Here is a 57,121-nt window from a genome sequence, read left to right as displayed (position 1 = left end):
GCCGCGCTTGAAGGGTGCTGCGACAGTAGACAACGGCATTCTATTGACGCCCGTAAATGGAACCAGCAATGCCTGAACATGACGGTGACCACGCCTCCAACCCTCCTCATGGCGTAGGAATTCCCAACGACTCCGCCGGAATCGTGCAGACGATCGAGCAGGCCCGCTCGGAGGGACACACCCACGAAATCGGCGGTGGAGAAGAGGGCTCCGGCCATGAGCGTCCCGCCGGCATGGGCGCCCTGCTCGCGGTTCTGGGGGTGGTCTATGGCGATATCGGCACAAGCCCGCTCTACGCTTTGCAATCCTCGGTCAGCATCGTCAGTTCGCCGAAGGCACCGGCCCAGCCCTGGGAAATCATGGGGCTTGCCAGCCTGACCTTCTGGGCACTGATGCTCATCGTCACCATCAAATACGTCATCCTCATCATGAGGGCCGACCATGATGGCGAGGGCGGCATCATCGCGCTGATGTCCCTGGCCCAGCGCGTGTGCAAGTCACAGCATTTCCGATGGCTGTTCGGCCTCGTCGGCATTGCGGGTACCTGTCTGTTCTTTGGCGACAGCATCATCACCCCGGCCATTTCGGTGCTTTCGGCCGTGGAAGGTATCGAAACTTCCGTCCCCTCGGCCAGCCACATCATCATCCCCCTGGCGATGGTCGTGCTGGTGGGACTGTTCTCGGTGCAGGTTCTGGGAACCGGCAAGATCGGCAAGGCGTTCGGGCCCATCATGGTGGCCTGGTTCGCGGTGCTCGCCATTCTCGGCATCAAGGGGATCTTCCTCTACCCGCACATCCTGCTTGCCCTCTCCCCGACGTTCGCGCTCGAATTCATCATCATGCACGGCTATCTGTCGTTCATCGCGCTGGGTTCGGTCGTGCTTTCCGTGACAGGTGCGGAAGCGCTTTACGCCGATATGGGCCATTTCGGCCGGGCGCCGATCCGCAAGGCCTGGCTGTTCTTCGTCCTGCCGTCGCTCACGCTGAACTATTTCGGACAGGCCGCCCTGCTGATCCGCGATCCGCACGCCCTGTCCAACCCGTTCTATCTTCTGGTGCCGCACTGGGCTCAGATCCCGATGCTGGTCCTTGCGACGTTTGCGACCGTGATCGCCTCGCAGGCCGGCATCTCGGGCAGTTTCTCCCTGTGCCGCCAGCTCATCCAGCTCGGCTATCTGCCGCGCACCCGCATCATGCACACCAATGCCTCCGAGGAAGCGCAGATCTATCTGCCGTCCCTCAACTGGATCCTGGCCTTCGGCGCTCTGGTTCTGGTGCTGGCGTTCCGCACGTCCTCGGCCCTCGCCGCAGCTTACGGTATCGCCGTGACGGGCACGTTCCTGTGCACCTGCGTGCTGGCGATGGTGGTGTTCCGCCGCGTCTTCAAATGGAAATCCGCGACGGTTGCGATCGTCTTCGGTTTCTTCTTCATCGTGGACAGCATTTTCTTCTCGGCGAACGTGCTCAAGATCCCCGATGGCGGCTGGGTCCCGCTGGCGATCGGCATCATCAGCACCATCATCATGACCACCTGGAAGCGCGGACGCAGCCTCATTGCAGCCCGGCAGCAGGCGGATTCCATGCCGATGGGTTCCTTCCTCGCCCGACTGCCGCAGTCCCGCACGATCCGCGTTCCCGGTCTGGCCGTTTTCCTGACCGCCAACCCGGACATCGTGCCGAATTCGCTGCTGCATAACCTCAAGCACAACAAGGTCCTGCACGATCACATCCTGTTCGTAACAGTCGAGAACCTTGACCAGCCGGAAGCCGAGCGTGGGCATCGCACCATCGTTCAGGAACTGGCACCGAACATCCACCGTGTCATCGTCCGCTATGGCTTCATGGAGATGCCGAACCTCCCCCGCGCCCTGCTGGAACTGAACGCGCTTGGCGTGGCATTCGACGCCATCCAGGCCTCCTACTTCACCTCGCATGAGCTGGTCGTCCGCTCACGCGTACCGAAGATGCAGCTCTGGCGGATGTGGATCTTCCTTCTGCTCCTGCGCAATGCCGCCTCCACAACCGAGTTCCTGCGCATCCCGCCTGACCGCGTTGTGGAGTTCGGTGTCCGGATCGCCATTTGACAACCACATCACAACCCGGGCCTCTTTCCCTCTACATCCACTGGCCGTTCTGTCTGGCGAAGTGCCCTTACTGCGATTTCAACTCCCATGTCCGGGAGGTGATCCCGCAGCAGCGCTTCGCCAAGGCCCTGCGCCGCGAACTGGCCCATGACGCCGCCCGCCTGACCCGCGATGGCGTCAAACGCCCCCTGCGCTCGATCTTCTTTGGTGGGGGGACGCCCTCACTCATGGCGTCCGAAACCGTCGCTGCCCTGATCGAGGACGCGCATCGCCTGTTCGATGCGGAAGATGATCTGGAAATCACGCTCGAAGCGAACCCAACCAGCGTCGAGGCCGGGAAATTCGCCGCCTTCCGTCAGGCCGGCGTCAACCGCGTCTCGCTCGGCGTGCAGAGCCTGCGGGACGATGCGCTGCACAAGCTCGGCCGCGAACACTCCGCCACCCAGGCCATCCGTGCGCTCGAAACCGCACGTACCCTGTTCCCCCGGATTTCCTTCGATCTGATCTACGCCCGGCCCGGCCAGAGCGATGCCGACTGGACGGACGAACTCAACACGGCGCTCGAGCTCGTGGCTGATCACCTGTCGCTGTATCAGCTCACCATCGAGCCCGGCACGAAGTTCGAAGCCATGCACCGGCGCGGCGAACTGACCCTCCCCGACGAAGACACCGCCGCGCGTCTGTATGACCTGACCGGCGAAATCGCCGCCCGTCACGGCCTGCTGCCCTACGAAGTCTCGAACTATGCCCGCCCCGGTGCCGAGAGCCGCCATAACCTGACCTACTGGCGCTATGCGGATTATATCGGCATCGGTCCCGGCGCTCATGGGCGCCTCACGCTGGACGGAGAGCTTTACGCCACCCGTCGCCATCGTGCGCCGGAGCCCTGGGCCGAGCGCGTCGAAAAGACAGGCTCCGGCAGCACGGAGGAAACGCTCCTCACGCCGGAAGAAAAAGGCCGCGAAGCCCTTCTGATGGGCCTGCGCCTGTCCGAAGGGATCGACGAAGCCCGCTTTGCTGCCCGCACGGGACGAGCGCTCATGGACTGTGTAGACCCGGCCCTGCTCGAAGCCTGCATCGAGGAAAACTACCTTGAACGGGACAACGGCATCCTGCGCGCGACGTGTGAAGGGCGGCTCCGGCTTGAAGCAATACTGGCGCGACTGGTCACTTGAAGGCATGATCCGGTCTTAATCCATCTGGAAGAGACCATGCGCCGACCCATTCTCTCTGCCCTTCTGGCCGCCTGCACCGTGCTGGCCCCGTTTGCCACTGCGAACGCTGCCCCCGCTCCGAACTATGTCGTGCTCGACAACGACTTCCTCGGCCCGGGCGGCTCCAACATCCAGTCCATCGTCCCGCTGCTCAACCGCCCTGGCGTGACGCTGCTGGGTCTGACCTCCGTCATCGGCGATGACTGGGAAAACGCAGGCACGGCGCATGCTCTCCGCTTTCTGGAAATCGCCCGCCAGACGCAGATTCCCGTAGCTGACGGCGCCACCACGCCTCTGGTCAACACGGTCGCGGAGACGAAACTGCGTGAACAGCAGTTCGGTGTCATTCCGTGGAAGGGCGCGTGGGGCGGCCTCGGCTCCATCGAGCACGTACCGGCCACACAGCCTCCCGTCGGCAAGCTGCCGGAAGGTGCACCGCATACCGCCGCCGATCCGCTCCCGGCCGCCATGTTTCTGATCCGCGAAGTCCACGCCCATCCGCATCAGGTCACGGTCATCGCCGCAGGGCCACTGACGAACCTTGCGCTCGCCATCCGCATCGACCCGACCTTTGCCGCGACTGCGAAGCAGCTTGTCTTCATGGGCGGCCTGCTTGATGCCAGCATGATGTCCGTCACCGGCAATGCTGATTTCGCGTCCGACTTCAACATGATCATGGACCCCGAAGCCGCCCGCATCACCCTGACCGCACCCTGGGCTTCCATTACCTGCGTCGGGAATGTCTCGAACGACATCATGATGACACCGGAACTCGCCAATCGCATCGACGCGAAGCACAACGCCGTCACGGATTATCTGAAAAAGTATCAGGCTCCCCTGCCGCTATGGGATGAACTGACCTCCGCCATCGCCGTTGATCCCACACTGGTCACGAAGTCCGTCACGGCTGTCATGGATATCAACATCGAACACGGCATGGATTATGGCCACGCCCATATCTGGCCGGATTCCACGGCTCCCAAGGGCGTTAACCTGCGGAAGGTGAAGATCGTGCAGTCCATCGACAAGACGCGCTTCATCAACGATTTCGTCTCGCAGTCCCAGAACGCCCTGGGCACGCACTGAATACAGGAGGGCAACCGACACACATGCTGAACATCATCAAGCTGGCCGTCGGCTGCCCGAGCCTTGAAGTCCTGCGTGAGCGTATGGCCCATCCCCGTATCAACGGACACGGCGCCGTCCCCACCCGGACGATGCCACGCCGTGCGGACGAAGTTCTGGACGGTGGCTCCCTGTACCGCGTGATGGATGGCATGATCCTGTGCCGCCAGCCCATCATCGGACTGGAGTCCTGCCAGCGCTCGGATGGGAGCACGGGCACGCTGATCGTCGTGTCTGATGAGATCATCCCGGTCCAGCCGCGCCCCATGCGCCCCTTTCAGGGCTGGCGCTATCTGGACCCCAAAGACGCCCCGCCGGATCTCGGCAACGGCCTGACGCAGGACGGAATCGCCGATCTTCCGCCCCAGCTCCGGCGTGAACTGGCCGAGCTGGCCCTGATCTGAGCTTTCCCAACACGGCCCTGCCACATTTTTGCTGCATTCCGGGAACGGAATGGGACATGAAACGTCATGCCCCTATTCCGGGGAACCACAGGATGTCCCCTCTCCGCCCCACCTGGCGCCCACAGGCGCTGCGTGCGGGCCAGAACAGAAGGAGTGCCGCCTTGCCGCCCTTTCCCCGTCCTTCCCGAGCAGGTACGGCTGCCGTCACGCTGTCAGCGGCTCTTTCCATCGGGCTCGGCCTGACAGCCCCGCTTTCCGGCGCCCATGCGCAGACGACTGCCCCGGCTCCCGCCACCGAGGCCAGCATTCTGCCCGGCAAGATCGTCTATGCCCAGCTCACGACTCCCGATCTCGCCAAGGCCAAGGCATTCTACGGCGGCCTTCTGGGGTGGACCTTTCAGGACCGTCCCGTCTCGCGCGGGCATTATGCCGAAGCGCTTGTGAACGGGCATGTGGTGGCTGGTCTGGTCGAGCGCCCCCTGCCAGACAGCGACAACCCGCCCCATCCGCTCTGGCTTCCCTTCATTTCAGCGCCGGACGTCCCGGCACTGGCGAAGTCGTCGCGCCAGTGGGGCGCCAAGGTGCTGTTCCGCCCGACCATGATCCAGGGCCGGGGCGAACAGGCCATCATCGCCGATCCGCAGGGAGCCCTGTTTGCGAGCCTTCATGCCCCGCATGGCGATCCGAACGATACGGATCCTACGGTGCAGGGCGACTGGATCTGGAATGCGCTCCTGACCTCCACGCCGTCGGCCAGTGCGGGGTTCTACCAGAAACTCTTCGGCTATCAGGTCGAGGCCGCGCCGGCGCCTGACACCAACCAGCGTTACATCCTTGAGTCGCAGTCCGTGGCTCGTGCGACGGTCAATCCACTCCCGCCGCGTCTGCCGCCGAACGCGCGGGCCCGCTGGCTCAGCTTCGTGCAGGTGGACAGTGTGGGCAGCGCGGCTGAAAAAGCCGTGCAGCTTGGCGGGCGCGTTCTGGTCGAGCCACATCTCGATCACCAGAACAGCATGATCGCCGTTCTCGCCGATCCGGCAGGTGCCGCCTTCGGCGTCATGGAACTGCATGACACCGGCCTGACAGGAGACGCGAAATGATCCGTCGGACAACAAAGACCTTCGCCCGCATCGGCGGTGCGCTCTGCCTGCTTGGCATGCTGTCTGGCTGCGTCGGCTATGACGGATATGGCTATGACGGTTACGGCGGCTATGGTGGCGGTGGCTATTATGGCGGCTACGATACCGGCTGGGGCGGTGGCTGGGGTAGCGGCTGGGGCTCGGGCTATGGCGTCGGCCCCTATCGCGGGCGTGGCCCTGGCGGTGGACGCGGATCCGGCGGACGTGGTCCCGGCGGTGGCGGCCCGGGTGGCGGAGGCCATGGCGGCGGCAATATGGGCGGCGGCGGTCATGGTGGTGGCCCTGGCGGCTCAGGTGGCGGGGGTGGCCATGGTGGCGGTCCCGGCGGCGGAGGCGGCCACGGGGGTGGCGGTGGTCATGGCGGCGGGGGTGGGGGTGGCCGTCACTGACGTCCGCGCCTCTTTCGGAACATGACGCAAGAACGGGGGAAAACGGAGTTCCGTCTTCCCCCGTCCTGTTTTCAGGAAGCAGCGCGATCCCCGCGCCCGGCCCGTTCCAGAGCGGCGATCTCGGCCATGATTTCCCCGTTCTGGATCTTCAGGGCGACATCCGCCAGCGGGGCACCCGCTTCAAGAGCTGCCGCCGTAGCACTCCACCGCTCACCGGCCTGCGCATCGCCTTCACACAGCCCGGCAGAGATATCGAAACGCAGCAGGGTCGCCTCGCCGCTCAGCCTGCGCAGCGCCCGCAGGAGAGCATGGGCCTGCGTCGCGCGTTCTCCGACGGCGGATACACCCCCCAGAACGGGCAGCGAGCCCCGGGCAAACTCCGCGCGCGTCGTATCAATCCCGGCCTGACGCTGGATGCGGTCCGTCATGACGGGATCTTCCCGTTTCAGAACGGCCGCCAGATAACGCAGATTTCCAACCACAGCCGTCTGCAACAGACCGTCCATGTCCTGCCCCCGCCGCTGCGGGCAGACCATGAAGGCGCAGAGCAGACCGATCACGCTGCCAAGCGTGTTGTCGAGCATCCGCATCCACGCCACGCCCTGCGACGGCATGATCATTTCCGTCACGACGATGAACTGCGCGCTGATGAAAACCACGAGCATGGTATAATTCACCGCCCGCATGGCGATGGCGCCGATCACGAAGACCGCCACCGCCGCCAGCATCTGGGCCGAACCCGGCAGAAACGGCGTCAGCAGCAGCGCCAGCACGCCACCGCCCACGGTCCCGAGCACACGCTCCAGCGCCCGCACCAGCGTCGTCTGTCCGGACGGCTGGATCACCAGCAGCACCGCCACCAGCGCCCAGAACCCATAATCAAGTCCCAGCCACCAGGTGGTCATGTAAGTCGCCAGCAGGCCGACCACGAGGCGCAGCGTATGCTGCCAGATCGCAGGCGTCAGCCGGGCGACATGCCGGGGCAGTTCGGCATCGAATGGCAGGCGCTCCTTCTGCGCGAGCCCTTCGGCCAGCGTCCCCAGTGTCCGTGCACTGGTCGCGACCAGTTCCCCGATCGGTCCCGCCGTCGCGGGAATGCTCCCCGCAAGCGCGAGCCCCTCAGAGGCCAGATGGCCAAGATCCGGTGCGGGGTCGAGTGCGGCGTCACTGGCATGCTGGCAAAGCGCGGAAAACGCCGCCAGCGTCCCCCGCGCCTCGAAATCCAGACCGCGCGTCTCGACGAGATGCTCGACGGCCAGCATGGCGGTGAACAGGCGCTCCGCCCCGGCCAGGGATGCGATCAGACGCCCGCGCATGCCGTAACTTGCATGTCCGGCGTCAATCTGAAGCGCCATTCCGCGCGCGCGCTCGATCGCCGCCCGCACGTTCTGCCGGTGCACGGTTTCCTGAAGCCGCCCCGCCGCGATCTCGCCCGCCATGACCGACAGCAGCCGGTAACAGCCTCCCACGGCCCGCCGCGCAGGCGCATAGGGATGCAGCGGCCAGATAGCGAGGCATAGAAGGATGGCCCACAATCCACCACCCCCGAATGCCACGGCGATGACGAGAGCATCCTGAAGCCCATGGGCCGGGAACCCCGTCCCCGCGAGCATGACGCAGCCGAGAAGCGCGCAGAGCAGCGCCATGGACGGCGTCAGCGCGCGAGCCATACCAACCAGCAGGCCCGTCAGAACCAGCCAGGGCAGCACGCCCCAGAGCGGAGACACCGCGATGAGGGACGTCATGCCCCCCAGGATCGCGCCGGCTACCGTAAAGAGTCCGAGAATGCGGAGCTGTTCGCGGGCCGTTCCGCCCGGCTCGATCAGGCAGCTCCAGAATGCCGCAAACGCGGCCCAGGCCAGCACGGTCTGATGTTCATAAATTGCGGGGAGAAGCGCCACGACAGTGGCGACCGCGGCCCGGCTCCCCTCAGCCGGAGCGATCTGCTCTGGACTGACGGGAACCGAGTGGCGCGCCAGAAACTGCGTCAGAAAGTCGAACGGCCTGCCCCGATTGAGGGCAGGCCGGGACGACGGACCAGAGGAGAGAGGGTCGCGGACCATGTCTCAGCGACCAGTCAGAATACGCTCCACGAGCTGGCCAACCGTCGGGACAAAGCCGTTCGCGTAGAACGGATCCGTTCCGAAGCGCCACGCATTCGTGCCGCCGAACATGAGGTTGTGGTCCGTAATCACATCCTCATCCGCTCCGGGCGGAATGTGGGAAATGGTCTGGAGCGTCTTCTGGATGCAGAAGGAACGCGGGTCAGCCTTCTGGCCCGTCGTGTACGGTTCTTTCTGCATCCAGTTGGAGAAGCGGCACTGCGACAGGCAGCCCATGCACGCCGTCTGGTCCGCAAGAATCTCGCGCGCGCTTTCCGGCGTCACGAAAACCAGCGTGTCATCCGGAGTGCGCAGCGCCTCGGTGAAGCCGGCAGCTTCCCATTCGGCAATGCGAGGACGATCGGCCGCCGGCACGAAGACCTCGCGCTTGCGGGCACCGACGCCGTAAGACGCCTCATATCCATCGCCGGCTTCCTGACTGTACGGCACCTGACGCTCGGAGCGCTCGCGCAGGTCCCTGAGGAAGCTGTTCTTGACGGCTGAAGAATAGAACCCGGTCGGGGAAAAGCGGTTGAGATACACATCCCCCTTCTTCAGCGTCAGGAGACGGCGCTTCCAGGCATTGGGGATCGGGCTTTCCTGCGTCAGGAGCGGACGGGTTCCGAACTGGAACGCGATCGGCCCCAGTTCCGGATTGCCAATCCAGTCCTGCCATTCCTCAAGATGCCAGACGCCACCGGCCATGATGATCGGCGTTTCGCCCAGACCGTAATTGCGCATGACGCGGCGCAGTTCGAGAACGCGCGGATAGGGATCTTCCGGAGAGAGCGGATTTTCCGTGTTGGACAGGCCGTTATGACCGCCCGCACGCCACGGGTCCTCGTAAACCACGCCCCCCAGAAGTTCGGGCGCCTTGCTGTAGGCACGGCGCCACAGGGCATTGAACGCGCGTCCCGAAGAGACGATCGGGTAATATGGGAGCCCAAAACGCACTGCGATGTCGGACAGGCGATACGGCATGCCCGCACCACAGGTCACGCCATGTACCAGTCCGGGAGCCCCTTCGAGGATCCCGATGATGACTTCCTCGGCCCCGCCCATTTCCCACAGGATATTGACGTTGATCCGGCCCTTGCCGCCCGAGATGTCGTGGGCAATCTTCGCCTGGGCGATACCGCCATCGATCGCGTAGCGGATCAGCTCCTGCTGGCGCTCGCGGCGCGTACGGCCGTGATAGATCTGCGGAACGGGATTGCCATCCTGATCGTAACTATCCGCATTGACGGCCGAGATGGTTCCGATCCCGCCGGCGGCAGCCCAGTGTCCGGCCGAGACGCCCGTGGAGACGGAAACACCTTTGCCCCCTTCGATCAGAGGCAGCACATCCTGACCACCAAAACGGAGGGTATCAATAGATTTCATGGGGACTGGCTGTCTCCGAAACTCAGAAAAAAAAGGCGGGGCCTTGCGAGCCCCGCCCCAACACTCATTCGGCGTCGCGACGGGGCGGACGGCCAGGCTTGGCCCCCACACTTTCCGTAATATCGGCGCCCGTGGCCTGATCGACAACCCTCATGGAGAGCTTGACCTTGCCGCGGTCATCGAAACCGATGACCTTGACCTTCACGGCATCACCCTGCTTGACGACGTCGGACGTCTTCGCAACGCGGCCTTCAGCCAGTTCGGAAATGTGAACCAGACCGTCACGCGGGCCGAGGAAGTTCACGAACGCACCGAAATCAGCAGCCTTGACGACCTTGCCGTCATAGATGCGGCCAATTTCCGGCTCAGCGACAATGCCTTCGATCCGGGAGATGGCCTTCTGGGCCTGCTCGTCGTTCGAAGCAGCGATCGTCACGGTGCCATCGTCACCGATATCGACCTTCGCACCCGAATATTCGACGATCTCGCGGATCACCTTGCCGCCGGAACCGATCACATCACGGATCTTTTCCTTCGGCACGGAGATCGTGGTGATCTTCGGAGCATTGCCCGAAACATCAGAACGGCCTTCCGTCAGGGCCTTGGCCATTTCGCCGAGGATGTGGATACGGCCTTCACGGGCCTGCTCCAGGGCGATCTTCATGATTTCCGGCGTGATGGACGTGATCTTGATGTCCATCTGCAGCGCGGTCACGCCGTCAGCCGTACCGGCCACCTTGAAGTCCATGTCGCCAAGGTGATCTTCATCACCCAGGATGTCGGACAGCACGGCATAGCCACGGTCTTCCTTGATCAGGCCCATCGCGATACCGGCAACCGGACGCGGCAGCGGAACGCCGGCATCCATCAGCGCGAGCGAGGAACCGCAGACGGTCGCCATGGAAGACGAGCCGTTGCTTTCCGTGATCTCGGAAACCACACGCATCGTGTACGGGAAGGCTTCCTTGGTCGGCAGCAGCGGGTGGATTGCGCGCCATGCCAGCTTGCCGTGACCGATTTCACGACGGCCCGGGGAGCCCATGCGGCCACACTCACCCACCGAATACGGCGGGAAGTTGTAGTGCAGCATGAAGTTGGAACGGTATTCGCCTTCCAGCGCGTCGATGATCTGCTCGTCCTGCCCCGTACCGAGCGTCGCAACCACGAGGGCCTGCGTCTCGCCACGCGTGAACAGGGAAGACCCATGGGCGCGCGGCAGGATGCCGACTTCGGCCAGAATCGGACGGACCGTCTTCAGGTCACGGCCATCGATACGGATGCCCGTCTTGAGGATGGAGCCGCGAACGACCTGTGCCTCAAGCTCCTTGAGCATCGGCTTGGCCAGTTCGACGTCCAGACCTTCCTCAGCCAGGATCTCGTTGATCCGGTCCTTGGCTTCGGCGACTTTCTTGTAACGGGCCTGCTTCTGACGCTCCTTGTAGGCGTCCGCCATCAGCTTGTTGCCGACCTTCTCGACGCGCTTGCGAAGGGCGATTTCTTCCTTCGTCAGCGACGGCAGATCCCACGGAGCCTTCGCAGCATGCTCGGCGAGCGCGATGATGGCATCGATGACCGGCTGGAAGGACGTGTGACCCAGCGTGACGGCTTCGAGCATCGTCTCTTCCGAAAGCTCGCTGGCTTCGGATTCAACCATCAGCACGCCTTCGGCCGTACCGGCGACCATCAGGTCGAGCGTGCTGTCCTTGATCTCGTCATGAGTCGGGTTCACGACCAGCTTGCCGTCGATACGGCCGATGCGCGCGCAGGCGACCGGGCCGAAGAACGGAATACCGGAGAGCGTCAGCGCAGCCGAGCAGCCGATCAGCGACACGAGGGCCGGATCGTTCTCGTTGTCGTAGCTCAGGACCGTTGCGGTGATCTGGACTTCGTTGCGGAAGTTCTCCGGAAACAGCGGACGGATCGGACGGTCGATCAGACGTGCGTTCAGGACTTCGGCTTCGGACGGACGGCCTTCACGCTTAAAGAACCCACCCGGGATCTTGCCGGCAGCGTAAGCCTTTTCCTGGTAGTTGACCGTCAGCGGGAAGAAGTCCTGTCCCGGCTTGACGCTCTTGGCGCCAACGGCGGTGCAGAGCACGACCGTGTCGCCATACGTGATCATGACGGCGCCGTCTGCCTGGCGTGCGACCTTGCCGGTCTCCAGGATCAGGGGGCGTCCGGCCCATTCGATTTCCTTGCGGAAATAATCAAACATGCATGTTTTCCCAAATTAAGGATGAAACCATCCCCGGGCGTCCGGCAGGTGGCGGAGCAGCGTTTCGGACGGCATGGCGGTGATGACGGGAAGCCCCCGACATGACACCATGTGGCCTGAAACGCCGGTCGCGCACCCGCACCGCCGGACAGGCGATGGCGGGGTGTCCGGGAGCAGGCTCCCGGACAGATCTAGCTCAGCGACGCAGGCCGAGACGCTCGATCAGGCTCTGGTAACGGGCCTGGTCCTTGCGCTTCAGATAGTCCAGCAGGCTACGACGCTGACCGACCATCATCAGAAGACCACGACGGGAGTGGAAGTCCTTCTTGTGGGTCTTCAGGTGCTCGGTCAGGTTGACGATACGCTCGGACAGGATTGCAACCTGCACTTCCGGCGAACCCGTATCCGTCTCGCTCTGCTTGTACTCAGAAATCAGTGCCGTGCGGCGTTCTGCGGTAATCGACATCGTGTTCTCCAAAAAACTCGTGGTTTTCCAGCATACGCGCTGCCCTGAGCCGCCCATGACGGACATGACACAGACCCAGCACGTGCTCTCCGATCATCGCGCGCCACAGGTGGTCTTCCCCCTGCGACGATGCCGGCAGAGGATGCACGAGGCCCGCGGGGTCTATCGACTGCCCCCAGACAAGCATCCTTCCCTCCGCATCGGTGACGGCCAGCGCCGGGATGTCGACCAGCGCGGTCGCCGCATCCAGCAGAGGAGCCGGAAGAGCATCGGCCTTGTCCACAGTTTGAGTCGATTTGTCCAGTGATATCTGATCGATCGTCAGGGTATGGCCCAGATCGAACGGGCCACACTTCGTCCGCCGGAGCACCGAAATATGCCCCACCGTTCCGCAGGCCAGCGCGATGTCACGCGCGAGCGAGCGCATATAGACGCCCTTGCCTGACTGCACGTCGAAGACGGCCGTATCCGCGTCCGGACGTTCCACCAGCGTTATCGAATCGATCCGCGCCGGACGTGGCGGAAGTTCAGGCGGACGGCCGGCCCGCGCCATGTCATAGGCCCGCTCGCCCCCGACCCGAAGCGCCGAAAAGACGGGCGGCACCTGCATGACGTTTCCAGTGAGCGCAGGCAGGACGGCACGGATCTGGTCATCGGTCGGGCGGTTCGGGGATGTCGCCAGAACCTCGCCTTCAAGATCATCCGTCGTCCGGCTTTCCCCAAAAGTCAGGGTGAAGCGGTAACGCTTTGTCGCGTCCATGATGTAGGGAATGGTCCGGGTGGCTTTGCCGAACGCAATCGGCAGCACGCCGGAAGCCAGCGGATCGAGCGTCCCGCCATGTCCGGCCTTTTTCGCATCAAAAGCCCATCGCAGCTTGTTGACCATATCCGTGGAGGTCGGCCCCAGTGGCTTGTCGAGAATCAGCCACCCGTCGATATCGCGTCCACGCTTCCTGCCCATACATCCCGTCCTTGCTTGTGAAGGCCGCTGATAGACCAGCAGGGGGCCGGAATGCAAAAAAAGCCCCTCACAGGAAGTGAGGGACTTTTTTAAAAACTACTCCGGATCTTTTTCCAGATCCCGCCGAACCTCCGGAGATCGCATGAGCTCGTCGAGCTCCATGGCGTTATCCAGCGCCGTATCGGGCTGAAAGTGGATCTCCGGCACCGTCCGGAGATTGAGAGCCTTGGAGAGGCCCGTTCTTAAGAAGGGTGCCACCCGCTTCAGGGCGGGCAGGAGAACCTCTACATCGCTCCGTCCCAGACGCGTCACGAAAGCCGTGGCATGTCTGAAATCCGGAGAGATGCGGACTTCCGTCACCGTAATCCGCACATCCAGCAGTTCCGGATCGCGAAATTCGGTCCGGGCGAACAGCTCCGCCAGAACCCGACGGACCTCTTCGGCCACCCTGAGCTGGCGGGTGCTGGGCCCGTGAGCGGAGACGCCCGCGGGACCTTTCACGTCATGTCTGGAACGGGAGCTCAAGCCGGGATCACTTCCATTTCATAGCACTCGACCATGTCGCCTTCGCGCAGGTCGTTGTAACCCGCAAACGACAGACCACACTCATAACCACGGGCCACTTCCTTGACGTCATCCTTGAAGCGCTTGAGCTGGCTCAGCTCGCCTTCATGAATGACCACGTTGTCACGCAACAGGCGCACGCCACAACCGCGCTTGACGAGACCTTCGGTGACATAGCAGCCCGCGACCTTACCGGTCTTGGTGATGTTGAACACCTGACGGACCTCTGCGTAGCCGAGGAACTTCTCGCGATGCTTCGGCGCAACCTTGCCCTTGACCAGCTGCTCCACGTCATCCGCCACCTGGTAGATGATCGAGTAGTAGCGGATGTCCACACCCTCGCGCTGGGCCAGTTCACGGGCCTGCGTGGTGGCACGGACATTGAAGGCCACGATGATGGCGTCGGAAGCCTTGGCAAGCTGGATGTCGCTTTCCGTGATCTGGCCGACACTGGCGTTCAGGACGCGGATAGCCACTTCCTCATGGGCCAGCTTCTGCACGGTCGTGGAAATAGCTTCCGCCGAACCCTGCACGTCAGCCTTGATGAGAAGGGCAACTTCCTTCTGCACACCGGCCTGGATCCGGGCCAGCATCTGATCGAGCGTTCCACGAGCCGCAACCTGCGACGCCGCTTCCTTCTCCTTGATCTTCCGCTGACGGAACTCGCTGATCTCACGGGCCCGCGCATCGTTTTCGACAACCACGAACGGTTCACCCGCACCCGGCACACCCGTCAGGCCGAGCACTTCGACCGGCATGGACGGACCGGCTTCCTTGACCTGACGGCCACGGTCATCGAGCACCGCACGGACACGGCCCCATTCGGCACCGGCCACCACGATGTCACCGCGACGCAGCGTGCCCTTCTGGACGAGAACGGCGGCAACAGGGCCACGTCCACGATCCAGACGGCTTTCGATCACCACACCTTCGGCCACGCGATCCGGATTGGCCTTCAGATCCAGCATTTCGGACTGGAGCAGGATGCACTCTTCGAGCTTGTCCAGACCGATGCGCTTCAGAGCCGAAACCTCGACGTCCTGGGTGTCGCCACCCATTTCCTCGACCACGATCTCGTGGTTCAGCAGTTCCTGACGCACACGGTTCGGGTTGGCGCCCGGCTTGTCGATCTTGTTGATCGCCACGATGATCGGAGCATTGGCCGCCTTGGCGTGCTTGATGGCTTCGATCGTCTGCGGCATCACGCCGTCATCGGCAGCCACCACCAGCACCACGATATCCGTCACGGATGCACCGCGGGCACGCATGGAAGTGAAGGCCTCATGACCCGGCGTATCGATGAAGGTGATCTTCTTCCCCGACGGCGCCGTGATCTGATACGCGCCGATATGCTGTGTGATGCCACCGGCTTCACTTGCAGCCACATCCGTGGTGCGCAGCGCATCGAGCAGGGAGGTCTTGCCGTGATCGACATGACCCATGACCGTGACGACCGGAGCACGGGGCTTCAGATCGTCAGCGTTGTCTTCAACACCCTCGATACCGATTTCAACATCGCTTTCGGAAACGCGCTTGATGCGGTGGCCGAATTCCTCGACCACGAGTTCGGCGGTATCGCCATCGATGCTCTGCGCGGCCGTCGCCATGACGCCCATCTTCATGAGCGCCTTGATGACTTCACCCTGACGGGCCGCCATACGGTTGGCCAGCTCGGCGACCGTAATGGTCTCCGGAACAATGACGTCACGGACGACGCGGACCTGATCGGAGCGCAGACGCTCCAGCTCGGCCTGACGACGCTCGCGGTCACGCTGACGACGGACCGAAGCCAGCGAACGCGTCTTGTCGTCATCACCTTCGATCGCGGCGCGGACGTCGATACGACCCGAACGGCGATCGCTGCCGCCACCCTTGCGGGACGGAGCGGACGGACGGCGCGGCGGGGCCGGCGGTGCGCCGGGACCGCTGCGGCGCGGCGCGGGACGACGCTCGTCATCGCCACCGGCGGCAGCGCCGGAACGCAGATGCAGCGTCTCGTTGTTACGGGCCGGTGCAGAAGCGGACGCTGCCGGACGCGACGGCTGGACCGGGCGCGGCGGCATGATCGCACGCTCGGCGAGCGGACGCAGACGCTGGACCGGAGCGGCAAGCTGCACGCCGCCGGTCGAATGGCTGCGCGGATCAAGCGGAGCAGAGCGCTCGGCTTCCTCGGCCTCGCGTGCTGCTGCTTCGGCAGCGGCCTGCTCGGCAGCACGTGCCGCAGCTTCAGCCGCAGCCTGTTCGCGGGCAGCCTGCTGTTCGCTTTCCTTCAGAGCCGCGATTTCCGCAGCCTTCTGTTCGCTGATCAGGCGCTCTTCCTCGGCGGCGCGACGCGCAGCCTCGGCGGCAGACATGATCTGGATCTTTTCTTCCTCACGCCGTGCAGCCTCTTCGGCAGCAGCCTTGCGCTGCCCCTCAAGGGCGCGCTGGCGGGCGGCCAGTTCGGCTGCCGTCAGGGCACGACCACCCGCACGGCCACCACGGGCCGCCGCACCGGCACCCGGGCCAGCCGCATTGCGCTTGGGCTTGCGGACCTCAACCTGCACGACCTTGGAACGGCCATGGCTGAAGCTCTGACGCACGGAGCCGGCATCCACAGTACGCCCGACCTCCTGGCGTCCAGCAGGGCGAAGCGACAGGCGGCTGCTTCTGGTCTGTTCGCCGCCCTGTGATGGGGTGTTGTTTCCGTCCTGGTTGCGCTCGTTGCCGTCGCTCATAGTTCCGCCTGTTCCTTACTGACCCCTGCGGGGTCTGGGAGCGGACGTCCTGCCACTCCCGAAAATCTCTCATGTTCGGCGATCAGGCGCTGTGCCAGCGCTCCTGGCGCCATCACCGCATAGACCGCCCGGTCCCGGCTGAACGCCGATTCCAGGACCCGATCGGGAACTGTCACCACCGGCAGAGAACGCCGGCCCGACACCAGTCTGGAGAACTCGTCCGGGCTTGCACTTTCCGAACGGATCACCACCCCTACCCTGCCTGAAGTGAGCCACTCCCGGCATTTCTGAAACCCGCAGACCGTCTGACCCGCTCTTCGGGCCAGGCTGACTGCGTCCAGCATCCGCTGCACCAGCGCGGCCTCGACCAGATCGGCCAGGCCGTCCGGTACGATCACCTGGGCTTTGGCCGCTCTGGCAAAAGCCTGTCGTGTGCGGGCGCTATCTAACACATCCCGGCTGGCACTCAACCACATTCCCCGACCCGGAAGTTTTCCGGCGAGGTCGGGAACAACCCGGTTATCCGGGCTGACCACGAAACGGATCATGCCTTCAGGCGGCTTCTGCTCTCGCGTAACGATGCATCGCCGCTCCGAGCCGCGACGCCCTAGAGCACCACGAACGGGACCATTATCAGTATCAGAAATATCAGACGTCGGTCGACTCCCCGTCACCGTTTTCGGGCTTTGCCGAGTCGGCTTCTTCACCATCGAACCAGTGCGCACGCGCTGCCATGATGATCTCGTTGGCGGCATCTTCGTCGATAGCCTCCTCACCGAGGATCTCCACCAGCTCGTCACCAGCCAGATCCGCCAGATCGTCGAGCGTCTTCACGCCCTTCTCACCCAGCGTCACCAGCATCTGGTTCGTGAAGGTTCCCAGCTCGGCCACGTCATCCGTGACACCCAGCGCCTTGCGCTGGTCGTCCAAGGCCTGTTCCTTGCTGGCCAGATAGTCGTTGGCGCGATGCATGAGCTCTTCAGCCACGCTCTCGTCAAAGCCTTCGATATCGTTCAGTTCGCCCGGATCGGTGTAGGCCAGTTCCTCGATCGTGTGGAAGCCTTCCGTCACCAGCAGGCCCGCGATCACGTCATCGACGTCCAGCGCCTCGACGAACTGCGAGGAGCGCTTGCGGAACTCTTCCTGACGACGCTCCGATTCCTCGGCCTCCGTCAGAATATCGATGTCCCAACGCGTCAGCTGGCTGGCCAGACGCACGTTCTGGCCACGGCGGCCGATGGCGAGCGAAAGCTGCTCGTCCGGCACCACGACTTCAACGCGACCTGCTTCCTCATCCATCACCACCTTGCTGACTTCAGCCGGGGCCAGCGCATTGACGACGAACGTCGCAGCCTGCGGGCTCCAGGGGATGATATCGATCTTCTCGCCCTGCAGTTCGGCCACGACGGCCTGAACGCGGGAGCCGCGCATACCGACACAGGCACCGACCGGATCGATTGCCGCATCGCGGGAAATCACGGCCATTTTGGCGCGCGATCCCGGATCACGGGACACGGCCTTGATCTCGATGATACCGTCGTAGATTTCCGGCACTTCCTGCGCAAACAACTTGGCCAGGAAGGCTGGATGCGTGCGGGACAGGAAGATCTGCGGGCCGCGCGGCTCGTCACGCACATCATAGATGTAAGCGCGGACGCGGTCAGAATTGCGGAAGGATTCGCGGGGGATCAGCTCGTCGCGACGCAGCAAGGCTTCCGTATGGCCGATCTCGACCATGAGGTTGCCGTACTCGGTGCGCTTGACGGTGCCGTTGACAATCTCGCCCACGCGGTCCTTGAATTCGTTGTACTGGCGCTTGCGCTCGTATTCGCGCACGCGCTGCACGATGACCTGCTTGGCCGTCTGCGCTGCAATACGACCGAAATCGATCGGCGGCAGCGGATCGACCAGATGCTCGCCGGCCTGGATTTCCGGCTGGAACTTGCGGGCGATGTGCAGCGGGATCTGGGTGTCCTCGTTCTCCACATGCTCGACCGCTTCGGTCCAGCGGCTCAGGCGGACTTCGCCCGTCTTGCGGTCGATCGTCGCACGGATGTCCTTTTCATGCCCATACTTCGCGCGGCCAGCCTTCTGGATGGCCTGCTCCATGGCTTCGAGCACTTCCTCGCGGTCGATGTTCTTCTCGCGGGATACTGCATCGGCAACCAGCAGCAGTTCGGGACGTGTAACAGACGTGTCCATCAGATCGGACCTCCAGCCAGCATGAGACGGGTCATCACTTTTTCCCCGGCTTCTTCGGATTCAGTTTGGGCGCCTGGCGCGCTTCCCCGCCATCTTCCCCTTCGGAGCTGACCCCGGCAAGGGCAGCGCTCGCTTCGATCAGCGCATCGGTCAGGACCAGACGGGCCTTGCGGATGTCCACCAGCGGCAGGACAGCCTCGGTCCCGTCATCCAGACGGATGATGGCATTGCCGTCCCGTGCGCCCATAACGGTGCCGGAGAAACGGCGACGGCCGTTGAGCGGCACGTCCAGCTCGGCCTTCGCCAGATGGCCGGCGAATCGCTCCCAATCCTTGGCGCGCGTCAGCGGACGGTCGATCCCTGCGGACGAGACTTCCAGCATCCACGCACCGGGGATCGGATCGTCAACATCCAGGATGGCGCCGGCGGCGTGGCTGATCTGCTCGCAGTCTTCCACCGAGATCAGGGAGCCGTTCGCACGGTCCGCCATGATCTGGATCGTCGGGGTGTCGCGTCCCAGCACGGACAGACGCACGAGCTCGTAGCCCAGATCGGCCAGCGTCGGTGCGATCCGCTCCGCAATGCGGGCTTCCAGCCCCGTGAGATGGGGCAGTTCGATGTCGGAAGAGGCGTTCTGCTGAGACAAGACAAAAAAGGCGGCCCGTCAGGGCCACCCCCCAAATGAGCGGAAGATGAATGGAATGTGCCTTATGTAAGTCACCTCCCCGCAGGACGCAAGAGGAACGCAAATCCCGTTGTTCCTGAAGCTCTTATCCATTGGGCGAGTCGAAAGATTTGTTTACATTCCCATATCTCGAAAGCCCTTGTCTTCGAACGCCGTCGGGAGTGAGATGGTTCTGAAATGACTTCCCAGTATGAGCCCCGTCCAGAACCGCGCGCCCAGCCGCTGCCCTCCGAACCGGCATCCCGCAGCCGGGCGCTGTGGGGCGGAGGCGGGCTGATCGCGGCCCTGACGGTCGGGGCCGGCGCTTTTTTCTACACGCATAATGGGGCCGGCGCTTTTTTCTACACGCATAATACAGCCGCGCCCCCCGTCCCTGCGGTCGCACCGCCGTCCCAGAGCACGCCCGCCGTGCCGGCCGCCCAGACCGCCGCGGTCCAGCTTTCCATGCTTCCCCCAGCGAAGGCTCCGGCCGCCCTCGCAAAAAGCGGCTTCAGCCCTGCCGACCGCGCCCGCATTCTCGCGGCGGTGAAGGATGGCAAAATGCGGCTCGTGGAAATGCCGGTGCTGGATGCATCGGGCGCAGTCGGCCAGACCATTGACGTCACGGTCTCGGGTCTGACACAGCGCGTTGTCCTGACGGGCAAGTTCCAGCATCTGGTCATTCCCATTGTCGAAGCCGGGCAAATCCTCATTGCGCCCGTCAGTATGCCGCACGCGCCAGCTTTGATCGTCGGAGCACTGACAGCCCTCGGTCCCGAAGCCCTGCCTGCCCTGATGACGCTCGACCAGCGCGTCCTGCTCAACGTGATCGTCCAGTAAGGAACCGCCCCGGTGTTCAAGTCCCTCGTTCCCATGCTCAACCGGGCCATGCCGCTGATGATGGCGGCCTTCCTTATTCTGGCAGTGATTCAGGTCGCGGTCATGCTACACCTGTCGCTGAACGGGCTGTGGGCTGCCATCGAATGGGGACGGCGTTTCTATCTTCCGCTGGCAGGCATCAGTGCCCTTCTGGCAGTCACGGGACTGGCGTATGAAACGTCAGCCGAAAAACTGGCGCGTCGCGGACTGCGCCGCAGGAAAGGTCTCATCATGGATGTTCTCAGCCGTCTGACAAACCGCGGAGCCCTTGAAGAGCTCATGGCCCGCGAACAGCGCGAAACCGTCATCGACGCCGACGAACTGGCCGCCTCGCTGCGTGCCCGCGTCATCGGACAGGACCAGGTCTGCGAAGACATCGCCCAGCAGATGCGCCGCCGCCTGGCCCTTCAGGTCCGCGGCAAACCCGTCGGCATCTTCCTGCTCGCCGGCCCTCCGGGCACCGGCAAGACCTATCTGGCCAAGCAGATGGCCAGGCAGATGGAACGCCCCCTGCTGCATTTCGACATGACGCAGATGTCCAGCGCCCATGCCGCGACCCAGCTTTTCGGCTCGCCCAAGGGCTATGTGGGGTCGGACACCTTCGGCAAGCTGACCGGCGGCCTCAAGGATCATCCGGATGCCGTGGTGCTGCTCGACGAAATCGAAAAGGCCCATCCGGACGTCTTCAAGAAGTTCCTCACCGCCTGGAACGACGGCCATGTCACGGAAGCCTCCACGGGCGAGCAGGTCTCCACGACCCGCGCGATCTTCATGCTGACGTCCAACGTTGCAACCGAGGCCCTGACCGAAATCGCCGACCGTCTTGCCAACGAACCTGAGAAGATGCGCGCCGAGTCGGTCGAAGCCCTGCGCAAGTCCGGCTTCGCTCCCGAGGTGCTGAACCGTCTGGACCGTATTTTCATTTTCCGGGCCCTGCGCGGGCTGGATCTGGCCCGCGTCGCGGCTCTCGAGATCGAGGCCATGATCGAAGGCTATGGCCTGCATGTGGAAACCGGCGGCATCGATGCCGGGGTGCTGTTCCAGGTCATGGTCAAGCAGAAGAACCTCGGCACCGGCGCGAGCGCGCGCGATCTTGTCCGCTCCATCGAGGACATGGTCAGCGAAAGCCTCATCGTCGCCCGTCAGCAGGGTGCCAAGCGCGTCCGTCTCGTCACGCAGGAGGACGGCACGGTCGTCACCGAGATCGCCAGCGATACCGAAACCCAGCTTGGCCGGGTGAGCCACTGATCCATGACGGCATTCGGACGGCTCTGGCGACGCGCGCCGCTCTGGCGCACGAGTGTGATCGTAACGGTAGGCGCGCTCGGCATGGCCGCCTTCTACCCCACCCCGGCGCTCAAAAAGGCCATGCCGTGGCTTCCGGGGCACCTGCCCGGGGCGACGCCCTATAACGCAGGAGCTGGCGCGTCACAGTCGGACGGTCAGCAGGGGAGCGCCCAGCCCGGCGGCGCTCCGGGTCTTGGAGACCAGATCGGAGTACCCGATCCCGGAATCACCGAACATGGCAGCCTCACCATCGCGGGGCGCACGCTGCCGCTTCCGGCCGGAGACTGGCATCCGATCCTGACGGCCCGCAGCGGCGCGCATGGTGAACTGTCCCAGCAGATCCTGGCCCGCACCGATCGTGGCGTCGTCTCCGGCGTTATCGTCGTGCGCGCCACGCAGCAGCCCGTTCCGGCCGATCTGGCGGAACAGCTCGAAACGCCATGCCATGATGACCGGGACTATGCGGCCCATATTTCCGACAAACCCGGTGTATCGCAGGAATGCAGCTACACCAGCAATGCCGTGCTCGAAAACCAGAGCGTCAGCACCGATCCGTTCATTACGGCCGCCTTCTCGCGGATGCGTACGCTCGGCTTCCCGATCCCGAGCCTGATGATCAATGTCGGCTGGTATCATGCGGCAGCAGCAGGCAAGAACACCGCTCATATCGAAACGGTGGAGACGCTTGTTGCCCCGATCGAACATGGATCACGCCAGTTACTCGCGCCGCCGCAGTACTGGAACAAGGCGTCGGTTCACAAGAACCCGGACGCTGCCCAGTTCATTGACTCCCTGGATCGCTGGATGATCGGCTGGTCCCGCGCCCTGCGGCAGGGTTTTGACGGAACGCTGGATACGGCGACGCTGGTGCCCCCGCTCATCAACGATCCGTCCGCGCCCCAGCCGGCGTGAACCCGGACCGGGCACCCTATTCAGTGGTGCCCGGCTCCCGAAAAACCCCGACCCAGCCGCCGCTCCGCCATCCGTGCCAGCCGCACGAACGGCAGCCCGAGCAGCAGATAGGCCAAGCCGACCATGATCCCCGTTCCGAAATAATCGTAATAGGTTGAGGACAGCCGCACATAGGTCTGGCTCAGCTCTGTCAGCGTGATGACGGAGACGAGCGAACTATCCTTGAGCAGCGAAATGAAATCGTTGGTCATGACCGGCACAACTGTCCGGAACGCCTGCGGCACGATCACCAGCCGCAGCGCCTGCCAGTGCGTCATGTTCAGCGCAATCGCCGCTTCCATCTGCCCGCGCGGCACGGAGAGCAGACCGGCGCGGTAGTTCTCCGCTTCATAGGCTGCGTAATTCAGGCCCAGCGACAGTACACCCGCCATGAATGGCGACAGGCGGATGCCGAAAGCCGGCAGTCCGTAAAATATGAACAGCACCTGAATCAGCAGCGGCGTTCCGCGCACCACTTCGACATACACGCCCGCCACGAAACGCAGTGGAGCCGCACCGTAATGCCGGGCCAGCGCCAGCAGAAGCCCGAGTGCCACGGCCAGAACCATGGCCAGCGCCGACACCGCCAGCGTCATGAGCGCCGCCTGCCCGATCAGCGGCAGGAAACTCACATAGCGCCGGACCAGAACATGCCAGCCGCTGCCGGTCGTGTTCGCCATGGCCTGCCGGTAATGATCCCATTCCGTCGGCGCGATATCCGGCTGGCTGTTGTCGCCCGTGTAGTTCGCCATCAGCGGCGTCCACAGGTTCCAGCGCGCCAGAATGCGGTGCAGCGTCCCATCCTGAATGATCTCGCCCAGCGCCGCATCCACCTGATCACGCAGCGCGCGGTTCTCCGGCGAGAAGGCGATCCCATATTCCATGCTCCCGATCGGCTCGCCCACGAGCTTCATGTCCGGCGAGATGCTGCCATAATAAAGGGCAATCGGCGCATCGAGCAGGATCGCATCCAGCCGTCCGTTCCGCAGATCCGAGAACGCATTCGTCTCTTCTTCATAAGAACGCACGTTCGAACCGCCCTGCCGACGCAGCATCCGCTCGGCCGTGGTGTCCTTGATCGTCCCGATGGTATGGCCCTTGAGGGCGTCCATCGTATCCAGACCGTTCTGATCGTGCCGAACAATGATGCGCTCGCTCGTCACATAATAGGGGCGCGAGAACAGGACAGCCGCCTTGTGCTCCGGCGTCATTTCGATGCCGTCCAGAACCATTCCGTACAGCCCGCGGGACAGGCCGGGGATCAGGCCATCCCAGTCATTCTGGATGAACTGCGCCTTCCGGTGCATCCGCGCGGCGATCTCGTTGACCAGTTCGTACTCGAAGCCGGTCATCCGGGACTCATGGGCCGGGTCGTGGAAGACGTAAGGCACATTCGCCTCACCGTCCGACGCCCAGAGCAGTTCCTGTGAGGCGGCAGGTGCATCCGCTAGCGCGACGGAAACGGGGCTGATGGCAAGCGCCAGCAGGAGTGCGAAAAGTTTTTTCATCACAGCAGCGTCCGCAGGAACCGGCGCGTCCGTCCCTCCTGGGGGTTGGCGAACATCAGGTCCGGATCACCGCTCTCGACGATTTCCCCGCCCTCGACAAACAGAACACGGTCCGAGGCCGCACGCGCGAACCGCATGTCATGCGTCACGACTAACTGCGTCATGCCCTCGTCATCCAGCGCCCGCATGACGGACAGGACTTCCTCGGACAGTTCGGGGTCCAGCGCAGATGTCGGCTCGTCATACAGCATCACGGACGGCTTCATCGCCAGAGCGCGCGCGATAGCCGCGCGCTGCTTCTGACCGCCCGAAAGACTGTCCGGATAGCGGTCCTTCACACCTGCAAGCCCGACCTTCGCCAGGAGTTCGCAGGCGATGGACTGTGCCTCGTCGCGCGACATCTTCTTGACCTGGATCGGCGCCATCATGACGTTATCCAGCACAGTGCGATGGGGAAACAGGTTGAAGGCCTGAAACACCATGCCGACATGCGAGCGCAGCTTATGGGCCTCGGCCTCGTTGGCGCGGCTCCAGTGTTTGCCCGTGCACGCGACCGTCACATCCTCGATCCGGACAGAGCCCGCATCCGGATGCTCCAGAAAGTTGAGGCAGCGCAGGAACGTGGACTTGCCACATCCCGAAGGCCCGATCATCGAGATCAGTTCGCCGCGCTCCACATCGAGCGACAGGCCCTTCAGAACCTCGTTCTCACCAAAGGACTTGGCGATACCACTCGCCTGCAGCACCAGATCAGCCAGTTCCGGAAACCCTCGACAAAAGAAACGCACGATCACATGACCGCGCAGCCCTCATAACGGACCTGCGCCAGTGTATCGAGACCTTAATACAGTGCGCGGCACAATTCATACGATCATCATATTCGCCCAACCTCGCCCCCGGCCCTTGCGAAGCACGTCCGCAGGGTCTCTAAAACAGAAAGACACACACACCGGGACAGAACCGAACCCCGCATGAGACCCTTCGATGACCAGCCCGTCTGACTTCCCCACGCCCCCCGTCCCCGGACGTCTGCTCGATGTCGAGGACGTCACGGTGTTCCGTGGTGACCGGCTGGTGCTCGATGGCGTGTCGCTGACGCTGGATGCCGGGGACGCCATGATTCTGACGGGACCAAATGGTGCGGGGAAATCCACGCTCCTCCGCACGATTTCCGGTCTGCGTCGCCCCGATTCAGGGGAAGTCATCCGTTATGGCGATCTCGCCTGGCTCGGCCATCAGGATGCGCTCAAACCCGGACTGACGCTGGCGCAGAACCTGGCTCTGGCTGAAAAGCTTGGCACGAACAGTCTGCCCGATGCACTTGAGGCGCTGGACCTCACCCATCTGACCGATCTTCCGGCCCGCCTGCTGTCCTCGGGGCAGAAGCGCCGCGCCGCTTTCGCCCGCGTCATGCTCTCAGGCGCGCCGCTCTGGCTGCTTGATGAACCGACGGTCGGGCTGGATGTCGCCAGCATCGAACGTCTCGGCGCCGTCATGGCCGCCCATCGCGCCAAGGGAGGCGCCATGATCGTCACGACGCATGTGCCCCTTCCCCTCGACAATACCCGCTCCCACGAGCTGCCCTCGCTCGCGCATGTGGAATCCTTCTGGCTGTCATGACCGCTTTTCTTGCCCTGATCGACCGTGACCTCCGTCTGGCCTTCCGCTTCGGCGCCGACACGCTGGCCTCTCTGCTGTTCTTCATCCTCTGTGGCAGCCTGTTTCCCCTTGCGCTCGGCCCCTCACCGGATCTGCTGCGGCACATGGGGCCGGGGATCATCTGGGTCTGCGCCCTGCTCGCCTGCCTGTTGCCGCTGGACCGGCTGTTCGGAGCTGAACTTGAGGATGGTTCCCTTGACCTGCTGATGCTGACCGGCCCGGCCCCGGCCGCCGTGGCCTTCGCCAAGATGGCGGCTCACTGGCTGACGACCGGCCTGCCACTGCTGATCGCCAGTATTCCGCTCGGCATCATGCTCGGCGTCAAAGGCTCGGAACTTCCGCTCCTGCTGCTCGGCCTTGCGATGGGTACGATGTCTCTCTCGCTCCTCGGCGGCATGGCGGCTTCGATCGTGCTTGGCGCGCGGCGGGGCGGCGTGCTGCTGCCGCTTCTGGTCCTGCCACTCGCAACGCCAGTCCTGATCTTCGGCGCAGCCTCCTCCTATGCCGGACAGCTTGCCACGTCGCCTACCGCCAGTCTGGATCTGCTGGGAGCCTGCCTGTTCGCGTGCCTGCCCCTGTGCCCCCTCGCCGCCGGACAGGGTCTGAAGGCAGCCGTGGGCTGAAGGACATATTATACCTTACCAGGATGTCATCCGCAGGCCTTTGACGACATGACTCCTTTATGAAACGACTGGACCATATTCGTTTCATATCGAGATCATCGTCATGCCCCAACGCCCGTCGCTCAGAAGCTCCCTTTTGTCCTGTGCAGCCCTGATGGGGCTGGGTCTCGGCATCGCTCAGGCCGAGCCGGGCTATCTGCGTGAACCCTCGATTTCCGGCCAGACCGTCCTGTTCAATGCCGAGCAGTCCGTCTGGAGCGTCCCCCTCGCTGGCGGTCAGGCCCAGCGCCTGACAACCGTGCCGCAGGGGGCCAACGCCATTGATCCGCACCCCCTCATTTCTCCGGACGGCACCCAGATCGCGTTTGCCGCCAATTTCGATGGCCCGACCGAAATCTATGTCATGCCCCGCAGCGGCGGCACGCCCCGGCGCCTGACATTCGAGAACGTCGCCCGCCTGAAGATCATCGGCTGGGACGCCCATGCCGGTATCCTCTACGCCGCCCCCGCTGCCACGGGGCCGTATTACACCCAGACCGTCACCGCCATTGATCCGAAGACCAGCGCCAAGCACGTCTTTCCGCTCTCTGGCGTCAATGATGCCGCCCTCAGCCCGGATGGGCGCTGGCTCTATGCCGTCCGCTTCGGCCTCGCCACGACCGGCGATCACATGCGCGCCTATCGTGGTGGTGCATTGTCCCAGCTCTGGCGCTTCGATCTTCAGAACGGCAAGGAAGCCGAGCGCATCGGCACGCATGACGCCAACCTCATCCGCCCGATGCCCTGGCGCGACCGGCTGATCGTCATTTCCGACGAGAACGGCCGCTACAATCTGTGGAGCCTCGCCACGGACGGCTCGGACGCCAAGCAGCTCACCCATTTCACGGATTACAGCGTCCTCGAAGCCTCCATTTCCGGCGACCATATCGTGATGCGCAAAGGCGCGGACCTGTTCGATTTCAATCTGGCGAGCGGCGAGACCACCCCTATCAAGGTGGACCTGACCTCCGACAACCTGCCCCGCAGCCCGTACTGGCTGGAGAAGCCCACGCGCTTCCTGACCGCATCGGCCATCTCTCCCAAAGGTGAGACCGCGGCCTTCACCATGCGCGGCCATGTCGTCGTCGCAGGTGCTTCGCCGCGGCGTGTCGTCGTCCTCGCAACCCCTGACAATGTGCGCCTGCGCCTCGCCCAGATCACGCCGGACGGCAAATCCGTCATCGCCTTCAGCGACGTCAACGGCGATTCCGCTCTGTGGCGCTTTGCAGCGGATGGCAGCGGCAAGGGTGAAGCTATCACCCAGCCCTCCCCGACCGAACCCGTGATTCTTTCGCTCTCGCCGGACGGAAAATACGCTGCCCATACCGATCTTCTGGGGCGGCTGTGGCTGACAGACCTCTCCACAAAGGCCGACAAGCTCGTCGATAACGCCACGCAGGACGGCACCAACGTCTTCGACTCCCTGTCATGGTCGTCGGATGGTCATGTTCTGGCCTTCGTGCGTACCCGTGGTGCAAACCTGCGTCGTCAGATCGCGCTCTACGTTCCCGCCACCGGCCAGACGAACTGGGTCACGGACGGACGCTACGAATCCTATACGCCCAGCTTCTCTCCAGACGGGAAATGGCTGTGGTTCCTTTCGGACCGCACCTTCTCGCTGTCCAATGGCTCACCCTGGGGTGACCGCAATATCGGCCCGGCCTTCCCGAAGCGGACCGGCATTTACGCCCTGGCCCTTCAGACCGGAGAACGCTTCCCGTTCCAGCCCGCAACAGAGCTGGACCCGGCGGACAAGAAGCCCGATACCGACAAGAAAGATGACAAGAAGAAAGACGGAGACAAGAAAAAGGCTCTCCCTGCCATCGAATGGGCTGGTCTTGCCACGCGTCTGTATCAGGCTCCGGTCCCGGCCGGGGACTATAGTGGTCTCGGCGTCTCTGACGACTATCTGTTCACCATCGACAGCTCCGGCTCAGGCGATGGTCCGGGTGATCTGAAGTCGATCCATATCGACAATAACGAACACAAGATCGAAACCTACGCCGCCAAAATCTCGGATTTCGACATCACGCCCGACGGCAAGACCCTGCTGACCCTCAGCCGCAAGGGCAAGAACGCTCCCGACCTGCTCCTGACGCCTGCGGGCGAAAAGCAGCCCAAGGAACTGACCGGCAAGAAGATCGAACTCGACCATCTGCGTCTGCGGATCGACCCCGGACAGGAGTGGTCGGACGAGTTCGTGGATGCCTGGCGTCTGCACCGCGACCATTACTATGACCGCGACCTGCAAGGCGTGGACTGGAAAGCCGTGCGCGCCCATTTCGCCCCCTTCGTGGACCGCCTCGGGGACCGCGCGGATCTCGACGATCTGCTCGGCCAGATGGTGGCGGAAATCGGGGCCATGCACTCGCAGCTCCACGCGCCCACGACCGTCGATCAACCCGCGTCCAGCCTCATCGCGGGCCTTGGCGCGCATCTGACGCATGAGGACAACGGCTTCCGCATCGATCACATTTATCAGGGCGACCGCGACCTCCCGGACCAGCAGTCCCCGCTGGCGGCTCCCGGTGTGGATGCCCGTGACGGAGACCTGATCGTCGCCGTCAACGGACAGCCCACGGCGGGGCAGCCCGATCTGGGCTCGCTGCTTGCCGATCAGGCCGGAAAACAGGTTCTCCTGACGCTCTCGCGCGCCGGAAAGGAACACAAGGTCATCGTGACGCCCGTTCCTTATATGAAGGAGCGTGACCTGCGTGCGCGGGACTGGGAAGTCGGCCGGGCGGATGTCGTCGATCGCGCCAGCCACGGCCGCATCGGCTATCTGCATCTGCAGTCCATGGTCGGCGACGACATGGAAGCCTTCGCCCGCGAATTCTATGCCAATATCGACAAGGACGGCCTGATCGTGGACGTCCGTGGCAATACGGGCGGCAATATCGACAGCTGGGTCCTGACGCAGCTCATGCGTCGCCCGTGGATGTTCTGGGGCCGCTACGGCAATGCACCTTCGGTGGATATGCAGCAGTCCTTTCAGGGCCGTCTGATCGTCCTGTCCGATGAGATGACCTATTCGGACGGCGAGACCTTCTCGCAGGGCATCAAGTCCCTGCATATCGCCCCGCTGCTTGGTGAGCGTACGGCAGGTGCTGGCGTCTGGCTGTCTGACGGGGATCGCCTGATCGACAACGGCAACGCCCGCACGGCCGAGAACCCGTATTTCGACCTGAACGGACATTGGCTGGTCGAGAACAAAGGTGTCTCTCCGGATATCGAGGTTGAGAACATGCCGGTCGCCACCTTCAACGGGCAGGACCAGCAGCTCGACGCCGCCATCGCCTGGCTCCGCAAGGACATGGCCGACCATCCGCGCCCGGTCCTCAAGCCCGAGGCCTTTCCGGTGCAGCAGCCCGCTGCCCCTCGTTAATCCTGAAAGATTCTGATGGATCGGCAGAGTGCTGATCCATCAGGGTACAACGACATGCCGGCTGTCAGAGCAGTCATCAGATCTGTTGATGGATCAATGAAATCAGGTCAGACCCGATGATGGAATTTTCGTTAGCGGTTCTGGCTACGGTTTCAGTTCTTTTATTTGCGTATATTATATTCAATCATAGAAATATCTTCATTTATAAAAGTATATTTGTCAATATAATTCTATTATTTCTTATAATTCTTCTGTTTCTAATCATATTTTATGTTTTTTATATAATTTATCTGCTTATTTCATAATCCAATAGAGCACGACAAATAACAGCACACTATATAAACCAGGATTCAGAGCATCCGGTCCATGATGCTGTCCTTGCGACCATAGCGATGAAGCAGCGCGGCGATCACATGCCCGGCGATCAGCATCCCCAGAACCCATGACGAGAACTGGTGCAACACATTCACCAGCGGCACGAAAACCGGTGCCTTGTGCGCCAGGGGCGGCAGATTGACGACCCACATCATCGGGATCGGCAGGCCGTGAACCGAACTCCGCACCCATCCCGTCAGCGGCACGACCAGCATCATCGCATACAGCCCGAAATGCCCGACCTGCACCGCCAGACGTTCCTCTTCAGGGATCTCCGATGACATGGCGGGGGGATGATGCGGCGCCCGCCAGACAAGCCGCAGGACCGTGAGGACGATAATGAACGGTCCAATCTCCTTGTGGATCAGCAGCAGGAGCGCCTTCTGGGGCGTAGCCGCATGCGGCATGATCCGCCCCACATAAAACCCGAGCAGCCACAGCGGAATGATGATCGCCGCCATGCTCCAGTGAAATATCCTGGCCACAAGGGAATAACGCTGGATCGGCGGAAGGGTCTTGTCCATGAAACGGCAGCACTCCGGAAGAACGGTTCCGCTTTCTATAACCCGTTCCCTGGCCGGAACACACGTTGCGCCGGGTTACGGATTTTCAAGCGGAAGCAGGACGGCTAGGACAGCCTGCACGCTCTCACAGGAACACCCGACCGCCATGCTGACACTGCTGTACACGCGCATTACCGAACTCGCCGCGTCTCCGCGCGCCGTATGGTGGCTGGTCATTATCGCGATGGCGGAGGCCTCGGTCTTTCCGCTGCCGGTGGACCTGATGCTCGTGCCCATGCTGCTGGCCAATCGCGAACGGGCCTGGTTTCTGGCTCTGGTCTGCACACTCTCCAGCGTTGCGGGTGGGCTGATCGGCTGGGTCCTCGGCGCGTTCCTCATGGAACATATTGGCATACCGATCGCGCATTTCTATCATGCCGATCAGCGCATCCTGAACCTTGAGGCCATGTTCCGCCATTACGGCGTGTGGATCATTCTCGCCAAGGGCCTGACCCCGCTCCCCTACAAGTTCGTCACGCTGGCGGCCGGTGCCGCCCATTTCTCCCTGCTGCCCTTCATCGCCGCCAGTATCGTCACCCGCGGCGCCCGCTTCTTCCTCGAAGCCGCGCTGCTCCGCACGTTCGGCGAACCCATCCGCGACTTCATTGAAAAGCGTCTGGCCCTCGTCCTCTTCGCAGTCCTGCTCCTGATCACAGCTGGTATCATTCTGATCGAGATTTTTTAAAAAATAATTTATTAAATAAGCTCTCCGGGCCCTCGACACCCTTTGGAAAGGGGGTCGCAAATAGCGAAAATATTGCAATTCACAATAGTACTACAGCCTTAAGTTAATTTTTTACAATCAAAATATTTCCTGCATAATCCCAGACAAATAGCGGAACCCCGCAAATGCCCCCCGAAAAAACGGTGCGCAGCCCCTAAAATCCGTATTGAGAATACATCTCATAAACCACGGAAGACATATTTTGTTTGTTAAATACAATCAATTTTTGTCTAAATAAAGTAGCGATAAAGTAACCTATATTTGAGTTAATTTTTTGTTGAGCAGAATCGAAAAATTGTGAGAGTTATATAAGTCTTGTTTTTATATCGCTAACAAAATGCAGGATAAAATCAGGACGGATGTTAGTGCAATCCTAACACAAAAGGGGAAGTATCATGACTTCATATCCCGGTACCAACACCACTTATACCGTTACTCAGTCTGACCTTCTGGGCTTATTGCAGAATGTCACCATTAAAGACAGTTCTGGCACTACCATCACCACACTGTCCAATGTTCCAACAGGTAATATCGTCACTGGGTCCGATTCTGTTGTCGTTCTGGCCAGCCTTCTGAGTGGAACCTATGTCAGTGTTCCCGGATCAACCGGCGATATTGATATTCTTCTCAATGCACTCAGTGCCGTGAATTTCTATATTGGCGGCGACACGACTGTCACTCTAGGCGTCAGCGCTGTATCAGGACTGACACTGAATGTCGTTGGTGGAGAACTGACCTTCTCAAGCGGCCTTATTGCCAGCGCGCTTCAGGGCTCCACCATCAACATCAGTGAGGGTGGTTCCTACGTTTCCGGGTCAAATCTCGCCAGCGTCCTGACCGGCTCCACAATCAATTTCGGTACTGGCGGCGGAACCCTGATCCTCAATGGCGGCGGTACGCTCATTAACCTGAGCTGCACATCGATCACCAACTATGACCCGGCCAAGGACACGATCGAACTCCAGAATACGGTTACCGAAATTACCGGATATACAATAGCCGGGACCGGTTCCTCACGCACGATCACGCTCTATGGCGGGAATGGCAATACCGAAATCGCCACCTATACTGTCACGCTGGCCAGCGGCACCACACTCGCAACCGGCACCTACAATGCCCTGAGCACAGACAATAACCCGCTCAGCATCACCTATTCCGACGGTAACACCTATATTGGCGTCTGCTTCCTTGCTGACTCCATGATCCGCACGCCGTCTGGCGAAACCCCGATCCAGGACATCCGCACGGGCGACGAGATCCTCGTATGGCACGAGGGCACACCCGTTGTCCGCGAAGTCATCTGGACCGGCTGGCGACAGGCCACCACCAACCCGTTCCTGCCGGATGACCAGGCGGGTTATCCCATCCGCATCCTCGCCAACGCCATTTCGGAAAATGTCCCTTACAAGGACATGCTGATCACAGCGGAACACTGCCTGTTCATGGACGGCCGCTTTGTCCCCGCCCGAATGCTCGTAAACGGCAGTTCCATTTTCTACGACCGGTCCCTGACCTCCTACGAATACTTCCACCTCGAGACCAGGGAGCATTCCGTCATCATGGCTGACGGCATGCTGACCGAAAGCTATCTCGATACAGGCAACCGTCACACCTTCCGGCAGGACGGAAAAATCCTTGCCATCGGTGGCCAGCATAAAAGCTGGGACGATGCCGCTGCCCCTCTGGAAGTTAGCCGGGCTTTTGTCGAACCCCTCTATCGGCAGATCGAAACCCGCGCTCTCACCCACTGCCAGCTGGACAGATCAATGGCAAACAGGGTCCACGCCCCGCAGACCACAGAAGATCCCGACCTGCATCTCCTCGCGTCAGACGGTCAGATCATCTATCCGATGCGACAGACAAAAGACCGAACCCTGTTCATGATCCCGCCGGGAATCAGCTCGGTCAAGCTCATGTCCCGCGTGTCGCGCCCGTGTGACACGGTCGGCCCCTTTGTTGATGACCGCCGCGCCCTTGGCGTTCTCGTGGGCGATATCGTGTTTTTCGATTCAGGAAACACCACCGACCTCGAAGCTCATCTGGAGCATCAGCCCCTCGACGGATGGGCAGGGCCGGAAAATGCACGCTGCCGCTGGACGACCGGTAACGGTCTCATCCCGCTCGGTGAGCGTGCCCCCCTTCATTTCGGCGTCCTTTCCATCACCATCCTGGCGACCAACACCTATTTTACGGATACCGTCCTTCCTGAGGAACAGACCGCTCGGCGGGCCTGAAGGTATAAGAAAACCATTCCGGGATCTTCTCACGGCTCCATCTGCGACCGTGAGAAGATCTACGGTCCTTCATACGGACCCACAGCAACGGAACAAAAAAAGCCCCGGTCCAGGCCGGGGCTTTTTTTGTTCGGTATCTTTTAGTTCAGCGCCATTCGCTCATGCGCCATGGCCTGTTCTTCCCCGAAGGACGGCCATTCAGACCGCGTCAGTGCCTTCAGCGAGGGAGAGGGCAGCCCCATGCGGTGCGCATAAAGCCATGTGTAGGTCAGGGCGCGATGGACATAGTCCCGCGTTTCCCCGTTGGGGAGCGTTTCCATAAAGAACAGCGGATCGTGCATGTCCGCCTTCTGTGCCCCTTCCCAGCGGGCAATGGCCCCCGGGCCGGCATTGTAGGATGCCAGAACCCGGACCAGATCGCCGCCTTCGGGAGGCGTAACGGTTGCGACCCGGCTGGACTGGTTCGCCAGATACAACACGTAGAGCTGCCCGATTTCCAGATTGGAGGACGGGTTATGCAGACGACTGACCATATCCGGCGCAACCGGGATCACCGCAACACCATGCGAATCATACGTCATGTGCGACGCAGTGACGAAGCTGGCCGTTACGGGACGGATCTGCATGAGGCCATGCGCTCCGGCACCTGACGTCGCCAAGGGGTCAAAGTTGGATTCAACCCGCGTCAGCGCATAGACCAGCGCCGGGTTCATCCGGAAGCCATGGCTGGGCTTCAGGGACGGCAGGGGAAGCGGCGTCGGCTTCGTTACCTGCGCTTCCTGATGCATGATGAGAGAGGCGAGCTGTTCGGACAGATCTTCATAACCCGCCGCCTGCGCCACGAGCTGAAGCGAGCGGGACCGCGCGCTGTCATCCGCAACATCGACCCACATCCGCCGGATCAGGTTCTCGGCCCGCATCCGCTCGCCGACCTGCAGCAGAGCGAAGAGCTGACGCCCCTGCGGAAGGGCCTCGACTGCCTCGACGTCGATTTCCGCAAGAACGGGCACCGGATCGTGCAGCGTGATCTCCACGCCGCCATCCGGCAGGCGCGCATGACCGTGCCGTCCAAGCTCAAGCGTCTGGGACGCCAGAATACCGTAGAAGGTCTCGTGGTGAATGGCGGCGCGATGGAGCCATTTCACATAGCCGACCATGTCATGACGCCGCCCTTCGGCACGTGCGGCCCAGAAGGCAGCGGCCGCGCGGAGTTCCACCGTCGTGACAGGCGCGTTGGCTGCGGACTGGAACAGGTCGTAGGCCGCCTCGATATGGCCTTCACGCCAGGCCGCCAGACCCGCAACATAAGCGGGCAGGCCCACCTGACTGTTGCCACGGCCAAATCCCGCGCTGCCCTGCCGCAGGGCCAGCAGGGTTTCGCCCTGGGACAGCAGTCCAAGAGCCACCTCGCCATAAAGCTGGGCGGCATAGGGCGCCGTCATGCCCGGCGTGATATCCACAAGATGCAGGGCGCTTTCCGCTCCCCGAACGCCGGAGAGCACCCGTTCCTGAACCGTCCGGTCCAGAAGCGGATTGCGCACAAAAGCATGAAGGAGGGGATCGACCGGGGCAGATGTGCCCTTCACGTCTTCAGCCCGCGCATCAGCGGCGAGCGGACGGACGAAGGACTGGGGCTGCACCGTTCCCGGAAGCGCGATTTTCAGCAGCAGGGCCTGAATACTGGCGGCATCGGGCTGGGACGCATAGTCATGCAGCCATTCCCGAAGCTGTTCGACGGCCGGATGGGCGCCTGGCGCCAGATAGCGCTCGGCCAGCACATCCGGCAGCAGGACATGATCCGTCACCAGACGCATCTGGTCCTGAACGATCCGGACATTGCCTTCCCGCTGCGCCTGAAAGATCAGCCGATAACGGCTGGCCATTGTCGCGGTGAGCGGATGGGGAAGCGAGACAATACCATCCCCGCCCAGAGACGGACGGGCTTCGGCAAAAGCGGTCTCATCCCCCACCGGCTCCGGCTGGGGGGGAAGGTTTTGTGTGCTTTCCGCACGCGCCGGGGACAGTGAGCCACCGGCCAGAATCAGCACGCTGACGAGCAAAGCCCGTGCGTTACTGCCAGAAATGAAAGGGGTTGTCCTTCGCATAGCAGCGGGTTGCTACCCGCTTTGCATGCCGTTGGCAAGAACTTGTTAAGATTGATGCAGCCTTGGACTGGGCAATGATATAACCCAACCTCAAAACAATCCAGTGGCAAACGCCTGTCCTGGCGCGTTTTTTTACGTTTTCCCGAAGTTTTTTGACGATGCCATTTGTACCGGTTCGGTCCTCATCCCTCCGGAGCCAGTTTCTCCATCAGAATCAGCAGATCCTGCCACGCATTCCGCCGCGCAGCCGCACTGGCCCGCAGTTGAAGGGGGTGTCGCATCGGCAGGAGCGGAACCGGAGTCGCGAGCCCGGGAACCGGAACCTCCGTCCACTTCCCGCGCAGCCGTCCGACAGCTGCATCCGGACCCAGCAGCATCTTCAGGGGCGTCACACCCATCGTCACCAGAAAGCGGGGCCGACACAGGGCAATCGTCCGCAGCAGGAGCGGATGGCAGGCCTGCATCTCCGTATCGCTTGGAGTCCGGCCGCCCGGCGGTCGCCACGGCAGGGCCGGCGCCATGGAAAGCTGCCCTCGCTCCAGCCCTGCTGACCGCAGCATCTTCTCCAGAAGCGACCCCGCCTCTCCCGCAAAAAGCGTGCCGGACCGGTCCTCGTCTGCATCGGGCGCCTCGCCGATCAGCATGAAGGGTGCGTCCTCCACAAAGACCGGTTCCAGCCGGTGCGTGGCAGTCCGGGCCAGAAACAAGTCGTCCGGTGCCTCTGTCAGCCGCATCAGGGTCGGAAGATCAGGCGCCTTCTCCAGCGCCTGCAGGGAGAGGCTCCCCGTTGCCGTTCCGGTAACCTTTGCGCTGGCCGGACGCGTACCATCCCACATTTCCGGCGAAGGCCGCGCAGCCGTCCGCTGCCCCTCGCTCTCACGCTGCGGCATGGAAGCGGGCAGCCGGGGGGCCGTCTCGGAAAGACGGTCCACGGGCAGTTCGCACAGAGCCTCGTCGGCTCCCCATTCATACTGAAGCTGGAGCGCGGCCAGAAGTTCGGCCCGGCTCACAACCGGCTGGGGCGTCATGATCTATCCGTTCTGGTTGCCTCCGGGCCGGCAGCCCTGCCCTCACGGAAAAGGAGGAGCGGTTGGCGTCAGGCCTCAAAGAGGGCTAGAGTTTCGTCCATTATGCAGATCACACGCGGCTGGCCCAGATCATTCGAGGATTTTTCCCGTCCGCTCCGTCTGGCGCTTCCTGCTCTTGTGCTGGGTGGCTGCCTCACGGAGGCTGCCGCGGCCGCCGTTCCTCCCGCCATGCTGCCGACCGTCAATCCCGAAAAATCCCTGACCGGCTGGATGATGGCCGCGACCGTCATGATGGAACGCGGAGACGTTTCCGCCGCCAATCTGGCGCTTTCGCATGCCCTGCCCCTCGCACCGCACAACCTCCAGTTGCAACACGATGCCCTGCGTTACGCCGCGATGGCCGGGAAGCAGACCGAGGCCATCAGACTCGCCAACGCACTGCCCGATCATGACGTCGGCAGCGATATCGGGACCCTCATTCTCGCGCAGGATGCCTTTGCCCGTCAGGACTGGGCCGAAATGCGCCGTATCCTGACCCGCAGCCCCCATCACGGTCCGCTCGTCGCCATTGCTGCCCCCACTCTCATGGCCTGGAGCCTTGCGGCCGAGGGACATGCCGACAAGGCCCTGAACCTGCTGGGAGAAGCGGCAGCCCAACCCGCGACCCGCAGACTGTATCTTCTGCATGCGGCCATGATCGCGGAATCGCTCCCTACCCCGCAGTTGGCGGGACAGCTTTATCACCGGACGGGAAATGCCTCCGGCGACCCGCTCACACTCCAGATCCTCTATGCACAGCTCTATGGGAGTTGGCTCGAACGCCATGGCCGTCACAAGGAGGCCAGCGACGCCATCGCAGCCCTTGGCGTGACATCTCCTCTGGCCTCTCTCGTCATCGGCCCGATCCAGCAGAGCCTTCCGCATCTGAAGAACCCGACCCCGTCCCTTGGCGGCGCGGTTCTCAACCTGCAGGTTGCCCTCATGATCACGGATGTCATCCAGCAGGACGGCATTCCGCGGGACCCGGCCATCATTGCCCTGCAACAGGCCATTTTTCTTGATCCCGGCCTGACAATCGCGCGCATCTTCCTGGCCGACACCTTTCGGGAAGCCAACCAGATCTCCAGCGGGCTGGCTGAACTGGATGGCATCCCCCCCTCCGATCCCCTCGCCGCCCTAGCTGCACAGGAGCGCATCAATCTGGCCCTGCGCTCGGGCGACTTGGAGCAGGAAGCGGATGCCCTGCATCGCGCCCTTGCCCTGCGTCCCGACAATCCCGAATTCCTGATCCAGCTTGCGGAAGTCGAAGACCAGCGCGGCAACCATACGCAGGCCATTGATCTCTATACCCGCGCCCTCAAAGCGTCCCCGCCCCGCAAGGAGATCCTGTGGCCCATCCTGCTCGGTCGCGCGATGGCTGCGGAAGAAAGCGGCAACTGGCCGATGGTCCAGGATGATATGAAGCATGCGCTGGAACTCGCGCCCGACCAGCCCGAAGTGCTCAATTTCGTGGGCTATGCCAATATCGAGCATGATGCCGATCAGGCTCAGGCCCTCGCCATGCTGAGAAAGGCCGTTGATCTCCAGCCGACTGATGCCTCCATTCAGGATAGCTATGCCTGGGCCCTGCTCAAATATCGCGCGGATATCAAAACCGCGCTCCCCATCCTCGTGCAGGCTGCGGAACATGCGCCCAGCGATGCTGAAATCGGCTACCATCTCGGCGTTGCCTACTGGTATCTCGGACGGCATACCGAAGCACAGGACCAGTGGAACCAGTCCCTGGACGACAATCCCCAGCCGCAGGATCGCGCCCTTCTGATGCAGGCGCTCCAGAACGGCGGCCCCCATCTCGCAGCTTTCGAACAGAAACAATGACCTTTCCAGACACGACTTCTTCCGCCGCTCCTCAGGCTAGTGCGCACGCCAAGATCAACCTGTTCCTGCACATTACCGGCCGCCGCGATGACGGCTATCACCTGCTCGACAGTCTTGCCGTGTTCGCAGGCGCTGCAGACCGCGTTACCCTTACTGCTCCAAGCGACACCATGTCGCTGACGATCGACGGACCGTTCGGTAAGGGCCTTGAAGCGGACGATCAGAATCTCGTGCTCCGTGCCGCCCGCGCTCTTCAGGCCCAGGCTGGCACCACGATTGGCGGCCTGACTGAATCCTTTCATCTGGAACTGCAAAAGAACCTGCCCGTCTCATCCGGTATCGGTGGCGGGTCGGCTGATGCGGCCGCCACGCTCCGTCTGCTGGCGCGGGAATGGAATGTCGATCAGGCAGCCCTCTTTCCGATCGCCGAGACACTGGGAGCGGATGTTCCCGTCTGCGTTGCCCAGCGCCCGACCCGGATGCAGGGCATCGGGGAAATTCTAGCCCCCGCTCCGGCGCTGCCAGATGCGGGTCTCCTGCTGGTCAATCCGGGCGTCGGTGTCTCAACACCGGACGTTTTCCGGGCCTTCGCAGCAGGAGGCGGTATTGTTGAGCGTCCCGAGCCGTTTCTGCCTGACCGCTGGAACACAGCGCAGGACATGGTAGCCGATCTGAACGCCACCACGAACGCTCTTCAGACCCCGGCCCTCTCACAATGCCCTGTCATCGGCACGGTTCTGGCCTCGATCGAGAGCCTGCCAGGCTGCCTGCTCAGCCGCATGAGCGGTTCGGGTGCCACCTGTTTCGGCATTTTCGCCAGCCCCGAAAGAGCTGTTTCCGCCGCCCGCGTCCTGAATGCACAGAGCGCACGTCTAGGTTGGTGGACATGGGCTGGTGGCTTTCACCACACTGAAGCTTCAATCTAATCACAACGCAACCGCACAGAAAGGCAACGGACGTCATGACAGCACCACGCATGCAGGTCACACGTTCAGAGGACGGCAAGACCATCATCCTGTCCTTCCTGGAAGGCAGTGGCATCTCCGGGAGTATTGCCCTAGACGAAAGCCAGCTCTCCCAGTTGATCACAAGTCTCGGTCTGGCGCATGCGAGCCTTATTGAAATGCGTCCGCCGGCGCCTATTGCCGGTGCACGCTTCACGCCGGTTTACACCACAAACTGGGCTCTTCAGATCGATGCCCTGACCGAAGGCTCCATGCTGGCTTTCCAGCATCCGGCTTATGGTCCGGTGGGGATCGTCTTCGCCCCGCAGGATGTCGAGCAGATCATTCGCGGCCTGCAGAAACAGCGCACCATGATCCGCTCCAACCCCGATGATGCCAGCAAGCCGAGCTGACGAAATCCTTCCGGGACCTTAAAAGAATTCTACCTCCCCCGCGTCGGGGGAAACCTGAACAACATCTGCCAGCAGACGCTGCCGAAGCTCTGCGAACGTCAGACGATCCACGATGGAACGCTGAACCTCCACATCCCTCACACTCCCCTCATGGCTCAACTGCTCGCAACACTGTGCCAGTTGCCCCAGAACCTGCGTGATCCTGTCAAAATCCTGCAAGAATGTGGCCTTCTCGTCCGGACACGCCTTCAGACAGGCATCCTCCAGCCGCTGCAGATCCTGCAGACTTACAGCCAACTGGGCCCGCACACCTTCCAGAATCTGAGGCAGTGCAAGATTCCCTGATGCCTCAGACACTGCAGATCGGCCCGAAAACGGCTTCGATGCGGGATTTGAGCGAACTGGCCGTAAAAGGCTTGGCCAGGAAATTGTTCACTCCTTCCGCAATAGCCTGCTGTACAAGATCCTTGCTGGCCTGTCCGGTCAGCATGATGAAGCCCGTTTTCGCCGTCCGTGCATTGCTTCTGACTGCTTTCAGAAGCTCGAGCCCGTCCATATCCGGCATGTTGAAATCCGAAATAATCAGATGAACCGGGTTGCTTTTGAGATGTTCGAGCGCTTCCAGCCCATTCCGGACACCAGCGATCTGTACGAACCCGATCTGGCTCAGCGTATTACGCAGGATAGAGCGGATGGATGTCTGATCGTCGACAAGAAGGACGGACATGGAGGAGGCTGAAATCATGGATATGTCTCCAGAGAGCGGCGTTCACAAAGATTGAGAATGGCTGGGCCAATGGCGGAAAGTGGAAGCTGCGTCTCGACAGCGCCCAGTTCGGATGCGGCCCGGGGCATGCCATAGATGACGGAACTCGCCCGGTCCTGACCGATTGTGGAGGCGCCCGCATGACGCATGGCTAGCAGGCCCTGCGCCCCGTCGCATTCCATGCCGGTCAGAATGACCCCCACAGCATTTTTCCCGACTGTGGTAGCGAGGGAATAAAACAGTTCATCCACCGAGGGACGGTGTCCGTTGACGGGTGGAGCCGCAACCAGCTGGCAGACATATTCTCCAGATCGCGCACCACAGCGGACGCGCAGATGGCGCTCTCCACCAGACGCGACATACACCGTGCCGGGTTTCAGCATATCGCCTTCTTCCGCAAGCCTGACTTCCGGCTTCACGATCCGGTCCAGACGACGTGCGAAGCTTTCTGAAAACTGCCGCGGCATGTGCTGCACGATAACCGTTGGCGGGCAGGCCACGGGGAAATGCCCCAGAACATCCGTCAGCGCTTCCACCCCCCCCGTCGATGCACCAATCCCGACGACTGTTCCTCTCTTCGGAACAGTCCTGTTTGCAGAATCTGTAGCAACCGGCATGGGAGCCTGCCGCTTCATGGCCGCGGCCCGGACAATCGCATCTCCCAGCCCCGCAAACGGATCCTCGCCGTTAGCCGCGGTCGTTTTCGAATACCACTCCGCTGCTCCCATCCGGAGCGACTGCTCAACCAGTCCCCGATGACTGGAAAGATGACCCGACACCATCACGACGGGCATCGGCCGCAACCTCATGATCTTTTCAAGAAACTGCAGACCATTCATGGACGGCATTTCGAAATCGAGCGTCAACACATCGGGATTCAGCTGCACGATAAGATCACGCGCTTCAAACGGCGTTCCGGCCGTCCCCACGATCTTTACTCTGGAATCGCGCCGGAGTGCGGCCGCAATCAGGGCACGGGTCGTCAGGGAATCATCAACGACGACAACGGTCAGGGGTCTTGCGCCACTCAAGAGCGCCTCCTGCCAGACGAAACCTTGCGATAGGCATTATGCCCGAAGCTTTCCATTCCAAACCGCTCAGGATGAGCGATACGCTCCGAGTGCCCCAGATAAAGCTCTCCCCCCAGGAAAATGCGTCCCGAGAGACTACCCCATAACCTGTCCTGCGTTTCGCGGTCGAAATAGATCGCGACATTCCGGCAGAAAATGGCATGGAAACAGGATGAAAATGGCCAGGGTTCAACCAGATTGAGGCGTCGGAAACGGATCATCTCCCGAATTTTTTCGGACATGATGACCCGATCGTCTTCAAGACGACAAGACGTCAGTATTCCGTCGTTAAAAAGAGCTTCAGCTTCTACAGAAGCATAGCTTCCCAAGCGGCCTTGCTTCAGAATATCGGAATCTATATCTGTCGCCAGAATTTTCGCTTTCAGATGTGGGATAGTGGACAGACATTTTATGACTGTCATGGCGATCGAATATGCTTCCTCACCACTCGAACAGGCCGCAGACCAGATCCTGAGTTCTTCTCCACGTTCAAGTCGGCCATATAACTGCTGACGAAGCAGGGATTCCAAGTATGAAAAATGGTGTTTTTCCCGATAAAAACTGGTGACATTTGTTGTCAGCGCCGAAACGAGGTGCTGGCGTTCATCAGAACCCGCTTCGCTCATCAGGAAAGCACAATACTCATCGAAACAGCCAAACCCTTCCTGCCGAACACGGCGGGAAATTCTGGAATAGACGAGGCCCTTTTTCTTTTCCGACAGAGAAATCCCGGCGTAACTCTTGGCAATTCCAGCGATAATCCGGAAATTTCCATCAGAAATTTCGTCTGTCTCCAGCACAGGGATCGCTGTCATTGCAGACTCCCCTCAAACAACGCATCTACATTCACAGAGAATATCAGACGATCTGCTACAGGCTGAATTCCATTCAGAAAATATTTGAGATCATCGCTGGACAATTCGGGAAGAGGCTTGAATTCCTCCTCATCCAAATCCGAAATATCTGTCACATTTGAAACCGAGAACCCGATAACCTTGTCTTTGTTTTTCAGGAAAATAATAGCTTTTTTCTCATTGCTGTTCTCAGAAACGCCCATCATCCGGGCCATATCCACGAGTGGAATTACGGATCCCCGAACATTCACCACTCCTTCAACAAACGCCGGTGCCGCCGGGAAAGGCGTTGCTTTTGACCAGGTCTTGATTTCCTTGACAGCCGAAATCGGGATGGAAAATTCCTGTTTTCCTAAAGAAAAGACCAACGATTTTTTCCCAATCATACTCTTTCCTCCAATGAACTTTCTCTTTTCTTCAAAAGCTCACCAAAGAGAAATTCCACATCCAGAATAAATGCTACGTTGCCATCGCCCAGAATGGTCGCAGTCGAGAAGCAGGCGATTTTTCGATAATTATCTTCGAGATTTTTCACCACGAACCTCGATTGATCGATAATCTTATCCACAATAAATGCCATTTTTTCTTCGTTTTCATTTTCGATAACGAAGCATATTTTCTGATTTTTCTTATCAGAAGGAATGCCCAGCAGGTCTGAGGCATAAATTACGGACAGATAACCATCCCGATAAGGGTATCCATATTTTCCTTCTCCAATATGAAACGCCTTACTGTTATCGAATATTATTGTCTCCGAAACATTATTGATCGGAACGACAAAATCCTGACCTTCCGATTTGAAGATAATGCCTTCGATAACGGAGAGGGTAAAAGGCAGAGAAATTGAAAATATCGTTCCTTTTCCCTTTGATGAACTGATGAAAATCCGTCCGTTGATCTGCTGGAGACTCTGTTTGACAACGTCCATCCCCACGCCCCGACCTGAGACATCGGTCACTTCTGCAACAGTCGAAAACCCCGGCTCGAAAATCAGCGAGTAGATTTCCTCCCGATCCAGTCTTTGACCCTTTTCAATAATCTTCTTTTCAACAGCTTTTTCGTAGATCCTGTCCGGGTCCAGACCGGCCCCGTCATCCTGAATTTCCACGATGATCCGACCCGAGCGTTGAAAGGCGCGCAGTCGAAGCAGACCCTCGGGGTCCTTTCCCGCCTGCGCCCTGACCTCTGGACTTTCAATGCCGTGATCAATGGCATTGCGAACCATGTGGGTCAGAGGATCGGAGAGCTTTTCAAGAATGGACCGATCAACCTCCGTGTCCTCTCCTTCCAGAACAAGCCGCACCTGCTTTTCTGTCAGTCTGGCCGTCTCCCGCACAACACGCCCCAGCTTTTGGAAGACCGTCTTGATCGGATAGGCGCGCATCGTAATGACGTTTTCCTGCAATTCGTGGATAAGCTGCTCCTGCGCCGTGACCACGTTTCCCAGAAATGAATCTCCCGGCACCTTGTTGCGACGCATCTGGGATTGAATGGCCCCCTGGTTGATCACCAGCTCTCCAATCAGATCGACCAGTTTGTCGATCCGCTGGATATCAACCCGAACGGTAGCAGAATCCTTGCGCTCGGCTCCTTTCCGAACCTGTGGATCCGTCTTCTCTTCTGCAACCGGAGCAGATGGTATTGTGGTTTGTTCAGGTTCTTCCGGCACAGATGTAATGACCGCGTGCAGATCATCGCCGCACCAGTCAAAAATCTCATCAATGCTCTCTCGTGATTTTTCTGTTGTCAGCAGAATTTGCCACGTCAGATAACTCTGACCCGGTGAAATATCGGCAAGAAGTGGCACAGCATCACTATCAACCTGTACCTTAATCTGCCCCAGACCTTCCAATGCCATCAGGATATTCCGGATGTCATCTCCGCGCTCATAAAACTCCGGGGATACAATCAGGACAATTGAAAACTGCTGCTCACTGGGTGCATCAATTTCAATTTTCACCGGCGCAAAAGACATGCCGAAGATATCTTCTGTTCCGACCTTTTCAGAGGCCGGCTCCGGTTCCGAAGCATCAGACCCGAGATAGTGCTCCAGTTCGGCAGTTATCTCCGGAGCAACATCATAAGTGCTGGCTCCATTTTTAAAGTCTGAAACGATATCCGACAACGCATCCTTGCACTTGAGAAAAACCCTGATGCTCTCAGCATTTACGGACAGTTCTCCTGACCGGAAACGGTCAAGCACGCTCTCGAACAGATGGGAGAATCTTACCAGATCTTCCATACCAAAGGCGGCCGCTCCGCCCTTGATGGAGTGAACGCACCGGAAGATCGTATTAATCTTCTCTCCACTCTCGGGCTCGTCCTCAAGCGCCGTCAGCTCTTCTTCCAGAAGCGTGAGTTGCTCGTCGCATTCATCAAAAAAAATCAGCCGGATCGCGTCCATATCATCGGTGAAATCTTCAGTGCTCATGCGCTGACACGCCTCACCGCGGCAAGCAGCTTGGGACCATCGAACGGTTTGACGATCCACCCGGTCGCACCTGCTTCACGTGCGGCACGACGAAGATCGTCACCGGATTCCGTCGTCAGAAAAATGATAGGGACGTATTTTGTATCTGACCGCGCGCGAAGGGCTCTGGTCAGTTGCAGGCCATCCATACGCGGCATGTTCAGATCCGTTATGATGACTGCCGGCAGAAAATCGGAAATTTTTTTCAGCGCTTCAACGCCATCTTCTGATGTTTCCACCTCATAACCGTCTTTGCGCAGCTCTCGACTGACAAGGTCCCGCATGGTTCGGGAATCATCAACGACCAGAATATTCATGCGTCGCCCTGCGCCTCCAGAAGAAAATCTCCGCCCATCAGCTGAAGATTTTCTCTCATCGCATCAGAAATATTCCTGATCTCGAAACCGGCATCCTGCACCTGCGCCGTTTGGTACGCGGAGACAAGCAACTGGAAACAGAGGCCACCGATCCGGCCAACCTGACTTCCATCCAGAACAAACTCCCTCTCTTCCTTTTTGAGGAGTTCCGAAAAAGGAACGGCGTATTTGGTGTCCAGTAGCTCAGGCAGCATCAGAACGCTCATCAGCGGAACTCCTCCCATCCTTCATCCGATGTCTGAAAGGACTCATTTCCCCACTGCGACGATGGAAGATCAGAGGCTGGCATTTCGCTCTCGAAAAGAGGTTTTTCGGCGTCATGCAGGCTTTTCAGACGAAACCGCTGAAGGCTTCCGACGAGTTCCCGGGCCTCCGCGCTCAGGTTATGACTGGCGGCCGTCGCCTCTTCGACCATCGCAGCATTCTGCTGGGTGTTCTGATCCATCTGGCTGACCGCAACGCTGATTTCCGAAAGGTCATTGGCCTGACTGCGCGCAGCCGTCGCGATTTCACCGATCAGGACGCTGATTTCACTGACATTTTCCACGATGGATTTCATCGCGCCCCCTGTCTCTTCGACCAGGGAGCTGCCCCGGCTGACCTGCTGCGTGCTTGAAGTGATGAGCCCCTTGATTTCCTTGGCGGCATCAGCCGAGCGCTGAGCCAGGGCCCGGACTTCGGCGGCGACGACGGCAAACCCCTTGCCTGCATCTCCCGCCCGGGCGGCTTCAACGCCGGCGTTCAATGCCAGGAGATTGGTCTGAAAGGCGATGTCATCAATCAGGCCAAGGATCTGCGCAATATGGATGGAAGACTGCTGGATGTCCTGCATGGCCGCGGTGGCGGCAGCCATCACTTCCCCCGATCGCTCGGCCCGGTCACGGGTCTGGCTTGCGACTTCACTGGCATGGACAGACGCTGCCGCCGTCTTTCGGACAGTCTCCGTGACGTTCCCCACCGAGACTGTGGTTTCTTCAAGCCGGGCGACCTGAAGTTCCGTGCGACGGGCCAGATCGTCAGCCGCCGAGGCGATTTCCGCCGATCCGGAGGAGATCGTTGAAATGCTGTCATTCAGCGACACCATCATCTTCTGAAGCGACGATGCGGTATCATTGAAATCCTGCCGCAGCCGGTCGTACCGGTCCGGCAGAGCTTCTTCGAGACGAAAGTCCAGTTCGCCATCACGCAGACTGGCCATTGCATTCCCGAGAACCGCAATGACGCGCTCATGCTCGGATGCTTCTTCTCTTGCCGACTGGCGGGCGTCTTCAGCCTCAACCCGCACAGCGGCAAGGGCAGACTGCGCCTGTGCGGTCATGGCGTCGCTGCGCTCGGCATGCGTCCGAGCTTCGCCGAGCAGGACCTGCAAGCGGATCAGGCTGGCTTCACGGACGTTCCGTGGCAGCGTTCCTTCCGACGCAAGTTGCCTCACGCCTCCGGCCAGATCGTCCCCGTAGGCTGCGACCTGAAAGAAGGCGACGATTCCAGCAGCACAAAAGAGACCAAGAAGCGCCAGTTCAGGGAAAACGGACTGCCAGATATCTGCAGTATGGCTCCCCTCAGTCTTCAGGTGCCATCCCACCAGACAGACAGAAACAGCGACAGGAATGGCAAACGCCAGAAGCAGGCGCCTGCGCAACAGGGAACTCCGCTGCATGGGAACAAAGCGCATGTCGGACATGCCAGACCGCCTCCAGAAACACAGATCACACCACGACAGCCGCATGCAGCCGACCAGATGCTTCCCTTCCTAGAGAACAGTTGATTGAAACTCCGTTAATGCCTCTCAGACTTCTTCAGTTGGCTGATACTGGAATATCGACATCGTGCTGGACGAACATCCAGTGGCCCCAGCGGGGAATCCAGATCCGGTAATGCCGGAGAACATCCGCTCCCAGCAGGGCATCCGTATCGGGAAGATCACCCCCGACCCTCAGGACGACATCGCGAAAAACGATATCGCCCATCTGGAGGGTATCGAAATGATGGCGATAATTTTTCACCGGATCCCGCGTGAGGCCATAACCGGTCGTGACCGGATCCTTTTCCAGCATGGCACGCGTCACACCCGCAGCTCTTGCGCCATCCATGCTAATCAGGCTGCTGGCTGCTCCCGTATCAAGAACAGCATCGGTCGCGTGGCCATTCAGGCGGATATCCAGCGTAGTTTTCTGGCCGCCGTTATAGGGATGGCTGATGGGAACCGTGTGAATACGACCCGTCCATCCGGGCGTCGGCGTTTCACAGTCTTCAGTTTCAACCAGGCGCACCCGATGAGACGGCATGTCCACGACCGTATCGTAGCGTCCCAGAAAATCACGCCCGAACAATCCCACAATCGGGAGGCCGGCGATCTTTCCGGTAAACTTCCCGGCCCCGGCCACAGCGATGTTCAGAGCCTTGGAACTTCCCATGTCCAGCGTGCGGATTGTCATGACACGCGCATACTCGTCTCCCCCGACGCCACGGACGAACACGGTCCCACCTGTATCGTCCAGACCGAGCGGCTCCACGAAATTCTTCCCGATCGTGGTGGAGAAAGCCCCCGTATCAACAATCAGTGCAACCGGATGCCCATTGATCGCGGCACGAACGATGGGACTTCCCCAGTCATTCAGAACCGGCATGTCACCGCTTATGAACAGTTTGCACTGACGCGGACCACTCTCGCACCCGGCAAGAACAGTCCCCATCAGCAGAAGCGCACCCAGTCGGCCCAGCGTCATGACATCCCCGCATCTGTATCGATCCGTTACAAAGGACACGTCCCATCCGGACCGGGCAAGGCAGTTTTTTTGCCCGGGTGAGCTTTTTTTTCAGAAAACCCTATTGCCACCCCCAGGGCAGGCTGATAAATCACCGCCACCGACCGAGAGGAAGCCAAACAGCTTCCCGAACGGAAGGTCCCAAGATGCTGGAAAGCAGCTTTGCGGGTGTAGCTCAGTTGGTTAGAGCGCCGGCCTGTCACGCCGGAGGTCGCGGGTTCGAGCCCCGTCACTCGCGCCACTCCTCTTCTGGAGTTGGCCACATTCCCAGAAAAAACAAATTCCGAAAACGATCGCTTACCTCTAGGTAAGGATATGGTTTTCTTCATTCTGAAATGTCTGATCTCGGGTGTTCTGATCGCGGCGGCCTCAGGCGTCGCGCGACGTTATCCGGGAGCGGGTGCCCTGATTGCGTCCCTGCCGCTGGTATCGGTTCTGGGCATGATCTGGCTCTGGGTGGAAAAACCTGACCGCATCGTCATGAGCCGCCATGCGGAAGCGACGTTCTGGTATGTACTTCCGTCCCTGCCGATGTTTCTGCTCATCCCGCGGCTGCTGAGAGTGGGAGTGCCGTTCTGGGTGGCTCTGATGGCAGGGTGTGCCCTTACGATCATCCTGTATCTCGGGACGATTTGGGCGCTTGCACGGTTTGGTTCAGGGAGCTGAGGACGTCTCAACCCGTGTGTGCCAGATAAACGTCCAGAACCTCGTCGGGTGAGCCATCCATCCGGACATGGCCGTTCTCCAGCCACAGGACACGCGTGCACCACTGACGCATGATTTCGGGCTGATGGGTCGAGAGCACCAGGATCTCCGCCTTCTGGACGAGTTCCTCAAGCCGGGTGCGGGCCTTGTTCATGAAAATGCCGTCGCCTGCCAGGAACCATTCATCCATCAGCAGGATCTCCGGGGCAGACGCCGTCGCCAGACCGAACGCCAGGCGGACACTCATGCCCGCACTGTAGGCTTTCACCGGCATGTCCATGTAAGGCCCGAGCTCCGCGAAGTCCTGTACGTCCTGTTCGATCCGGTCGATCTGCTGGCGTGACAGTCCTTCATACCGGCCTTTGAGACGGATGTTCTCACGACCGGTCAGATCGGGATTCATACCCAGACTGCTATCCAGCAGGGTCCGCATCGTCCCCTCAAGCCGGACTCGCCCGGCAACAGGCTCATAGATGCCGGCCAGCGCCCGCAGGAGGGTGGTCTTGCCAGCGCCGTTACTGCCAATCAGCCCCAGCCGCTCGCCGGAGCGCAGCGTGAAACTGATTTCCCGCAGTACGCTGACAATCGTGCGTTCCCGCTGGTCATGCATCAGATGCGCCGATGGCGAGGACGGTGCAAAGCGGGTCAGGGTCTTGCCGACCTGCCGTTTCAGGGAGCGGCTCTGGCCATGATACAGTGGAAAATCGATACAGAGACGGTCAACAACGATACCGGGCATCAGATCAGATCCAGTAAGGAATGCGCGACCGCATCCGGCAGAACAGGATGGCCGCCAGAAGCCACAGGAGCACGCTGTGCCCAATGGCCGCTCCCCAGACAACCGCATCAACCGTCCGCCCCAGAAGAGGCGCGCGCACGATTTCAAGAAGCGAATAGAACGGGTCGAGCAGCAGATACTGACGCCCGGTCGTGATCAGCTCGGGCTTCCAGATGACCGGCGTCACAAAGAAGAAGATCTGCAGCAGGGACGCCACGATCGGTGCGATATCGCGAAACCGCGCGCCCAGCATCCCGATGAGCAGGATGACGCAGAAGCTGTCCACGATCCAGACCGGAAGGCTGAGAAGCAGGCTCCAGATCTGGTGTGGCCAGATCCGGAAGACCGCAAATACGACGGCGACTACCACCATATTATGAAGCAGGATCAACAGGTTCCGGACGATCACCTGCATGACGGGGAGGCTGGCCGGAATCCGCATCGAATGGAACAAGGGGGTGTTCTGTGTGAAGACCGTTCCTGCATCATTGACCACCGTGCCGATATATCCCCACAGCACGATCGAAAGCGACAGGAAGGGCAGATAGGTTCTCAGGTCCATGTGGAAGAGGTAGCCGTACACCACACCCGTTGCGCCAATCATCACGGCGGTGGAGAGCGTCAGCCACAGCGGCCCCAGAATGGAGCCGCGATACCGCATCTTGATGTCCAGCCAGCCAAGCGCCGCGGCGAGCGGAAACAGCCGCAGACCTGCCCTCAGATCGGCTGCGGCAGAGCGGACAAGCCCCCATCCACGCTGGGGTTCAAGAACCAGAACAGGAGAACGGGCATTCATGTCTTCCATGCGCTCTCCCTACCATGAAAGCGTGTCCTGCCCATCCCCCCTGACGGCCGAAACCACCCTCTGCCGCCCTCGCAACAGGATGGCGTGATGATTTCCCTTGCATCCTGCGCCAACCTCGCCGACATGCTGCGGTCATGTCATATGCTGTGAAGGAAATGTTCGTGACCCTCCAGGGCGAGGGTGCACAGACAGGCCGCGCATCGGTGTTCTGCCGCTTCGCCGGCTGCAACCTGTGGTCGGGCCGCGAGCAGGATCGCGCCACGGCCGCCTGCACGTTCTGTGATACCGATTTCATCGGCACGGATGGTGAAGGCGGCGGCCGTTTCGAGACGGCTGAGGCCCTGGCCTCCACCATCGAGGCCTGCTGGACCGGTACGGCCGATGACAGCGGCCGGCGCTATGTCGTCTTCACGGGCGGCGAACCCCTGCTCCAGCTTGATGACGCCCTGATTGCCGCCGTAAAGGCCCGCGACTTCGAAATTGCGGTGGAAACCAACGGCACCATCGCAGGTCCCGCAGGAATCGACTGGATCTGCGTCAGCCCCAAACCAGGCGGTGCACTCGTGCAGACTGAAGGTGCAGAACTCAAGCTGGTCTATCCCCAGCCCGAACTGCCGCCCGAACTCTTCGAGCAGTTCGCGTTCCGCCATTTCTGGCTTCAGCCGATGGACGGCCCCGACCGCATCGCCAACACACAGGCCGCCGTGGCTTACTGCCTGAGCCATCCGCGCTGGCGCCTGTCGCTCCAGACCCACAAGCTGATCGGAATCCCCTGACCATGACCATCAGCAGCAACACTGCTCTTGTCCTGTTCTCTGGCGGTCAGGATTCCGCGACCTGCCTCGCCTGGGCCCTCTCCCGCTTCGACCGTGTCGAGACCGTTGGCTACGCCTACGGACAGCGCCACGCCATCGAACTCGAATGCCGCGAGACTTTGCGGAACGAGATGGCTGCCTTCTCACCGGACTGGAAAGCACGCCTCGGCGATGACCACACGATCGACCTCGCTTCCCTCGGCGCCCTGTCTGAAACGGCCCTGACCCGCGAGGCCGAGATCGGACTGAGCGAGAACGGCCTCCCCAATACGTTCGTACCCGGCCGCAACATCATCTTCCTGACCTTCGCAGCGGCTCTCGCCGTCCGCCGCAATGCACGGCACATCGTCACGGGCGTCTGCGAAACCGACTATTCCGGCTATCCGGACTGTCGGGACGATACGATCAAGGCCCTTCAGGTTGCCCTGAACCTCGGCATGGACCAGCGCTTCGTTCTGCACACGCCCCTGATGTGGATCGACAAGGCCCAGACCTGGGATCTGACGGAAGAACTCGGCGGCCAGAAGCTCGTGAACCTCATCAATCGGGACAGCCATTCCTGTTACATGGGCGACCGCACGCATCAGCATGACTGGGGTTATGGCTGTGGCACCTGTCCGGCCTGCAACCTGCGTGCCGATGGCTGGCGGCGTTACCAGCAGAGCCGCCGTTCGCACGGAGGCGCCGCATGACTGCTGAACTCGTCTTCACCCGTCGTTTCTGTATGGGACACCGGCTTATCACGGGAGCCAGCGAACGCTGCGCCATTCCGCACGGTCATAATGAATATGTCCGCGTGACGCTGCGTCCGGCGAAGCAAGCCCGGCTGGATGGCCATGCGAACATGATCCTGCCCTTCGCCGAGGCCAAGACGCGCTGGCACCATTTCGTGGATAACAGCCTCGATCACGCGCTTCAGCTCTCGGAAACCGATCCGCTGCTTGCATGGTTCCGCGAGAACGAACCCGAACGCGCCCAGCGCATCGTCGTCACGCCTGGTGACCCGACGACCGAACTTATGGCCGCTCTCATGCTCGCCAAACTGACCGCCATCCTCGCGGATCAGGGCGACATCCTGCGTGTCCATGAGATCGAACTGGAAGAAACGCCCACCAACACCGTCCGTCTTGGCGGCAATCCGCAGCATTACCTGCCCACCGTTTCGCGGCCACCGGAACAGTGCTGGTGGAACAGGCCGGACGCCAGTATCGCCTGACGCCCGGTCCGGAGCCTTGGTCTCAGACCTTATGGACCGAGGCGTCGTAGATCTGATCGATCGTCTCGCCCAGCGTCGCGTCGAACTGCGCATCATCCATCTGATGCCGCAGATCCCCGATCAGGGCCCGGGAGAAACTCGCGATCATCCGATGATTGTGCCGCAGTTTTTCGCAGGCCTGATCCAACGGATAGCCACCGGACAAGGCAACGACACGGACCATGCGCGGATCACGCGCGATATCGTCATACAGATCAGGCACTTCCGGGATCGTCACCTTCAGCATGATCCGCGCGTCTTCGGGAAGCTTCTGAAGCTCCTCCAGAACATAATCATGCAGAAGCTGCTCACAGGCCTTCTTGTCCGGGCTCTTGATCAGCACTTCCGGCTCCAGGATGGGGACCAGCCCATGCCTGCGAACCTGCTCTGCCACCGCGAACTGCTGCTGCACGATAGCGCGAATCCCGCTCTCGGACGGCAGACGGATCGTGGAGCGTTCCTTCGTCCCATAGACACCCAACTTCACGGCCCGCGCCAGCAGCTCATCCAGCCCCGGCATCGGCTTCATAAGCTGGACACCGTCTGCTTCCGCCTCCAGGCCCTTGTCGATCTTTACGAACGGAACAACCCCCCGCTCGCGCCAGAGATAGGCCGGGACCGGTTCGCCTTTCACGTCTCCATCCATGGTTCGCTCGAACAGGATCGCCCCGATCACTTTGTCTCCCGTGAAAGACGGCGCCGTGATGATCCGCACCCGCATCTCGTGCATCCGCGCGAACATCTCGCTCTCGCCCGAGTAATCGCTTTCAGGGATGCCATACTGTTTCAGCGCACCAGGCGTGGAGCCGCCGCTCTGATCCAGAGCAGCGATAAATCCGCCTTTTTCCGCCATCTGTGACATCATTGTTTCCGCGGTACTCATCAAGATCCCCTTCGATACAGGGAAAACCGTCACCACTCCCGAAGGACCCCACGGATCACCCCCTGTCGCGGCACGTTTCCCGACACAGCCCAATCGCACGGATACCCGGGGAGTTCCGGTACGACGGTTTCAAGAAACCGTACCGCAAGCCTGCCCCCTCATGAAGGCGCAACACCACTCACCAAATCAGGATGAACCGTCCCCGGACCCGTACGGAGCATTTTCATAAAGCGCCAGAAACGCTTCGATATCGTCACTCATCAGACGCCCGGAGCGTTCTTCCACCAGCGTTTCCGGCCATTTCCACCATGCCAGCGCCAGCAGACGCGCAATGACCGTTTCGGAAAAACGGTAGCGGATCACTTTTGCCGGATTACCGCCGACAATCGCATAAGGCGGCACCGATTTCGTGACGAGAGCCTGCGCGGCAATAACGGCGCCATCCCCAATCGTCACCCCGGACATGATCGTGGCATGCGCCCCGATCCAGACATCATTGCCAATGATGACGTCGCCTTTGGAGGAGTGATCGTCCTCCCCCTCTTCGGCAGGGGGCCAGAAATGCGAAAGGGTTTTGAAAGGATAGGTGCTGACCAGATCGGCGCGATGGTTACCCAGGATGATCGTGACACCGGGCCCGATCGAGCAGTAATCACCGATCGTCAGACCAGCCTCTCCCGCTTCGAGGATGACCGGGGCGCCGTAGGTATGCGGACCGATCTGCCAGCCCCATTCATCGATCTGATAGGCCAGCGCATAACGCGTCAGGGCCTGAAACGCACGCTCTCCAAATGCCATGAGGGCCACTCCTTCATCGTGACATGATGCATCATGTCACCGAGTGGAGATCAACCATAGTCTGCATTTCCTCGTCCCATAGCACGTTGCTCCGGGCCTCACGGATACCATCCCGCCAGGTCAGGATTTTCACGTCCTGAAATGCCGGATGGGCCTCGTGACAGGCCAGCAGCCTGTAATTCGGAATGCCAGGGGCCATGTGGTGGACATGATGCGTTCCGATATCACCCGTAAACCAGCGCATCACCCGCGAGAAACGGAGAAACGAACAGCCGGTCACAGCCGCATCGAAACTGTTCCACTGAGGATTTCCGGCCCATTGCACGCCTTCAAACCTGTGCTGGACCAGAAAAAGCCAGACACCGGTCACGGCAGCTGGATAAATCACCATGAAGCTCACCAGCAGCACAAGCTTCCACCCGACAAGCCAGGAGAGAGCGACAAACATTGCCGCCAGACAGAGATTGGTTCCGTAAACGCCCACCCGCTCTCGGATCCAGTGCCGCGGTGTATCAAAAGCGAAGCGGTAGACGATGAAGAAGATGACTGGCGGCATCAAAAAGACCGTCAGGACCGGCTTCTTGCTCATCCGGTACAGGAACTTCTTCAGCCGTGTCATTTTACGGTATTCGGCGACAGTCATACAGTCCGAATACAGGTCAGACAGACGCCCCCGCGTGTCCATATTATTCCAGGACCCGTGGTGCAGGGCGTGATGCTTCTTCCAGTGATCATACGGGGTCAGCGTCAGCAGCGAGCAGAGCCATCCTGTCACGTCATTGGCCCATCGCCGTCGGAAAAGCGAGCCATGTCCGCAGTCATGCTGAAGAACAAAGGTCCGGATGGACAGGCCCGACGCCAGCGGGGTGAGCGCCAGAGACCACCACCAGCCCTTTACCAGACCGGCGTAAATCAGGATGTAGCAGAGCAGAAGCAGGCTGACGGTCGAGACAACCTGAAACAGGCTGGTCCAGAAATACGAGCCCTGATATTTGCGGACTGACCGTGCTGTTTCATCGGAATATCCTGACGCTTGCAGCTGGTTTTCCCTGACAGGCGTCATAATAATCCATATATTTCTCTAGAAAAATCAGTAATATGAATTATTTATATAATCAATACCATATCAATTTAATATTTGTAACAAACAATACTTATCTGTCGCAATATTTTTTGGTACACTCGATTTTTACTGCCAAGCTCTTGATGTCAGGCCCTGTTTTTACAAATATCCGGGCGCCCGGCCAGGCGATACGGATCAGCCGCGCAGGAGCGACATGATCTCCATCCGCGCAGCGCTGTCCCTCAGCCAGGTGCCGCGTGCGATGGACGTCACGGTCGTCGAGCCTGGCGAACGCACACCGCGCATGCTCATGCACATATGCTCGGCTTCGATCACAACCAGCACGGCTTCCGGCGCCAAAACATCTTCCATGCCCTGCGCGATCTGGTCCGTCAGGCGTTCCTGAAGCTGCGGACGACGGGCAAAGCCTTCGACCAGCCGCGCAATCTTGCTCAGTCCAGTCAGACGGCCACCTGCCGGCAGGTAGGCCACATGCGCTTTGCCATAGACCGGGAGCAGATGATGCTCACACATGGAATGGAAGCGGATGTCCTTGACGATGACCGCACCATGATGCCGGTCCGCCGAGAACTGCGTCTTCAGATGATCCCGTGGGTCCTGATGCAGACCGCTGAACACTTCGAGATACATCTTCGCCACGCGCTGCGGCGTATCAAGCAGGCCTTCACGCTCCGGATTTTCGCCCAGTGCCTCAAGGATCTCCCGCACGGCACCCGCAATCCGTACTTCCGCATCCGCAGGCAGCGGCAATGCTCCCATGGGGCGCAGTTCTTCGGAAGAAAGGCTGTCCTGACTGTCCGACAGACGTGCCGAAGCGGCGGTCATGATCGTGGCGTTCAGGTTGGTCATGCGGGTTCAGGCTCCTTGATGCCCCAACGGCCGGTGCCGTCAGGTGCGCGCCGGGTCACATCCCCCGGGCTCCGCGGCAGGACTGCTAGCGCGTCCCGCACGCGACGTCCACCAATGACGTGATCTGGATCAATTTCTGCAAGAGGCTCGAGCACAAAAGCCCGCTCGAACAGACACACATGCGGCAGCGTCAGCACCCGGTCCCGGATTTCCCGCGCTCCATAATAAAGAATGTCGATATCGACAGCCCGCGCCCCCCAGCGCACACCGGGCACACGACCCAGATCGGCCTCGATCGCCTTGCAGACCCGCAGAAGCGCGTGAGGCTCCAGCGTTGTCCGCCCGGTAGCGCAGATATTCACAAATGCCGGCTGCTCCACCCCGCCCCAGGGCGCGCTGTTATACAGTGACGACACATCCGCGATCTCAAGTCCATCCACCAGCGACAGCCGATCCACCGCCGCCGCCAGAACAGCCTCGCGCTCCCCAAGATTGCTCCCCAGCGAGAACGCAACCTCATGAACCCGGGCCTGCTCCACGGACACCGCCGTCCCTGAAACCGCATAAGGCACCGGCGCAGAGGGCTTGCGCACCTCGACCCGCACCCACTCCACACGCTCCAG

General features: G+C 61.0%; 53 protein-coding genes and 1 tRNA gene (1 of these 54 cut by a window edge). 22 read left to right on the top strand and 32 right to left on the bottom strand.

The window, feature by feature from the left end:
* The first annotated feature begins 56 nt into the window (after positions 1-56).
* The 6 genes from HKD31_RS05150 to HKD31_RS16240 all read left to right on the top strand — a co-directional run bounded on the left by HKD31_RS05150 (position 57) and on the right by HKD31_RS16240 (position 6,355).
* Positions 57-2,084 (top strand): potassium transporter Kup, encoded by a 2,028-nt coding sequence (locus HKD31_RS05150; protein WP_062497558.1) that lies wholly within the window; start codon positions 57-59, stop codon positions 2,082-2,084.
* On the top strand, positions 2,081-3,259 hold the full coding sequence (gene hemW, locus HKD31_RS05145; protein ID WP_194266169.1) for a radical SAM family heme chaperone HemW: 1,179 nt from the start codon (positions 2,081-2,083) through the stop codon (positions 3,257-3,259). Before HKD31_RS05150 ends, hemW begins: the two co-directional genes overlap by 4 nt.
* A 36-nt stretch (positions 3,260-3,295) precedes the next feature.
* Positions 3,296-4,384 (top strand): nucleoside hydrolase, encoded by a 1,089-nt coding sequence (locus tag HKD31_RS05140; protein WP_194264295.1) that lies wholly within the window; start codon positions 3,296-3,298, stop codon positions 4,382-4,384.
* 23 nt (positions 4,385-4,407) lie between these two features.
* Positions 4,408-4,827, top strand: a complete 420-nt coding sequence (locus HKD31_RS05135) for a DUF1489 family protein (RefSeq protein ID WP_194264296.1) — start codon at positions 4,408-4,410, stop codon at positions 4,825-4,827.
* Positions 4,828-4,919: 92 nt separating this feature from the next.
* Positions 4,920-5,927 (top strand): VOC family protein, encoded by a 1,008-nt coding sequence (locus HKD31_RS05130; protein WP_194264297.1) that lies wholly within the window; start codon positions 4,920-4,922, stop codon positions 5,925-5,927.
* Positions 5,924-6,355, top strand: a complete 432-nt coding sequence (locus tag HKD31_RS16240; protein WP_194264298.1) for a hypothetical protein — start codon at positions 5,924-5,926, stop codon at positions 6,353-6,355. Before HKD31_RS05130 ends, HKD31_RS16240 begins: the two co-directional genes overlap by 4 nt.
* Positions 6,356-6,426: 71 nt before the next feature.
* On the opposite strand, the gene HKD31_RS05120 is transcribed toward HKD31_RS16240, so the two are convergent.
* From HKD31_RS05120 to rimP, 10 genes are all read right to left on the bottom strand, one after another.
* Positions 6,427-8,418 (bottom strand): FUSC family protein, encoded by a 1,992-nt coding sequence (locus tag HKD31_RS05120; RefSeq protein WP_194264299.1) that lies wholly within the window; start codon positions 8,416-8,418, stop codon positions 6,427-6,429.
* A 3-nt stretch (positions 8,419-8,421) separates the two neighbouring features.
* On the bottom strand, positions 8,422-9,840 hold the full coding sequence (locus tag HKD31_RS05115; protein ID WP_194264300.1) for an NAD(P)H-dependent flavin oxidoreductase: 1,419 nt from the start codon (positions 9,838-9,840) through the stop codon (positions 8,422-8,424).
* Positions 9,841-9,904: 64 nt separating this feature from the next.
* Entirely contained in the window at positions 9,905-12,055 is a 2,151-nt protein-coding gene (gene pnp / locus HKD31_RS05110; protein ID WP_194264301.1) for a polyribonucleotide nucleotidyltransferase, read from the bottom strand.
* A 196-nt stretch (positions 12,056-12,251) separates the two neighbouring features.
* Positions 12,252-12,521 carry a 30S ribosomal protein S15 gene (gene rpsO / locus HKD31_RS05105; RefSeq protein WP_011253110.1) on the bottom strand — a complete coding sequence of 90 codons (270 nt, stop codon included), beginning with the start codon at positions 12,519-12,521 and terminating at the stop codon, positions 12,252-12,254.
* Positions 12,481-13,482 (bottom strand): tRNA pseudouridine(55) synthase TruB, encoded by a 1,002-nt coding sequence (truB, locus tag HKD31_RS05100; protein ID WP_194264302.1) that lies wholly within the window; start codon positions 13,480-13,482, stop codon positions 12,481-12,483. The genes rpsO and truB overlap by 41 nt, the downstream gene beginning before the upstream one ends.
* 96 nt (positions 13,483-13,578) lie before the next feature.
* Entirely contained in the window at positions 13,579-14,007 is a 429-nt protein-coding gene (gene rbfA / locus HKD31_RS05095) for a 30S ribosome-binding factor RbfA (protein ID WP_194264303.1), read from the bottom strand.
* Entirely contained in the window at positions 14,004-16,763 is a 2,760-nt protein-coding gene (gene infB / locus HKD31_RS05090; protein ID WP_194264304.1) for a translation initiation factor IF-2, read from the bottom strand. Before infB ends, rbfA begins: the two co-directional genes overlap by 4 nt.
* Positions 16,760-17,473 carry an RNA-binding protein gene (locus HKD31_RS05085; RefSeq protein ID WP_225197648.1) on the bottom strand — a complete coding sequence of 238 codons (714 nt, stop codon included), beginning with the start codon at positions 17,471-17,473 and terminating at the stop codon, positions 16,760-16,762. The genes infB and HKD31_RS05085 overlap by 4 nt, the downstream gene beginning before the upstream one ends.
* Positions 17,412-18,965 carry a transcription termination factor NusA gene (gene nusA, locus HKD31_RS05080; protein ID WP_011253105.1) on the bottom strand — a complete coding sequence of 518 codons (1,554 nt, stop codon included), beginning with the start codon at positions 18,963-18,965 and terminating at the stop codon, positions 17,412-17,414. The genes HKD31_RS05085 and nusA overlap by 62 nt, the downstream gene beginning before the upstream one ends.
* Before the next feature lie 34 nt (positions 18,966-18,999).
* Entirely contained in the window at positions 19,000-19,611 is a 612-nt protein-coding gene (rimP, locus tag HKD31_RS05075; protein ID WP_011253104.1) for a ribosome maturation factor RimP, read from the bottom strand.
* Between the two features lie 216 nt (positions 19,612-19,827).
* Between rimP and HKD31_RS05070 the strand changes: the two genes are divergently transcribed.
* From HKD31_RS05070 to HKD31_RS05060, 3 genes are read left to right on the top strand one after another with little or no spacing between them, the layout of a single operon-like run.
* A complete protein-coding gene (locus HKD31_RS05070; RefSeq protein ID WP_194264305.1) occupies positions 19,828-20,469 on the top strand; it encodes a hypothetical protein in 642 nt (213 codons plus the stop codon).
* Positions 20,470-20,502: 33 nt separating this feature from the next.
* Positions 20,503-21,756: an AAA family ATPase gene (locus tag HKD31_RS05065; protein WP_062497646.1), complete on the top strand. Its 1,254-nt coding sequence runs from the start codon at positions 20,503-20,505 to the stop codon at positions 21,754-21,756.
* A gap of 3 nt (positions 21,757-21,759) precedes the next feature.
* Positions 21,760-22,707, top strand: a complete 948-nt coding sequence (locus HKD31_RS05060) for a hypothetical protein (protein ID WP_194264306.1) — start codon at positions 21,760-21,762, stop codon at positions 22,705-22,707.
* 20 nt (positions 22,708-22,727) lie between these two features.
* Here HKD31_RS05060 and HKD31_RS05055 read toward each other — a convergent pair whose 3' ends face one another.
* Positions 22,728-24,254, bottom strand: a complete 1,527-nt coding sequence (locus tag HKD31_RS05055; RefSeq protein ID WP_194264307.1) for an ABC transporter substrate-binding protein/permease — start codon at positions 24,252-24,254, stop codon at positions 22,728-22,730.
* Entirely contained in the window at positions 24,254-25,048 is a 795-nt protein-coding gene (locus HKD31_RS05050; RefSeq protein WP_370544655.1) for an amino acid ABC transporter ATP-binding protein, read from the bottom strand. Before HKD31_RS05050 ends, HKD31_RS05055 begins: the two co-directional genes overlap by 1 nt.
* Positions 25,049-25,238: 190 nt before the next feature.
* Between HKD31_RS05050 and ccmA the strand changes: the two genes are divergently transcribed.
* The 3 genes from ccmA (at position 25,239) to HKD31_RS05035 (ending at position 29,960) form a co-directional block, all read left to right on the top strand.
* Positions 25,239-25,874, top strand: coding sequence for a heme ABC exporter ATP-binding protein CcmA (gene ccmA, locus HKD31_RS05045; protein WP_194264308.1), 636 nt, complete (start codon positions 25,239-25,241; stop codon positions 25,872-25,874).
* Entirely contained in the window at positions 25,871-26,536 is a 666-nt protein-coding gene (ccmB, locus tag HKD31_RS05040) for a heme exporter protein CcmB (protein WP_194264309.1), read from the top strand. Before ccmA ends, ccmB begins: the two co-directional genes overlap by 4 nt.
* 103 nt (positions 26,537-26,639) lie before the next feature.
* Positions 26,640-29,960, top strand: coding sequence for a S41 family peptidase (locus HKD31_RS05035; RefSeq protein ID WP_228120237.1), 3,321 nt, complete (start codon positions 26,640-26,642; stop codon positions 29,958-29,960).
* Between the two features lie 350 nt (positions 29,961-30,310).
* Here the strand turns inward: HKD31_RS05035 and HKD31_RS05030 are convergent, their stop codons facing one another.
* Positions 30,311-30,859, bottom strand: a complete 549-nt coding sequence (locus HKD31_RS05030) for a cytochrome b (protein WP_194264310.1) — start codon at positions 30,857-30,859, stop codon at positions 30,311-30,313.
* Between the two features lie 145 nt (positions 30,860-31,004).
* On the opposite strand from HKD31_RS05030, the gene HKD31_RS05025 reads away from it, so the two are divergent.
* Together HKD31_RS05025 and HKD31_RS05020 are read left to right on the top strand one after the other, a co-directional pair.
* Positions 31,005-31,583: a YqaA family protein gene (locus tag HKD31_RS05025; protein WP_194264311.1), complete on the top strand. Its 579-nt coding sequence runs from the start codon at positions 31,005-31,007 to the stop codon at positions 31,581-31,583.
* 434 nt (positions 31,584-32,017) lie between these two features.
* Positions 32,018-33,856 carry a Hint domain-containing protein gene (locus HKD31_RS05020; protein WP_228120236.1) on the top strand — a complete coding sequence of 613 codons (1,839 nt, stop codon included), beginning with the start codon at positions 32,018-32,020 and terminating at the stop codon, positions 33,854-33,856.
* 140 nt (positions 33,857-33,996) lie between these two features.
* Here the strand turns inward: HKD31_RS05020 and HKD31_RS05015 are convergent, their stop codons facing one another.
* Positions 33,997-35,961 carry a transglycosylase SLT domain-containing protein gene (locus HKD31_RS05015; protein ID WP_194264312.1) on the bottom strand — a complete coding sequence of 655 codons (1,965 nt, stop codon included), beginning with the start codon at positions 35,959-35,961 and terminating at the stop codon, positions 33,997-33,999.
* A 182-nt stretch (positions 35,962-36,143) separates the two neighbouring features.
* Positions 36,144-36,989, bottom strand: a complete 846-nt coding sequence (locus HKD31_RS05010; RefSeq protein WP_194264313.1) for a uracil-DNA glycosylase — start codon at positions 36,987-36,989, stop codon at positions 36,144-36,146.
* A gap of 102 nt (positions 36,990-37,091) precedes the next feature.
* Here HKD31_RS05010 and HKD31_RS05005 point away from each other — a divergent pair, with 102 nt between their 5' ends.
* From HKD31_RS05005 to HKD31_RS04995, 3 genes are read left to right on the top strand one after another with little or no spacing between them, the layout of a single operon-like run.
* Complete coding sequence (locus HKD31_RS05005; RefSeq protein WP_194264314.1) at positions 37,092-38,867, top strand: tetratricopeptide repeat protein; 1,776 nt, start codon at positions 37,092-37,094, stop codon at positions 38,865-38,867.
* Positions 38,864-39,793: a 4-(cytidine 5'-diphospho)-2-C-methyl-D-erythritol kinase gene (locus HKD31_RS05000; RefSeq protein WP_194264315.1), complete on the top strand. Its 930-nt coding sequence runs from the start codon at positions 38,864-38,866 to the stop codon at positions 39,791-39,793. The genes HKD31_RS05005 and HKD31_RS05000 overlap by 4 nt, the downstream gene beginning before the upstream one ends.
* A 35-nt stretch (positions 39,794-39,828) precedes the next feature.
* Entirely contained in the window at positions 39,829-40,224 is a 396-nt protein-coding gene (locus HKD31_RS04995) for a hypothetical protein (RefSeq protein WP_228120235.1), read from the top strand.
* Between the two features lie 18 nt (positions 40,225-40,242).
* Here HKD31_RS04995 and HKD31_RS04990 read toward each other — a convergent pair whose 3' ends face one another.
* From HKD31_RS04990 to HKD31_RS04945, 10 genes are all read right to left on the bottom strand, one after another.
* Entirely contained in the window at positions 40,243-40,521 is a 279-nt protein-coding gene (locus tag HKD31_RS04990) for a hypothetical protein (protein ID WP_194264316.1), read from the bottom strand.
* Positions 40,522-40,573: 52 nt separating this feature from the next.
* A complete protein-coding gene (locus tag HKD31_RS04985; RefSeq protein WP_194264317.1) occupies positions 40,574-40,969 on the bottom strand; it encodes a response regulator in 396 nt (131 codons plus the stop codon).
* Positions 40,966-42,021, bottom strand: coding sequence for a protein-glutamate methylesterase/protein-glutamine glutaminase (locus tag HKD31_RS04980; RefSeq protein WP_194264318.1), 1,056 nt, complete (start codon positions 42,019-42,021; stop codon positions 40,966-40,968). Before HKD31_RS04980 ends, HKD31_RS04985 begins: the two co-directional genes overlap by 4 nt.
* Positions 42,018-42,875 (bottom strand): CheR family methyltransferase, encoded by an 858-nt coding sequence (locus HKD31_RS04975; protein ID WP_194264319.1) that lies wholly within the window; start codon positions 42,873-42,875, stop codon positions 42,018-42,020. Before HKD31_RS04975 ends, HKD31_RS04980 begins: the two co-directional genes overlap by 4 nt.
* Positions 42,872-43,300: a chemotaxis protein CheW gene (locus HKD31_RS04970; protein WP_194264320.1), complete on the bottom strand. Its 429-nt coding sequence runs from the start codon at positions 43,298-43,300 to the stop codon at positions 42,872-42,874. The genes HKD31_RS04975 and HKD31_RS04970 overlap by 4 nt, the downstream gene beginning before the upstream one ends.
* Positions 43,297-45,345, bottom strand: a complete 2,049-nt coding sequence (locus HKD31_RS04965) for a chemotaxis protein CheA (protein ID WP_194264321.1) — start codon at positions 45,343-45,345, stop codon at positions 43,297-43,299. The genes HKD31_RS04970 and HKD31_RS04965 overlap by 4 nt, the downstream gene beginning before the upstream one ends.
* Positions 45,342-45,701: a response regulator gene (locus HKD31_RS04960; RefSeq protein WP_194264322.1), complete on the bottom strand. Its 360-nt coding sequence runs from the start codon at positions 45,699-45,701 to the stop codon at positions 45,342-45,344. Before HKD31_RS04960 ends, HKD31_RS04965 begins: the two co-directional genes overlap by 4 nt.
* A complete protein-coding gene (locus HKD31_RS04955; protein ID WP_194264323.1) occupies positions 45,698-45,967 on the bottom strand; it encodes an STAS domain-containing protein in 270 nt (89 codons plus the stop codon). The genes HKD31_RS04960 and HKD31_RS04955 overlap by 4 nt, the downstream gene beginning before the upstream one ends.
* Positions 45,967-47,442 (bottom strand): methyl-accepting chemotaxis protein, encoded by a 1,476-nt coding sequence (locus HKD31_RS04950; protein WP_194264324.1) that lies wholly within the window; start codon positions 47,440-47,442, stop codon positions 45,967-45,969. Before HKD31_RS04950 ends, HKD31_RS04955 begins: the two co-directional genes overlap by 1 nt.
* Positions 47,443-47,557: 115 nt before the next feature.
* Entirely contained in the window at positions 47,558-48,487 is a 930-nt protein-coding gene (locus tag HKD31_RS04945; RefSeq protein WP_194264325.1) for a retroviral-like aspartic protease family protein, read from the bottom strand.
* Positions 48,488-48,690: 203 nt separating this feature from the next.
* On the opposite strand from HKD31_RS04945, the gene HKD31_RS04940 reads away from it, so the two are divergent.
* Positions 48,691-48,767 (top strand) — tRNA-Asp (locus HKD31_RS04940).
* Positions 48,768-48,841: 74 nt separating this feature from the next.
* Positions 48,842-49,192 (top strand): DUF3147 family protein, encoded by a 351-nt coding sequence (locus HKD31_RS04935; RefSeq protein WP_194264326.1) that lies wholly within the window; start codon positions 48,842-48,844, stop codon positions 49,190-49,192.
* 7 nt (positions 49,193-49,199) lie between these two features.
* Here HKD31_RS04935 and HKD31_RS04930 read toward each other — a convergent pair whose 3' ends face one another.
* Both HKD31_RS04930 and HKD31_RS04925 read right to left on the bottom strand, forming a co-directional pair.
* Positions 49,200-49,970: an ABC transporter ATP-binding protein gene (locus HKD31_RS04930; protein ID WP_194264327.1), complete on the bottom strand. Its 771-nt coding sequence runs from the start codon at positions 49,968-49,970 to the stop codon at positions 49,200-49,202.
* A 4-nt stretch (positions 49,971-49,974) separates the two neighbouring features.
* Positions 49,975-50,805 carry an ABC transporter permease gene (locus HKD31_RS04925; RefSeq protein WP_228120234.1) on the bottom strand — a complete coding sequence of 277 codons (831 nt, stop codon included), beginning with the start codon at positions 50,803-50,805 and terminating at the stop codon, positions 49,975-49,977.
* A gap of 143 nt (positions 50,806-50,948) precedes the next feature.
* On the opposite strand from HKD31_RS04925, the gene queE reads away from it, so the two are divergent.
* From queE to HKD31_RS04910, 3 genes are read left to right on the top strand one after another with little or no spacing between them, the layout of a single operon-like run.
* A complete protein-coding gene (gene queE, locus HKD31_RS04920) occupies positions 50,949-51,590 on the top strand; it encodes a 7-carboxy-7-deazaguanine synthase (RefSeq protein ID WP_194264329.1) in 642 nt (213 codons plus the stop codon).
* A gap of 2 nt (positions 51,591-51,592) precedes the next feature.
* Positions 51,593-52,321 (top strand): 7-cyano-7-deazaguanine synthase QueC, encoded by a 729-nt coding sequence (gene queC / locus HKD31_RS04915; protein WP_194264330.1) that lies wholly within the window; start codon positions 51,593-51,595, stop codon positions 52,319-52,321.
* Positions 52,318-52,845 carry a 6-carboxytetrahydropterin synthase gene (locus HKD31_RS04910; protein ID WP_062458507.1) on the top strand — a complete coding sequence of 176 codons (528 nt, stop codon included), beginning with the start codon at positions 52,318-52,320 and terminating at the stop codon, positions 52,843-52,845. Before queC ends, HKD31_RS04910 begins: the two co-directional genes overlap by 4 nt.
* Positions 52,846-52,867: 22 nt before the next feature.
* Here the strand turns inward: HKD31_RS04910 and HKD31_RS04905 are convergent, their stop codons facing one another.
* The 5 genes from HKD31_RS04905 to folK all read right to left on the bottom strand — a co-directional run.
* Positions 52,868-53,767, bottom strand: coding sequence for a fructose bisphosphate aldolase (locus HKD31_RS04905; protein WP_194264331.1), 900 nt, complete (start codon positions 53,765-53,767; stop codon positions 52,868-52,870).
* A gap of 186 nt (positions 53,768-53,953) precedes the next feature.
* On the bottom strand, positions 53,954-54,565 hold the full coding sequence (locus HKD31_RS04900; RefSeq protein ID WP_194264332.1) for a CatB-related O-acetyltransferase: 612 nt from the start codon (positions 54,563-54,565) through the stop codon (positions 53,954-53,956).
* Positions 54,566-54,596: 31 nt separating this feature from the next.
* Entirely contained in the window at positions 54,597-55,628 is a 1,032-nt protein-coding gene (locus HKD31_RS04895) for a fatty acid desaturase family protein (protein WP_194264333.1), read from the bottom strand.
* Between the two features lie 195 nt (positions 55,629-55,823).
* Positions 55,824-56,498: a GTP cyclohydrolase I FolE gene (gene folE / locus HKD31_RS04890; RefSeq protein WP_080691937.1), complete on the bottom strand. Its 675-nt coding sequence runs from the start codon at positions 56,496-56,498 to the stop codon at positions 55,824-55,826.
* A protein-coding gene (gene folK, locus HKD31_RS04885) for a 2-amino-4-hydroxy-6-hydroxymethyldihydropteridine diphosphokinase (RefSeq protein ID WP_194264334.1) crosses the window boundary here: on the bottom strand, positions 56,495-57,121 show its 3' portion. The gene runs 273 nt beyond the window's last position; the window shows 627 of its 900 coding nt (coding positions 274-900); its start codon lies beyond the right edge, outside the window; its stop codon occupies positions 56,495-56,497. The genes folE and folK overlap by 4 nt, the downstream gene beginning before the upstream one ends.

The sequence above is a fragment of the Gluconobacter potus genome (genome assembly GCF_015244705.1).
GTDB classification, from domain to species: Bacteria; Pseudomonadota; Alphaproteobacteria; order Acetobacterales; family Acetobacteraceae; genus Gluconobacter; species Gluconobacter potus.
Note: the sequence above shows the minus strand (reverse complement) of the source record. Positions and strands in the feature narration are given on the sequence as shown.

Excerpts from the sequence above, each read along its gene's own strand:
- HKD31_RS05150 (WP_062497558.1), top strand. The coding sequence starts at position 57 with ATGGAACCAGCAATGCCTGAACATGACGGTGACCACGCCTCCAACCCT.
- HKD31_RS05140 (WP_194264295.1), top strand. The coding sequence starts at position 3,296 with ATGCGCCGACCCATTCTCTCTGCCCTTCTGGCCGCCTGCACCGTGCTG.
- HKD31_RS05135 (WP_194264296.1), top strand. The coding sequence starts at position 4,408 with ATGCTGAACATCATCAAGCTGGCCGTCGGCTGCCCGAGCCTTGAAGTC.
- HKD31_RS05130 (WP_194264297.1), top strand. The coding sequence starts at position 4,920 with ATGTCCCCTCTCCGCCCCACCTGGCGCCCACAGGCGCTGCGTGCGGGC.
- HKD31_RS16240 (WP_194264298.1), top strand. The coding sequence starts at position 5,924 with ATGATCCGTCGGACAACAAAGACCTTCGCCCGCATCGGCGGTGCGCTC.
- HKD31_RS05120 (WP_194264299.1), bottom strand. The coding sequence starts at position 8,418 with ATGGTCCGCGACCCTCTCTCCTCTGGTCCGTCGTCCCGGCCTGCCCTC.
- HKD31_RS05115 (WP_194264300.1), bottom strand. The coding sequence starts at position 9,840 with ATGAAATCTATTGATACCCTCCGTTTTGGTGGTCAGGATGTGCTGCCT.
- pnp (WP_194264301.1), bottom strand. The coding sequence starts at position 12,055 with ATGTTTGATTATTTCCGCAAGGAAATCGAATGGGCCGGACGCCCCCTG.
- rpsO (WP_011253110.1), bottom strand. The coding sequence starts at position 12,521 with ATGTCGATTACCGCAGAACGCCGCACGGCACTGATTTCTGAGTACAAG.
- truB (WP_194264302.1), bottom strand. The coding sequence starts at position 13,482 with ATGGGCAGGAAGCGTGGACGCGATATCGACGGGTGGCTGATTCTCGAC.
- infB (WP_194264304.1), bottom strand. The coding sequence starts at position 16,763 with ATGAGCGACGGCAACGAGCGCAACCAGGACGGAAACAACACCCCATCA.
- HKD31_RS05085 (WP_225197648.1), bottom strand. The coding sequence starts at position 17,473 with ATGGTGAAGAAGCCGACTCGGCAAAGCCCGAAAACGGTGACGGGGAGT.
- nusA (WP_011253105.1), bottom strand. The coding sequence starts at position 18,965 with ATGGACACGTCTGTTACACGTCCCGAACTGCTGCTGGTTGCCGATGCA.
- HKD31_RS05070 (WP_194264305.1), top strand. The coding sequence starts at position 19,828 with ATGACTTCCCAGTATGAGCCCCGTCCAGAACCGCGCGCCCAGCCGCTG.
- HKD31_RS05065 (WP_062497646.1), top strand. The coding sequence starts at position 20,503 with ATGCTCAACCGGGCCATGCCGCTGATGATGGCGGCCTTCCTTATTCTG.
- HKD31_RS05060 (WP_194264306.1), top strand. The coding sequence starts at position 21,760 with ATGACGGCATTCGGACGGCTCTGGCGACGCGCGCCGCTCTGGCGCACG.
- HKD31_RS05055 (WP_194264307.1), bottom strand. The coding sequence starts at position 24,254 with ATGAAAAAACTTTTCGCACTCCTGCTGGCGCTTGCCATCAGCCCCGTT.
- ccmA (WP_194264308.1), top strand. The coding sequence starts at position 25,239 with ATGACCAGCCCGTCTGACTTCCCCACGCCCCCCGTCCCCGGACGTCTG.
- ccmB (WP_194264309.1), top strand. The coding sequence starts at position 25,871 with ATGACCGCTTTTCTTGCCCTGATCGACCGTGACCTCCGTCTGGCCTTC.
- HKD31_RS05035 (WP_228120237.1), top strand. The coding sequence starts at position 26,640 with ATGCCCCAACGCCCGTCGCTCAGAAGCTCCCTTTTGTCCTGTGCAGCC.
- HKD31_RS05030 (WP_194264310.1), bottom strand. The coding sequence starts at position 30,859 with ATGGACAAGACCCTTCCGCCGATCCAGCGTTATTCCCTTGTGGCCAGG.
- HKD31_RS05025 (WP_194264311.1), top strand. The coding sequence starts at position 31,005 with ATGCTGACACTGCTGTACACGCGCATTACCGAACTCGCCGCGTCTCCG.
- HKD31_RS05020 (WP_228120236.1), top strand. The coding sequence starts at position 32,018 with ATGACTTCATATCCCGGTACCAACACCACTTATACCGTTACTCAGTCT.
- HKD31_RS05015 (WP_194264312.1), bottom strand. The coding sequence starts at position 35,961 with ATGCGAAGGACAACCCCTTTCATTTCTGGCAGTAACGCACGGGCTTTG.
- HKD31_RS05010 (WP_194264313.1), bottom strand. The coding sequence starts at position 36,989 with ATGACGCCCCAGCCGGTTGTGAGCCGGGCCGAACTTCTGGCCGCGCTC.
- HKD31_RS05005 (WP_194264314.1), top strand. The coding sequence starts at position 37,092 with ATGCAGATCACACGCGGCTGGCCCAGATCATTCGAGGATTTTTCCCGT.
- HKD31_RS05000 (WP_194264315.1), top strand. The coding sequence starts at position 38,864 with ATGACCTTTCCAGACACGACTTCTTCCGCCGCTCCTCAGGCTAGTGCG.
- HKD31_RS04995 (WP_228120235.1), top strand. The coding sequence starts at position 39,829 with ATGACAGCACCACGCATGCAGGTCACACGTTCAGAGGACGGCAAGACC.
- HKD31_RS04985 (WP_194264317.1), bottom strand. The coding sequence starts at position 40,969 with ATGATTTCAGCCTCCTCCATGTCCGTCCTTCTTGTCGACGATCAGACA.
- HKD31_RS04975 (WP_194264319.1), bottom strand. The coding sequence starts at position 42,875 with ATGACAGCGATCCCTGTGCTGGAGACAGACGAAATTTCTGATGGAAAT.
- HKD31_RS04970 (WP_194264320.1), bottom strand. The coding sequence starts at position 43,300 with ATGATTGGGAAAAAATCGTTGGTCTTTTCTTTAGGAAAACAGGAATTT.
- HKD31_RS04965 (WP_194264321.1), bottom strand. The coding sequence starts at position 45,345 with ATGAGCACTGAAGATTTCACCGATGATATGGACGCGATCCGGCTGATT.
- HKD31_RS04960 (WP_194264322.1), bottom strand. The coding sequence starts at position 45,701 with ATGAATATTCTGGTCGTTGATGATTCCCGAACCATGCGGGACCTTGTC.
- HKD31_RS04955 (WP_194264323.1), bottom strand. The coding sequence starts at position 45,967 with ATGAGCGTTCTGATGCTGCCTGAGCTACTGGACACCAAATACGCCGTT.
- HKD31_RS04950 (WP_194264324.1), bottom strand. The coding sequence starts at position 47,442 with ATGTCCGACATGCGCTTTGTTCCCATGCAGCGGAGTTCCCTGTTGCGC.
- HKD31_RS04945 (WP_194264325.1), bottom strand. The coding sequence starts at position 48,487 with ATGACGCTGGGCCGACTGGGTGCGCTTCTGCTGATGGGGACTGTTCTT.
- HKD31_RS04935 (WP_194264326.1), top strand. The coding sequence starts at position 48,842 with ATGGTTTTCTTCATTCTGAAATGTCTGATCTCGGGTGTTCTGATCGCG.
- HKD31_RS04930 (WP_194264327.1), bottom strand. The coding sequence starts at position 49,970 with ATGCCCGGTATCGTTGTTGACCGTCTCTGTATCGATTTTCCACTGTAT.
- HKD31_RS04925 (WP_228120234.1), bottom strand. The coding sequence starts at position 50,805 with ATGAATGCCCGTTCTCCTGTTCTGGTTCTTGAACCCCAGCGTGGATGG.
- queE (WP_194264329.1), top strand. The coding sequence starts at position 50,949 with ATGTCATATGCTGTGAAGGAAATGTTCGTGACCCTCCAGGGCGAGGGT.
- queC (WP_194264330.1), top strand. The coding sequence starts at position 51,593 with ATGACCATCAGCAGCAACACTGCTCTTGTCCTGTTCTCTGGCGGTCAG.
- HKD31_RS04910 (WP_062458507.1), top strand. The coding sequence starts at position 52,318 with ATGACTGCTGAACTCGTCTTCACCCGTCGTTTCTGTATGGGACACCGG.
- HKD31_RS04905 (WP_194264331.1), bottom strand. The coding sequence starts at position 53,767 with ATGAGTACCGCGGAAACAATGATGTCACAGATGGCGGAAAAAGGCGGA.
- HKD31_RS04900 (WP_194264332.1), bottom strand. The coding sequence starts at position 54,565 with ATGGCATTTGGAGAGCGTGCGTTTCAGGCCCTGACGCGTTATGCGCTG.
- HKD31_RS04895 (WP_194264333.1), bottom strand. The coding sequence starts at position 55,628 with ATGACGCCTGTCAGGGAAAACCAGCTGCAAGCGTCAGGATATTCCGAT.
- folE (WP_080691937.1), bottom strand. The coding sequence starts at position 56,498 with ATGACCAACCTGAACGCCACGATCATGACCGCCGCTTCGGCACGTCTG.